Source organism: Puniceicoccus vermicola (genome assembly GCF_014230055.1).
GTDB lineage: Bacteria > Verrucomicrobiota > Verrucomicrobiia > Opitutales > Puniceicoccaceae > Puniceicoccus > Puniceicoccus vermicola.
Genome location: NZ_JACHVA010000134.1, coordinates 1 through 57,671, shown reverse-complemented (window position 1 = coordinate 57,671; position 57,671 = coordinate 1). Strand labels below are relative to the sequence as shown.

The window sequence follows — 57,671 nt, the reverse complement described above, 5'->3', positions numbered from 1 at the left end:
CCCCTCCAGGCCTTTTCGCATCTCCTCAAAAGCCGCATGCAAACGACGAATCTCGGTCGACCCGCCCGGCGGCGGCACGGGAGAGCGCTCCCCTTTGCGGATCCGTTGGGCGTGCGCGGTCAAACGCTCCAGAGGACGGGAGAGCCAGTACGACAAACCGATGACCATCGCTAGGGCGCACACGGCCAAGACTACGGCACCGAGCAAAATATGCCGACGACTCTCCTCCATGAAACGGAAGGGCCAATCAATCGGCTTCACAACCGTGACCACCGCCACCAATTCTTCGCCCGCCTTAATCGGAGCCGCAACGTGTAGGAGAGAGCTCGAGGGGTCGGCAGGATCCAAGCGAGTCGAGCGCGCGCCATATTCACCCTTGAGGGTCCGGGCCACATCGATCCAGCCGGAATAGTCCTGCCCTTCCTCCTCGGGCCGATGAGAGTGGAAGCGAACGACCCCCGCAGCATCCGTCACATAAAATCGCAGGTCCGAGGAGAACTTTTCCGAATCGTAAATCCTCGCGTAGAAACGACCTTCGCGAAGGTCGTTTGCCGAATTGTGAAGCTGGTTGTAATTCCATTCTTCCTGCTTCATCTCATTCTGGATCATCGCCGCCAACAACCGCGAGGTATCCACCAAATTCTCCTCCACCACCTTCAGGTAGGAGGGCCGAATCTCATCCGTCGTCCAACGATAGAAGAAACCGACAACCAAGACCCCGATCAACGAGAAGGTCAGGATGAACAAAGTGCGAATCTTCACGCGCCTACCTCCGTCAGGTTCGGATTCAGGGAATATCCCAAGCCCCGATGCGTCCGAATGACCTCGGTCTCAGGAGCGATCTGCCGAAATTTCGCTCTCAGATTTTTAACGTGCGAATCGATCGTCCGGTCGAGACTGGCCCCAGGATCTTCCCAAGCCGCCTCCAACAGAAGATCCCGCGAGTAAACACGCCCTGGCCGGGATTCCATCGTCGCCAAAAGGCGGAACTCGCTGGCCGACACGGTCACAGGCTCTCCATTGAGAAAAACACAGGCTCTTTCGCGATCCACGCGGAGCCCGACGAATTCAACCGAAGCCGAAGCTTCCTCCTCCCTCGCCCCTGCCATCCGCAGCAGATTTCGAATCCGCGCCGTTAACTCACGGGGACTGAAAGGCTTCGTCACATAGTCACCTCCGCCGATTTCAAGGCCCACGACCCGGTCGACCTCAGAGGAGCGAGCGGTCAGAAACAAGACCGGCCCCGCAAAATGGGTCCTGAGCTCGCGGCAGAAATCAAACCCGTTCCCATCCGGCAGCCCCACGTCCAGGACCACAAGCGAAACCTGCGTATCTGACATCGCACGACGAGCTTCTCCCACCGTGGAGACCGACACGGAATCGATGCCCTCGGTCCGCAAAGCATAGCCGACCGACTCGCGAATGGAGGGCTCGTCCTCAATAACTAATACCTTGCCCTTCACCACAGATAAACTTCTCGAATCAGTGTTCTTTGGATACCGGCGTCCCGGAACAATGCGCCCGATAAATCCGCAAGACCGCATCCCGCACGTCCGCGAAGGAGCGACCGTCGGTCGAAACTGCCAAATCCACCTTGCGGTAGATCGGATCGCGCTTCGCCATCAACTCCCGGATTCGGGCCTCCGGATCCTCAACCGCAAGAAGGGGTCGATTCTTATTCCGAGAGGTGCGGTCCAAAACCGTCTTCACGGAGGCAAAGAGAGCGACAAGAACTCCACGGCTCTCCACCAGCTCGATCATCCCCTCGGGAACAACCAAACCTCCCCCGCAAGCGACCACACAGCCCTCCGCGGGATGACCCTCCTGAATGAAGCGTTTCTCGCACTCTCGAAACCACGCCTCTCCTTTCTCGGCAAAGATCTGCGGAATTTTCATCCCTACATCTTTCTCAATCCAGCGATCCGAGTCGATAAAGCGGTATTTCAAGGTACGGGAGAGCTCGCGGCCAATCGAACTCTTCCCCGTTCCCATAAAACCGGTGAGGTAAAGATTCGGCCGAACCGCAGGATCTGTCGTATTATCCGCCATATACGCATTCACGTTCTTCCGCGTGCCATCGTGAGTCAAGGGTGAGCCGGATCAGGAATCTCCAAGGGGGGACGGTTGGCCTTCCGGCGCATCCAATCAACCGTCTTCCGGATTCCCTTCCGCCGCACGAGAGAGAGCTGCCAGCGCCGCTTGGCCGGAAAATCCACCAGACTGATCCCGAGCAAGATGGAGAGAAGGCCCTGCCCCGGGAGAAAAAGCATGAGAAATCCGGCGAAGAGAAAGATCCCCCCCAAAGCGTTTTTGAGGATTTTGCGCAATACGCTCAAAGGGTTGGTCCATTGGACCGAAGGAGGCTCCCGAACAAAGAAATCCTGAGGGAGATAGGCGACGACGAGAGGAATGACCAACAAGGAGCCGATAAAGAACAGCACGCTGCTGATCCCCAAGACGGTGAGAATCGTCTGATTTTCCTCAAGAATTTGCGAAATATCCACCGCGATACGATGGAGAGTCGGCTGACTCCCCGCAAGCTTCGGAAGCGGCCCGAGCCGTTTTCGGGGCAAAAGGTTCTCATTGCCATCATGGATACGGATCGTAAAGTCTGCCGCTTTCATCGATGATCAGGATTCCCCTTCAATCTGTCTCAGCCCTTTTGGTGCTGATCCTGCAACCCTTCGCCTACGGAGAGCTAAAGCTACCGCACCTCCTCAGCGACCACATGGTTGTCCAGCACGACCAACCCACCCACTTCTGGGGATGGGGTGAAGCCGGAGAAACCGTCTCCGTAACCTTCGGTGAGAAGACTGGATCGACCGCCGTCGAGGAAGACGGCACCTGGAGTCTTGAGATCCCCCCTCCCCCGGCTGGTGGCCCCTACCAGGCAACCATTCAGAGCCAAAGCGAATCGATCACCCTCAAGGACATTCTTTCGGGGGAAGTCTGGGTGGCCTCCGGACAGAGCAACATGGCTTGGAAGCTCGACCGCGCACAAGACTCCAAAAAACACATCGCCGAGGCCGATCTTCCCAAAATCCGCAGCTTCAAAGCCCCCAAAACAATCGCCTATACGCCCAAGGACGACATTTCCTCCACTTGGAGGGTCGCCAGCCCGAACACCGTAGCTGGCTTCTCGGCCGTAGCGTGGTTCTTCGCCAAAGAAATCCATGAAACCCAGAAGGTCCCTGTCGGCATCCTTCAGTCCGCATGGGGAGGCACCTATGTCGAAGCCTGGACCCCCTTTCCGGTGCTGAAAAAGATCAACCCGAAGCTCCAGGCGCCGGCGACGACCTCCGAGTTCACCCCGGAAGAAAGAGACGCGATCCTTGCCCAGTACGAAACGGTCAAACATATTCAGGATCCAGGAAACCGCGGCGCACTCCTCGGCTGGCAATTGAACCATTTCGACGATAAAGATTGGCCCGAGATGACCCTTCCCGGCTCCATCGAGGGCGAAGGTCATGCCGTCGATGGAGCTTTTTGGTTTCGCCGGGAAGTCAAAATCCCCCCCAACTGGAAGGGGAAAGACCTCATCCTCTCGCTCGGTAAAATTGATGACTACGACGTAGTCTGGGTCAATGGAGTCCAAATCGGTGAAACCGGTCCCAAGGACGAAGATCCGTGGCTGATTGAGCGCCGCTACACCATTCCCGCCAAAGTGATTGCCAAGTCCGAGGGACAACCAATTCTGATCTCCATCCGCGTCTTCGACCGATATGGCATTGGGGGCTTCACCGGCAAAGAATCCGACCTCTTCCTCAAGCCAGTCGAACCCAACGACAAGGAAAAAGCCATCTCCCTCACCGGGACTTGGAAGTACTTTTTCGAAACCCAATCGCCCGACCTGAGCCAGAGCAGCATCATTGGGACACTGACCAATCACCCGAACCAGCCCGGAGTCCTTTTCAACGGAATGATTCACCCACTCCTGCCCTACCCCATCCGGGGAGCCATCTGGTATCAGGGCGAGTCCAACGCCGGCCACCCCGAGGAGTATGCGACGATCTTCCCCGCGATGATCGAGTCCTGGCGCGAGCTTTGGAAGGTGGGCGATTTCCCCTTCTTCTACGTCCAGCTCGCTTCATTCAAAGACCCGCAGAACATTCCCTCGGAAGGCGGATGGGCCCTCATTCGCGAAGCCCAGCAAGCCGCCCTCCTCCTCCCCAATGTCGGCGAGGCGATCATCCTCGACGCCGGAGAGGCCGACGACATCCATCCACGCGACAAGGTCACGCCAGGACACCGCCTCGCCCTCCAAGCCCGCAAAACAGTCTACGGCGAGGACATTCCCTTCTCCAGCCCCTACCTGCAGTCCTGGGAGACCGAAGGCGCAACCATCCGTCTCCATTTCTCTCCGGTGTATGAAGGACTCGAAGTCCCCAAGGATAGCAAACTGGACGGTTTCGCCATCCAGGGCGAAGATGACACTTGGTACTGGGCCGACGCCAAAATCGTCTCCCCGGACACAATTGAGCTCTCCCATCCGGAAGTCACCGCCCCACAAGCTGCCCGCTACGCCTGGGCCAACAACCCCCGGGCGAACGTCACCAACAGCGAAGGCCTCCCCCTCAGCCCCTTCCGCACCGATCGGTAGAACGTTCCATCGGTAAGGGATTCTCCCTCTGTTTTGGCAGGGGCGGCAAGAGGGCTAGCCTTCCGATCAGCGCGAAGAAGTCTCTGTTTCACGTCACTCGGTTGGACAATGAGTCGTCCCCCGCCCGATTGAAATCCCCTGCCCAGACCACCGGGCTTCAATTACGCTCGCCCTGATCCTCTCGCCTCCTCTAAAAACGGAGATTCAGCATGTCCGATAAGCTTACAGAGATTATGGCGCACAAGCGCATCGAGATTCGCGACCGGGTTCGTCCGGTGCGCGAGGAAGAATTGTCCCGTTTTGCCGCAGGTGACACCGGACGGCTTAGCCGTGCTCTCCGCGACAGTGAAGAGATCGCCGTCATTGCTGAAATCAAACGCCGCTCTCCCTCCGCCGGGGACATTTCGGCCGGACTCGATGCGGTGGAACAGGCCCGGCACTACATTAATGGCGAAGCCGACGGCCTCTCCATCCTCACCGATGAGAAATATTTTGGCGGAAGCCTTCGCGACCTCTGGGATGTCACCGATTTTCTCCGCGACCGGGGCCGCCCAACTCCCTGCCTCCGCAAAGACTTCATGGTCGATCCGATCCAGGTTCTGGAAGCCGCGGAAGCTGGCGCCTCCGCCATCCTCCTCATCGTCCGCGCCCTTTCGATCGATGAGCTGAAACGTCTTCGGGAAGCCGCAGACCTCGCCGGGCTGGACAGCCTTTACGAGATCCATTCTGAAGAAGAGCTGGAAACGGCCCTATCTCTGGATCCCCGCATTGTCGGCGTCAACAACCGCGACCTCTCCCGCTTCGTCACCGATCTGGCCCTCTCCGAAGCGCTCATCCCGCAAATCCCCGACGACATTGTCACCGTCAGCGAGTCCGGCATCTTCACCGGAGAAGACGCCGGCCGCGCCCGCGAAGCTGGGGCCGATGCCATCCTCGTCGGCGAAGGCTTGGTCCGCGCCGAAGATCCCGCTGCCCTCATTCGTGAATTTAAAGAGGCGTGAATCGGTGGGCCGTGACGCGGTTGAACGTTGAGAGTCGGATGTCGCTACTTCGCTATCCCAAGATTCGCTCACTCTGCGGCGGGCTGAAGTGCGGGAGCCGGGCGCTGAAGCAACCCACCCACAGTGGGGCATGGCTTCAGCCTTGCCCACGCACACTCCGCAACGGACAACTGTTGTTCTCGGAAAGCCTTCCGCAAAGCGGCACCGCTTCCCTCATTCGCTGGTGGGCGCTAAAGCAACCCACCCACAGTGGGGCACGGCTTCAGCCTTGCCCACGCACACACCGCAACGGAAAACCGTTGTTCTCGGAAAGCCTTCCGCAAAGCGGCCACGCTTCCCTCATTCGCTGGTGGGCGCTAAAGCAACCCACCCACAATCCGCGGTTCCCGAATGAATTCCGCGCTCCACTCGAGACCCTCTTCACGAGGACAAGTCGCATCCTCTCCCAGCGATGAGTGCCGACTCCCCCAGCCGAGTTCGGGCGATCCTGGATGAGCTCGAGATCCGCCCGGAAAAACGCCTCGGACAAAATTTTCTCTGCGACGGAAACTGGATCCGCAAAGCCGTCGAATCCCTCCCTTCAGAACTCCCAGTCGTCGAAGTTGGGCCGGGCATCGGTGCCCTGACCGAGGCAACTCTTGACCGAGGGCACGAAGTCTGGGCCGTGGAAGTCGACGCCCGCCTCTGCCGCTACCTTTCTGAAAAATTCTCCGACCGTCCCTTCCATCTCCTCGAGGCCGACGCAGTCTCCCAACCCCTCGGAGATTTTCCGGAAACCAATTCCTCTTTTGCCCTGCTCTCCAATCTCCCCTTCGCCATCACCTCTCCCTGGCTGGACAGTCTTCTCAAGCCGGAACGAAGTCTCCCGGATTTCGTAGCCCTCATTCTACAGAAAGAAGGCATGGATCGCACCATGGCCCGCCCCGGCGAAAAGACCTACGGCCCCACCGCGATCCGGATGACCCTCGCCTACGAGTTTCAAACGAGCTTCAACGTTCCCCGCTCCGCCTTCCATCCCCAGCCGACCATCGAATCCCGATTCGGGACTTGGGTTCGACAGGAATGCCCGCGGCTGCTTTCTGGCGCAGCCGTTACTCTCCTCCGCCAGTTCTTCGGTCAACGCCGCAAAATGATCCGCCAGGGAATGAAGCAATGGCTCGAGGCAGAGGAAGCTGAGCGCTGGACCGAAGCATTGACCCAAAACAACCTAGCCCCCACCGCCCGCGCCGAAGAGATACCACCGAAACTCTGGTGGAAACTACTGGAGGGATAGGCTAACCCAATTGCCCTCTGTGGTCGCACGGCCGACGGAAAGGAGCGCAGTGCTTTCGCCCGCGACCAGCTGTTAGGAGAGCGTTAGGCCGACTTCCATCCCATGAGCAAGGTCCGACCTACTCGCCCACTGTTCATTGCGATCCGCTCTAATCCGTCGCGAAAGGCACAATCGCCGGATTTCCTCGAAAGCAAAGCCAATTCAAAACGAAAGACTAACGAAGAATTCGCGGGCGAAAGCACCGCGCTCCTCGGTGTTCTCTTTGGGAGCGCGGTGCTTTAGCCCGCGTGCGCAGGATTGGAAATGCATCCTACAGGCCCAAGGAGAAATCCTCTCCAACCTGTTCCGCTCAAACCATTACGTGACAAGCGTCCCGCTAAGTGCGAATAACCCTCCCACGGGTAAAAACCAATCTATAGCTGACTCTTAAACGCGCGCACGAATCGTTCCGTGATTCGCTTCCACCAAGGTCGATGCGCCCAGCTCCCCTCATTTTCCTGATGGGCGTGCTTCAGATCCTCTTCAAAATGTCCCTTTAGTTCCTCGTGTCGCGACTTCGAAAATACTGCGATAACGATTTCGGCATCTCGTCGCTGCGAGCGCTGATTAAAGTTCGCCGAACCAATAATGCTGGTCTCCCCGTCGACCAGCATCAACTTCTGGTGCATCATCGTCTGATCATAGCGGTGGATTTCCACCCCACCTTCGAGAAGGCTCTCAAAGGTCTTAGCGGCGGCATACCACTCGAAGCGGCGATCCAAATGCGGCCCGGGAAGAAGGATCTTCACTTCAACCCCTTCCTTCGCCTTTTCACAGAGCAGATCCACCATCGGCTCGTCGATGACGAAGTACGGCGTCGCGATCCAGAGAGTTTTTCGCGCCTGCCCAATGATTCCCCGCATCATGTTGGCGACATCGCTCCCCGTATCCCGTGAGATCGAGCGTAGAACAAGAATCTGATCCTCACCTTTCTGCGGTTGATCGTCTCCATTCGTATCGAATTTCGGAAAATCTCCAGGAGCCGCTTCGATCCAGTTATCCCAAAAGGAACCGATGAGTCCATCCACGGCCGGGCCTTCGACACGGACATGGGTTTCGCGCCATTCGTCCGGGTTACGGGCATTCCCCTCCCACTCCTTGGCAATCCCCACTCCTCCGGTGTAGGCCACCCGATTGTCGCAAACCAGAACCTTGCGGTGCGTACGGTTATCGTAGCGCCAAATTTTCATCGAAGAAAAGGGCCGAAACCACCGGACATCCACCCCCTCTTCGATCATCGTCTCCACTAATCCGTCGTCCATTGAAGAGGCTCCAAAGGAATCCAAAAGCACTCGAACAACCAGTCCCTGTTTGGCCTTCTTACCCAAGGTGGTGGCAAACTCCGTAGCGATATCTCCCTTCCAATAAACGAAAGTCAAAAACTCGATACTATGCTTCGCCTCCTCAATATCCTGCAGCATCGCCGGAAAGATCTCGCAGCCATTCCGCAAAAATGTTAGATCGTTTCCCTCGGTGGAAGGAATCCCGAGGAGCTTCTCCAGATAACAGCGATGATTGGCTATCCCATCCGAAGATGAATGTGTCGGTTCAGCTTGAGTCATAGCAATAAAAGTTTCAGTGAGTTGATCGCAACCGTTTCTATTCGAGTCCGAAAAGACTGATAACCCAAGTGGCAAATCGGTCTTCAGGGCCGTTTTGGGGTAGATCATTATCCGACTTTAGGACGATCTCTTTACACAAGACCATCGGTTTCCCATCATTGACGCCCATCCGTTCGGGAGGTGAAACTCTCTCTCTCGACGAACGCCGATCGCTCCCGATGGAGCGGTTGCCTTTTCCCATGAAGATCAGCGCAAAGAAAACGATCGTATACGGCATCATCATTCTGGCGATTGCCGGGCTGATCATCCTCCTCTACCAACTCCCTCTTGGAGAAGTCCGTGAGGACGTCCAGGAATGGATATCCGATTCGGGGCGTTGGGGCATGCTTTGGTATTTCCTGATCGGAACGGTTCTCTCCGTCGTTTTCTGTCCGATTTCCCCCATTATCTTTTCCGCGGGGCTCCTCTTCGGTTTCCCCATTGGCTTTGGCTTAGCCTTGGGCGTTCTCGCAGCGGGCTCTCTGATCGGCTTCCTACTAGGAGGCCAGATATGGAATCGCATTCAGCACCTCTCCTTCGCACAAAACCGTTGGTTTCAGGCGATTCAATCCTCGGTCAAGGATGACGGCGTAACCATCGTTGCCCTTTTGCGGATGACGCCATTCCTGCAGTTCACACTCGCCAATTTTTTCTTTGGAACCCTCTCTCTCAAGACGATTCCTTTCACCATCGCGAGCGTCATCGGCATGGTGCCCGGTGCCATCCTGATGGTCTATGCGGGATCTCTCGCACGATCCGCATTCGGGGATGGCGAGCTGGGAATCTGGCAGTGGATCCTCTTCGGGGTTGGGATCGGAGTCTTTATCTTTGTCAGCGCCAGGGTGACGACCAAGACCCGAGCGGCTTTGAAAAAATCGTCCGAAGACGATGAACCGTAGGAATCCGAGTAACCTTGCCCCACAAGCGAATACAATAGAGCGGCCGCACCCACCGGAGTAGAGCCACCAATCCTTCGCAAATCCAAGCTTACGAGGTCGCCGAAGGAGGAGTCGAGTCGGGGGTCGAGAGCAGGCCTCTGGCAATCGCATTATGAACTGCCTCGTTCCGACTTGAGGCGTCCAGTTTGTTAAATAAATGCGAAACGTGGGTTTTGACCGTCGTCACCTGCATCTTGAGAAGGCTAGCGATCTCTTCGTTTGATCGCCCCTGATAAATATGCTGCAGCACTTCGCGCTCACGATCAGAGATATCAACAAATCGGTCTCGTTTGAAAAACTGTTCGTCGGTCGCGTGAATCGTCTTACGGCCTTCTGCCGCATTCCGGACCGCACGCTCCAAATCCGCCAGAGGATCGGATTTGCGAATCCAAGCCATTACTCCGGCCCCAAATGCGTTCCGCACATTCTCTTCGAGGTAAAACCCCGAGTAGATCACCACCTTCGGCCCGGACTCCTTGGGGATCCAATGGAGAATACGACTCTCCCCAATCTTGAAATCGGCAATCAGAACGTCCACGGGCTTCTCCTCCAACTTTACATCCAAATTGGCAATTTCCGAAACCGTCCAATTAACCTTCAGGCCTCTACCGGCCTCAAAAAAGGCAGAAAGACCGAAAACAGCAGCAGGATGATCGTCAATGATGCCGATCGAAATATCGTTGGTTTTCCCCATTCAGTTCAGTAATGATATACTACTTTCTAAATCGAAGGAAACTTGTGGGGTCCATCCAAAAAAAAGGCGGATCGATCCTCTTCCCGCGTAATTGACAGCCCACGCGAAGACCGCGGCACAGTACTTTTCAACATCGAGAACAGTCGCCCAGAACAAGGTTCAGCAAGCCGTTCCCTTCCAAGAATATCAGTGAATCGCCTCTGGCTCTTCGGCTTTCGCAACTGGGGTCACATCCTGAGGTTTTTCCCTCTTTGGACTCTTCACCCCCGCCGTAATGACATATCGCATCGCTTCCTCAAAAGACCAATCGAGTTCAATTAAGCGGCTTGCGGGAACGATGACCGTAAAACCTCCCACTTGGTAACTCATTGGCAAGTAGACTGAGCACCATTCTCCCTCGTCACCGGAGTGGATGTGCGAGTCAACGTTTTCACTCATCCGGAATCCCACCAAGCGAGCAGGCTCAGACTCTACCGGCTGAAAAAGCACAACACTACTCGACTTCGATTTGGAACGGGATTGAAAATACTCCGTAAAGTCCCGAATTGAACCATACACCGACTTCAGCAAGGGCACTCTCGTAATGAGTCCTTCGAAGAACTGAAGGAAGGATTGGAGTAGCGTGATCTGAATCAAAAAACCCAGAAAAATCAGGAAAAAGAGGCCAAACAGGAATCCAAGACCTGGTATATAAGCGTCATCTGCCATGACCGACCTCAATACACCTCCGAAATAGCTCTCAAGCAGCGAGCCGAGAAGAAAAACGACATACAGGGTAACCAGCAGGGGCAGTAGCGTCCCTACGCCTTTCCCTGCAGTCACAACCGCATTTCTAAACAACTTCGATCCTCCCTCAAAACTCATGAGCTAGATCCTTCTAATTACTAGACTTTGGTAAAGCGAACCTTCGTCATTCGAAAGTAGGAGGGCTTGATTCTTGGGATACAATTAACCCATGCTACGATTTAAACAGTTACGAAAAACCTACGAAGGTAAAATTCTCAAACCAATACAACTATGAGTAAGACCGCAGCAAAATCACAACTCTCTGAAAGTCGCGAACAGCTGGTCGATGACCTTCAAAAACTAATCGCAGACGCCCAGGATCTAGCCAAAGAAGCAAAGACTGCTTCCGGCGAAGCGATCGACGAAAAAGTTCAAGCCGCCCGCGCCGCTCTGAGCGAAGGAGTCGACAGGTTGAAGGTACACGGTGAAGCAGCGAAAGACAAAACGATCGAATACTCACAAGGTGTTGACGAACTCGTTCGTGCAAACCCTTGGAAGTCCATCGGAATCGCAGCTCTCGGCGGATTCGTCCTCAGCCTTATCCTCCGCAAAGGAGACTAATTTGTAGGGGAAGCGCGTCAGAACCGCGCTCCCACTACACCCGTAACCCGATTCTTCTATGAATCCCAAGCTGCTCAAAAGCTTCAGCCGTCTCGTATCCCTCCGGCTCGACATCTTCCTCGAAGAAGTTCGTCTGGTGAAGATGCGGACGGTGAGGGTCGTAAGCATCTTCGCGGTGGCCTTTGTGCTCGCTCAGCTCTGCCTCGCTTCGCTTTTGGCACTGGGGATCGCTCTCACCGAGGGTCCTTCCCGAATCTGGTTCCTCTCGATCGTCGCAGGCTCCTGCTTCCTCCTGGTGGTGATACTGGTACTCCTGGCAATCCGAATGTCTTCGGGGCGCCTTCCACCGTTCGCCGTCACTAAATCTGAATTCAAAAAGGACAAAGAATGTCTCGAATCCGCGTTCAAGAACTAAAGATTTTGAAAATGGCGGAAGAGAGCGGCATCGCCCGCTTGGAAACCGTCGTGCGCACCGAGCCCCTTATAGCAAAAGTCATGGGACTGGCGGCTGTCGCCGGGATGGCGAAGAGCTTCGGCAGCCGATTGAAAGGCTCCGGGAGAAATCTCGGTCGCAAAAACCTCTACTCGGCCATCGCTGGCTCTTTCGTATTTTCACTTTTTCTTCCCATGTTGATCGGACGTTCCGGTCGGAAGAACAATAACCACTCAGTAAACTCAAAATAAAGGACATACCAATGTTAGGCTGGACACTCATTTTTCTCGTACTCGCACTTGTAGCTGGAGGTCTCGGATTCTCCGGAGTCGCCGGTGCCGCAGCGGGAATCGCCAAGATTCTCTTCTTCATCTTCCTCATCCTCCTCGTAATTTCGCTCATCGCACGAGCCGTTAAAGGCGGATCGCCGAAAGTGTAAGGTGATCTCAGGGCAAATATGCCCTCCGCATCACCCAACCAAAACCCACATCTATTTTATGATTAACAATAAGATCAAAATTCTCCTCCTCGCCCTCTCGGGCGCCCTGCTTTTCGGCTGCACCGAAAAAAGTCAGGAAAAGGCGCAAGACGCTTACGAAAATACCAAGGACGCCATCTCGGATACAGCTGAGAAAACGGGCGACGCCATCGCCAACGCTTGGGATAACGTCGCCGACTACACCGTCGAAAAGAAGGAACAATTCGTCGACGCGATGCAGAACAGCTACGATGAGTTGGAAGCCAAAGCTGACGAATTGGAAAACGAATCTGACAACGTATCCGACGAGACCGTCGCCGAGTTTAAAGACGCAGGTGAGGCCTTCGAAGATCAGCTCAAAAAAGCAGGCGATGCTTCGGCTGACGCTTGGGACGCCACCAAAGACGGGGTTGAGAAAGCATGGGACAGTCTCGTAGAGGCCTATGACGAGCTCAAGGCCGAAGCGGAAGAGGCTTCCTGAGCCCCCGCTTCTAAAGCGATCAACGAAACAACCAAGGAATCACAATGAATACTGATGTTTTAAAAGGAAAATGGAAACAAATGTCAGGCAGTGCCCAAAAAAAATGGGGCAAACTGACCGACGATGAACTGCAACAGATCGACGGCGAAAAAGAGCGTCTGATCGGAACTGTTCAGGAAAAATACGGACTGGCCCGCGACGAAGCTGAAAAGCAAGTCGACGAATGGTTCAGCGAGCACGATACCAACTAATCGTTTCCGCGACTTTAACAAGTCTTTGAGAGGCATCCGCTTAGCGGGTGCCTCTTTTTTATTTCCAACTCTCGCACCCCTGCTAGACTCACCCTAATTACGGCTCGGGCCGCAAATGATTCTCATTTTGACGAATCGGAATGGACAGTGATTCGCACCATCCTCATATTTCCTAATCGCAACCTCACGTTGTCGCTTTTTCTCTGAATTTATCATGAACCGAGACACCTCTGAAATCGTATCCGAGCTGAAAGGCCAGCGGAGCGAGATCCTGCAGGAATGGCTGGATCGTCGACAGGTAAACGCCTCCCGCGAGGGGGTAACACTCCAGTCCCGCAAGGCGTGGATGGATCATATTCCCAAAATTTTCGATCAGGTCGTCGAGGCCCTGGCGTTGGAGACCGCCAACAAAAACGGAGACGGCAAGGCCCATGGCAAAACCCGCCTGCAGCAGGGGTTTGATCTCGCCGAAGCCATTCTCGATCTCAACCTCCTCGAAGAAATCCTTTCTGATCGAGTCGGCGAGTGCATTGGCTCTTGCGAAGAGGAAACCTTTACCCCTGTCGCGGTCCATGAGATCAATCGCATCATCTCACTCTTCTTCAACCACTGCGTCGTCGAGAGTGCCTACACTTACCTTCGCCGGGAGGATCAGATGCATCAGCGGCGAGAAATTCAGTTGCGGCGGCGGATCGACTCGCTCGGCGATCGCCTGCAGGAAAACCTGAAGGTTGTCTGCGCCTCGGCACACGACCTAAAAGGAAGCAACGACGTGCTGGTTCGCCTCGCTGAGCATGCTCTCAACAATAACGGAAATGGGTCTGACCCGAAAGCACTCCTTCAAGCGCTGTCACGGGGCCTCATCTATAACCAGCAAATTTTGGATGACCTGAGCATCCTCAGCATCAACCGCCCTCCCGGCAAACCCGAGAAGGTCGATGCCGAGGAAGTGATTCGCACGATCGGTTGGCGTTGTGCCCTGGCTTTCGGAGATCCGGAATCCCGAATCAAATGGAAAAGAACTGAAAAACTAGCCCTCCACCTCCACCGGCTCGCTCTCGAACGAATCATTTCCAATCTCATCGACAATGCATTCAGCCACGGAGGGGACGCTCCGGTCACCCTTGAATGGTATTCTTCTGAGGAGAAAGAAAACCAATGGGTCTTTGAGATCGAAAACGAAGTCGCAGATGATCTAGAAGCCGTCGACTCGGAGACCGACGTCTGGGTCGAGGAACCGCGATTCCTCGAAATGGGACTGGGGCTTTCTGTCGTTTCCAGCCTTCTCGATTCTCTCGACGGCAAACTTTTATTCCGACTGGATAGTGATCGCCGCCTCCGGATTCGCGCAACCTTGGCGATCCATATCGAGACCCATGAGGAACCGCGGGAAGAAAGAACAGCCGAAACCTCTGGATCCTACTAGAGGCATTTCTTCGTGACCGGAACTCCATCCACATCCCTCGCCGTCATTGGCGGGGGAGCCGCCGGATTCTATGCCGCCGTTACCGCCGCCGAGGCGAACCCTGCGGCCCGGGTCATTCTCTACGAAAAGGGAAGGCGCTTCCTGACCAAAGTGAAGATCTCCGGCGGAGGGCGATGTAACGTTACCCATCATTGCTTCGACCCGGCCGAGTTCTCCACCCGCTACCCTCGCGGAGGCCGCGAGCTGAAGGCCGCCTTCCATCGCTGGCAGGCCACGGACACCATTCGCTGGTTTGAGGAGCGCGGAATGAAACTCAAAGCCGAAGAGGACGGGAGAATGTTCCCGACGACCGACAATTCCCAAACCGTTATCGACACCCTCACCGCCGCCGCCCATGCCGCCAGAGTCACTCTGGCCCCCGGAGTCGGAGTCCAGGACCTCCATCCTCGGGAGGACGGCATCGCCCTCGAGTTTAACGACGGATCCTCCGAGGTTTTTGACCGAGTTTGCCTCGCTGCTGGCAGCCTCAAAGGCTCCTCCCTCCCCCAGACCCTGGAACGCCTCGGCCACACCATCGAACCCCTCGTACCCAGCCTCTTCGCCCTCAACGTTTCCGACAAGCGGATCAGCGGCCTCGCCGGAATCTCTGTTCCCAACGCCGCCGTCCGCATCCAAGGATCCAAACGCTGGCAAAACGGCCCCCTTCTCATCACCCACCGCGGCCTCAGTGGCCCCGCCATCCTCCGCCTATCGGCCTGGGAAGCCCGGACCGCCCACGAAGCCCAATACCACTTCCCCATCGAAGTTGCATGGACGGGCGAAACCAACCGCGAGAAGTTTTTACAGTCTCTTCGCTCCGGGTCGCAGACCGCCGGGAAGAAAAAAATCAAAAACGCCCCTCTCGTCGCCCTGCCCCAACGCCTTTGGGAAAAGCTAGCCGAGGCCGCCGGACTGGATTTGCAAAGCCAATGGTCGCAAGCCCCCAAAGCCGCCCTCCAGAACCTCGCCCAGGAACTCTCCGGCGCCCTCTTTCCCATCACCGGAAAGACCACTAACAAGGAAGAGTTCGTCACCTGCGGCGGCGTCCGCCGCAAAGAAATCGACTGGCGCACCATGGAGAGCAAAATCATCCCCCACCTCCACTTCGCCGGAGAATGTATCGACTACGACGGTATCACCGGCGGCTTCAACTTTCAGGGAGCCTGGACCACCGGCAGAATCGCCGGACTGACAATGGCCGAATAAACGTGAAAAGCCAGATTTAGGGATCTACAAAGAATGCTGCTGACGACAAGACCGCGCTCATCGGTGACATTGAAACAAGAGACGGTCGTATCGGGAAGAATTGCCTCCTCAAATAGCAGACTCGGCGTCCGCTTTCTCCAAATTCCGTAGGCGTCTCCTCCAGTCCACGCAGCCAAACGGTTTGCGACCAAACTCCGTGAATTCCGCCACGTCACGAACGCGAAGGATGATTAGTTCGGAAATCTCACGAAAAGATATCGATCCGCATTCATCCTGTTGTTAGGCAATAGGTTGCAAAAAATAGAACAGCCCACACGCGGAAATATCGATATCCGCCTGATTCCTGATCTACTCGACGAAGCAAGCAACTAAAGTGGCGACCTGCGAGTAAATCCCTACAGCGCCTCTCCTCCCCGCTGACGAAACTTCACCGGGCCGTACCCCGTCGCCCGACGAACCACTTTGGCGAAATGGTTGGGATCCGTGTAACCGGAGGCCAACGCAATCTCCTGAACCGTTTTGTTCGTTTGTTCGAGGAGGGCCAGCCCATGTACCAGACGCCTTCTTTGTAGATAAAGCGAAGGCGATATCCCGTGTATCTGGAGGAAAGTTCGGTAGACCGTCGCCCGATGCATTCCCTCCTGCTCCGCCAAGGATTCGATATTCAAATTCGGGTCGGCAAATTGGGCGTCCATACGGTTGCGTAGCCTCTCGCCCGCTCCCGACTCCGGGAGAAGCTGTCGCCGTTGCCAGGCGAGCCGGGTGAGGATCTCATACGCAGTCACCGTCGCCTCCATTTCTCCCCGGGGAGTGGCCGACTTTAAAGCCTCAATAATCGAACGAAAGAGCTCGGTCGGCGGTGATCCTGCCGGAAATCGACGGCCCGGAAAGTCGAAACCCGCCAGCAACGGATCCACCCCTGGAGAGTCGAGGGTAAGCCAGAAGTAGTGAACGCCCGACCGCCCCGGCCGAACGTCATGAATCTCACCCGGTCTATAGAAATAGACCTCCCCTTCCCCCGTCCCAAAGACCTCCTTTCTCACGCGAAATTCCACCTCGCCCGAAGCAATCCAGAAGAGTTGATGGAAATCTTTGCGGCGGCCCCGTTCTTCCCACGAAGGTCCGACCCGATACTCCCCCGCCGACCGCACCTGAGTCGTCGCAGGAAACCGGGGAACCCGTTCCGGACGGAAGACCAAGGTCTGCAAATGCTGCAACATATATCCCTATTAAGGCATCGAATTTACCGTCCGTCAATCCGGTCGGAATCGGTCAGGATACCCTCATGAAGAAAAATCCCACCCTCACCCTCATCGGGGCCGGCAGTCTCTTTTTCGCCCGTCAGGCCATCTGGGCCATGCATCATCTCCCCGGACTAAGGGGCGGCACACTTCGCCTCGTCGACACCGACTCCGCAAACCTCGAGCGCATGCACCGGCTTGCCGAGAAGACCGGAGAATCCATCGATTCCCCGAGCCGTTTCGAAGCCTACGAAAATTTCCGGGATGCGCTGCCCGGATCGGATTTCGTGGTCCTCAGCTTCTCAAAGGACAATGCCAAGTATCGCGAGATCGACTGCCGGATCTCCGCGAAATACGGCATCCGCATGTGCTCGGGCGACACCATCGGACCGGGCGGCGTCTTTCGCACCCTCCGCGAGTATCGTCCGATCCTCGAGATCTCTCAGGCGGTCCAAGAACTCTGCCCGGACGCCTGGCTGATCAACTACGTCAACCCGAGTGCCATCTTCGGCATCATGCTCATGCGTACCTATCCGGGGAAGTATTTCGCCCTTTGCGACGCGCAACATTTGCCCTACCAATCGAAATCCTATCTTCGTCTGATGGGCGAAGACCCGGAGCGGCACAGCGAGCTTGAGACCCGGGCGGCGGGCGTGAATCACTTCACCTTTCTCCTCAGCGCCACCTTTGCGGGAGAGGATGTCTTCGACCGGTTGCACGAGGCCTTCCGAAGTCATGGCCAGAAAGAAAAGGACCAAGGGTATTCAAAAGGACGCTTTAACAACACGATCACCGCGCAACTCGGAGATGTCTTCGGAGCGCTACCGACGGTCACCGGGCACACCAAGGAATACCTGCCCTACTACCAAGGACGCTCCGCCATTCAGGAATCGGTGCCCCCGCTCTCGGTCTTCGACTGCGACGAGCGGACACAGTGGACCGCGGACATGTGGAGCGAAGTTGAATCGTATCTGGACGGAAGTGTGGATGTCGCCGAGTTCCACAAAAAATACAAATCGGACCACGCAACGGACATCATTCATACCATGTGTGTCGAGGATGGGCGCTGCTACAACGTCAACGTGCCCAATCGGGCCGATGATGGAAGCCGCCCAGTCCCCAACCTTCCGGAGGATGCCTTCCTCGAAATGCAGTGCCGGTTTGATGCTAAGGGCCCCCACCCCAAGCCGGTCGGTCCGATGCCCCTGGGTCTGCGTGGTCTCCAGATGGGCATACTCGACTGCCACGAACTCACGGTGCAAGCGTGCCTCCAAAAGAATCGGCAACTCCTGGTCCGGGCGTTGGCCATGGATCCACTCGTGAATTCGATTGCGACCGCCGAAGCGGTGCTCGACGAGCTCTACGAAGCAGAAAAGTCAGCACTCGAATCTTGGGTGGGCGAGAAAACCGCACGCAAGAACAGCGAGGAAGAACTCGTTGGGATCAGTCCCAAGCTTTTCTAGTCGGCCATCCGAATCGCCGACGCCTCCAGGAGAAACTCGCCGAAGCCGCAGGACTGGACCTCCAAACGCAATGGTCCCAAGCGCCCAGAGCCGCCGTCCAAACCTCGCCCAGGAACTCTCGGCGCCCTCTTCTCCATCACCGGAAAGATCACCACTTCGCCGGCGAATGCATCGACTACGACGGCATCACCGGAGGCTTCAACTTCCAGGGAGCTTGGACCACGGTGCGCATCGCGGGGTTGGCCATGAGCGAATAAAAGTGAAAAGCCAGATCTAGGGCTCTACATGAACGCTGCTGACGACAAGACCGCGCTCGTCGGTGACATTGAAATAATAGACGGTCGCCTCGGGAGGAATTGGAGCCGAAACCCGACCCGTTTTTAAGTCGACCTCAGCGGGTACGCTTTGCCAAACACGATCCTGCCATTTCCCGTTGTCCAGAGTGTAGCAGAGCTCGGCACGCTTCAGTGACACCTCAAACTCAAACTCCGCCCACCCGACGTCTTCTTCCACACCCTGTCTTAAAAACTGTGGGAGCGGTTTTCCTTCTTTGACGATATTGTCCGCAAAGGCATAGACTTCTGCCGGTGCTTCGCCTCGGCCTTGACTGTGCCCCATCTGTAAGCGCAGGGAAACGGCCACGGTTCCCGGAGCCAGTTCATAAGACAGCTTGCGCACGCGTGGCGTGAACGCGAAATCGTTCACGCCGGCAATCCAGAGCATTGGCATCTCCGCATCCGGCAACCGGTTCATCGGGTCCCACAAACGGGTCCACTCTTCTCTCTGACTCGCAGTCGCGCTCCTCCCGACAAAAGATGATCCGTCATCGAAATCGTCGGCAATGAACCCACAGCCGTAAACGGGCACGGCGAACTTCAATCGAGGATCCACCCCAGCGACATTGGAGAGGACGACTCCTCCCCAGGAAATTCCGGTGGCCCCAATACGGGCCGAGTCCACCTCAGGAAAGGAAGAGATGAGCGAATGGGCTAAAATCGTGTCGCCCACAGCCTGATACATCCATTGATCTTCAAGGGGCCATCCCAACTGCTGCACGTCCCCCCGCCGAGGACCTCCCGATGGGTTTCTCTTCCAATGGCTATATGTGCCCAAAGGAATACCACCGTCCAAATCAAGCGCGATCGCCGCATATCCACGATCCATCCAGCGCTTTACCCACCGCGCAAAGGCAGTGCCACCCGCACCGTGAATCAATACGACCCCCGGTACGGGGTGACGCTCGCTCGCTTCCTCCGGGATTCCCAGAAACGCAAATACACGGGTTTCCTCACCTCTCCACGGCAGACCCTCAAACCGGAGAGCCCGCACGCCGTCGGGCAAATCGTCGAATTCCGCCGATTCCAGAAATTCCTCCGGTGCTTCGAAGACCTCGGGCGCTTCGTAGAGGAATTCCCGCTCCCACATGAGGCCCGTTTGCTGCTCGTCACCGGATACCACACAGTGCGTAGTCCATAGCAGACAAAACAGGGAGACTATTCTCGTTCTCGATTTCATTTTGTAGATCTAGTTCAGACGAAAGAAATACTGCCTCTCCCATCGAATCGTCCGACTCGGATCGACTCGCCAAAATCCAAAAAGCTCCGGACAAAATATATCTTTGCCGGCGAGCACAGCGAATCGGGCCACACGGAAATCTCCTCCGATCTCCACCCGCATTCCACTTTCAGATTCGAATACTTCCAGAAAGTTCTCGGCGATGGGAATGTTGGCAATCGTCATGAAGAAGAATGCGGAATCAAAAGGAACGACCGGACGGATCGTATTCTCTTCGACCTGATATTCCGGTGGGATGACCCGGCTCATTCCGGAAATGAACTCTGCCGAAAGGGAATAGTGCTTCGGCTCGGAACCCCCACCGAGCCTGAACCAATTATGGTTGTACTGATCCAACTCCATCACGGCTTGGCCCGTATTCGTCAATGCATACTCGATCGTCAGCGAACATTGATCCTCATCGATCCGGTATGTTTTGGTGTACTGGTAACCCCAATCCGACTCTCCGGAAAACGACTGTTCAATCTGCAGGCGATTTTTAGAATCCGTCGGAACGACATTTTGCTCCGCCAGTTGCAATACCGGATAATTCCGGCGAAAAATGTAGGGGCATGCATTGTGACGCTTCAGCAAGCCGACACCCACTTTTAAAAAAGATCCACCGGGACCGTTAGCATAGTAACCCGGAGGAGCGATCCACTTTTGATTAAACTCATCGGCCAAACCTCCTTCGACAAGAAACTCCTTTCCGTCAACCTGAACCGAACGAACCGCACCCGTGCGATCAAAGCGGGGACCGACGGTCTCAATCCATCCGTCGAGATCGGTTTCGATTACGACCTGAAAATGATCGTCCCCAAGTGTGTAAACCCGGTCTTCTCGGTATTCCGAAGGAACGACTTCCCCATGGACATAGGGGAGCCCAAAGACGAGGCAAAGCCCCTGCAAGCAAGATTTGAACTTAGCGCTCATCTTGCCTCCAAGGTTGCTGTGGCCCCAGATAATCCTCAAATTCCTCGCGATCAAATTCGCTCTGCCAACTCCCTTTCACGCCATAATAGCGACCGCCTCCGCTCTCCCATTTTTCGATTTCCGGGTCCATTTTCGGTAGCCAGAATTCGTCTTCGCCCAACACAGCGGTCATATATGGAGCCCAGTTTTGAAAAAAGAAACTAATCGGAGGCGTTCTCATGAGGAAACCGGTTTTTCCGGACCAATGCTCCGTGTTTCGGGTCACTGGCAAATACAGCGTGCGCCAATCATATGCGCCTAAATAGTACCGGAGGTACTCTCGATAAGGCTCCGGGTTGTCGGCATAGCGACTCGCAAAAACCAGCGGCGGCCACGCATAATACCCATTCCCAAAACGTTTACTCTCTACCATGCCCGCCTGAGTGACATCGTCTGCCATTTGAATCAGACTATCCTTCAGCTCAGGATCTTGCGTCCATTCATAATACTCGAGCAGAGCATGCATCCCACCGAAGGCGTTGAAAAACTTACTCCCAGAGTTTAAACCTTTCGGCTCAGCGATTACTACAGGCCCGGGAAAACTTACGAGAGGCGAAACATAAATCCCCTCCGGCGACAAAAAAGTATCCACATAACGCTTAAACTGAGCCGCTTCCTCGGGATCCCCTGTCATTTCCCAGTGGAAGAGCAAACCACCCAAACGCCCACTGTGATCGGCGTTCATTCGTGCCTCGGTCGTCAGGTAGTGCTCATTGTAAAGCTTATCGACGACAGCCCGGGAACGCAGATCTCCACTGAGAAAGTAGTGTAGTCGATATTCCGTAATCGTCGTCTGGCGCTCCTCATGATTGCCTCCACTCCAATGCTGGACGCCGTGGCGAGTCCCTCGCCCAAACCACATCCCAGCATGGCGGGTCACTACATCGCGACTATGTCTTGCCAGCGCTTCGCTCGCGAAATAGACCGCCCGATTCCCATGCCTCAAATACTCATACTGAAGAAAGAGATTGGGCAGACCTTCGGTATTGGACCACCCGTTGGATCCGTTATCCAACGCCCAATCTCCCGACAGATGATAGTCTCGCACCCGTTTCCCAGCATCAGGCTGTCCCGCTAAACGACGCTGTAGATCAACGGGCTCGAGAATATATCCGTAGTGGTGGGTACGAAAACGATGACGGAGATCCCCATAATTCCAGAAACCTTTCCACTGATTCTTCTCACGATGCCACAGCCAGAAATTGGTTAATCGCGTCCACGCCTCCCAGGCCGTCGGCCACTCGGACTCAATAGAACTCGGTAAGACAACCCCCGTCTGTGCATACCGATCCCATCCGGCGTAAAGCAAGGGAGGACTCTGGAAATTTGCGACCCGTATCTCACTCAACTCGGCGGAGACAGACTGGACGTCATCAAACGCAAGAAGCACCTCATGCGTTCGAGAGACGCCGACAAAAGGATCTTCTTCATAATAACTGGTTCGAACCCAATCCTCCTTGGGAGGAGCGGCTTCCAACTGACCCCGATGAAGATACTCGGAATACCGCCTGACATCCATCACTCCGACTTCGTCCGGCCAGAACTCAAATGATAGCACTCCCGTCTCGCGATCTAGCGTGATCGCCTTCGGGGCCATCTCACTCATATCCCGAATCGCCGCAGTCACAGCCAAGTCAGGTCCCCGGACCAGCAAGGCTCCACCCTCCAAAACCGCATCGTTTTCCATCCCTCTAACAGATCCGTTCCTTCTTCGGGAAAGTATAGACTCTTGCAAGACCTGCACACTTGAATGGGTTTCTCCCAGGATACGGGGATCCAGAGGAATATTGATTCCCATTCCCCGCAAGAATGTCCGTCGGGGATCCTTGAAGAGAAACTCGGCGGTATGTTCGATCGTAAACTCTTTCTTCCCGGCCAATAATTCAATGCGAAGAACGATCCGAGTCGGCTCCTCGTTGTCGGTATATCCCGTCAACCGAACCACGATACGGAGAGGCCCGACCGATTCCACCTCCAGCGTATCGATCGATAAGGAACCCGGATCGTCGGTGCCCTCCTCGATCTCACGGTCAAATGGATAAAAGGGTTCGGGATCGAGCTTATAGTCAGTGTAAGCCGATCCGACGTGATCGTGACGCCCGGAAAGAAGAGACTGATCCTTCAATCTCAGGTCCCGCAACCAATCGACTCCTTTGCCCAACTCCAACTCCAACTGACCATTCCCAACCATCAAACCGCCGTCATTCGTACGGCGAACGACAATCGAACCGTCCGAGGGCTCGGAAGGACTTTCTCCGACACTGATGCGAACCGGAATCGCCTCTCCGTTCCTCAAAGTTACCCGGGGCGAGTCTGCATACTCGGTCTCCGCCTCTTCAAGTCGGAGAGGAAATGTCAGTAAGCCCCACTTTACGGAACCATCTGGCCAATAAGCGATTGCTTCACTCTGCGGTTTGAGGGAACCGCCTCCCATCCCGACCCTCAAGGCACTCAACTGACTCTCCTGAACCTGCCCCTGTCCGAACGGATAGCCTCCAGTCACGTAGATCGGTTCGTCGCCCATGGAAAGAGGAGCCTCCCGGATCCATGCAGGCTCAAGCATCACGCTCTCGGGGGTGGGCGGCGTCGACGGCGGATAAAGCTCTTCCAGGTTCTCCCGGGCGGCAAGAACTTCTGACAAAGACGAGTAGGCCCTAATTTTGATCGTCTGCGCCTCGCTGACAACCAGGTCCCCATCCGCGAAGAGAAGATCGACCGCTTCCCCACTCTTCGAAACGAAGTCGACAGATACCCGCCCCCCACCAGCAGCGTCGACTCCTAAACGACGGTGGTACGGTCCATCTACAATCTCATCCATCTGAGAATACTCGACCAGAACACCTCCCGACTCGTCATAGATCTGAACGATCGGCGCCGGAGAAAGGCTTTCCTCCAACACAAGCGGACTCGTTCTCAAGCTCTCGGCTTTCCACAAGCGGAATGCGCCATTACCCAAACGATCCAAACCGAAAAAGCGCCATTCGTTTCGATCCGGTGGCAAAAGCAAATCGTCTCCGGGACGCGGATCCACCGTATACTGATAGAAATAACGAGTCTCCCAATCGGTTTGAAAATCTCCTCGGTAATACACCCGTTTTCTCGGATTCAGATCAAAGGCTTGGGTCCAAAAATAGCGGGAGAGGCTCACATCCAATCCTTCCGCGACCGAAACGAGTTGAAACGAAAGCTCAATCTCTCGCCCTTCGTCGTTCAACTCGTAGACCAGCTTGCCCCGCATTTCCCCTATGCTCTGGTCGCTCTCTTGATCCAGATGGAGAATCCCTTCGAAGAGGATTCGGACGGGCGAATCGTACCGCACTTCAAACGACTCCACCTGAAACCAGCCGCCCCACCCCGATTCCATTTCGAAGCCGATGACACCATCGAAATCCGAGTCTGGCACATCCGAGAGAACCTTCCCGTCGACCTCCCAAAACCGAATCCCCCCTGTCTTCTCGTCCAACTCAAGTTGAACCGATTCGTCCGTGGAGATCCACTCATATCCCTGAAGGACATTTGCGGAAATCAACCATAAGAGGAAAGACAGAATCCCAGTAAACGTAAATTTATGCATAGCGAATTGGATCGATCGATGAATCTTCGTAGGTAGTCCTCTATCGAACTAGCGATGGTGAGGAAATTTGAGGCAGCAGTGTTCCCGTAGCATGCGCACTCCGAATCATTTCGGTGAGACCGGAGACATATCGGTAGGATTTTCCCTCTTCCATTCGTTCCAGTATCCGGTCTCCACAAACTTGCTGGATCCGAGAGATACGATGGAGTTCTTCAATAAATCTCGTATGGCTCGAAGCCATATCGAGATCGCAAACAAACTCGCCGGATCCGGTCACAACGTTGACGACTTTGCGAAACATCACCTGGCGAGTTTCGGGAAATGGGTCGAAAACAATATCGGGTTCTGTCGAATCCTCGGTGAAACAGACACGCCCACCCTCATCCTCGCGCCAGATGATGGCTCCTCGTTCACATTCGACGACAATTTCGGGCCTTAGCAGTTCGGAGGAGGAATGGGTCATGTTCCAGAGTATCTCCGCCCCGGACTGCGTCCTCAGCTTTGCGGATAAAGTATCGAAACTCTCTATCTCCTGCGAACGGTATAGATGAGCCTCAAGATCCGACCAAGCCGCCATCGTCGAACGCGTCGGTCCCGCCCAGAAAAGGGCCATCATGATGAAATGAGCCATCGCATTATTCGCGGGAGAATCAAAAACCGGGCAGCCAGCGACAACCAATCTCCCGGCCCAATCGTTCCGAGTATAATAGCTCTCCGGGCGGGGCCAGCAGACCTGAACCTTGATTCTAAGAATCGCCCCCAACATACGCGAAACCAAGAGATCTTTAACATGGAGAAGATCGTCGGCATACATATTTTGAAAGCCCACGAATACCTGCCTCCCCGAACGATCGCGCGCAACTTGCATCTGACGAACCTCCTCCAAACTGCCCGCTGCCGGTTTCTCAACCAAGACGTGCATATCCCGATCCAGCGCGGCTATTGTCATAGAACGGTGGAGGCGAATTCCGGTTGGGATACAGCAGAGGTCGAGCTCCGATCCCTCCTCCGCTAACATCTGATCGAAATCGCCGTACAACCGAGAGCCCATCGACTCCAATTTTTCACAACGAGCGGACTCTTCTTCCTGATTGATTATCACACACGCCCGCAGTGTGATGCGACCGGCGTCGGCCAAAGCGATCAGCATGTTGTAATGCCAATGAGCGTAACCGGAAACACCGACCAGAGCCACTCTCAGAGTTTTCTTGCAAGCTTTCATGGATTTTCTGCATCCAACGATGCCTCAAGCAGCCGAAGCTCGGCCGCATCGACCCTCATGGGGTGCGGTAAAATAAAAACAAAAACTCTCCCCTCGGGATTCATCCGAATAAATCGATGAATCAACGGTCGGACCCGGTCCGAGGATTCATCCCGAACGACTACCTGCAAACGAACTCCTCGGGAGTTCGAATCGTCCAATGAGAAAGAGGCATTCTTGAAAGGCTCAAGAACCAATCTCTCTTGATTCAATCGTAAATAGAGGGTTTTCGGATACAGGCTTTGCAGGTAGACTTCCCCTTGTTTGAAAGTGGAGGACTGATCGATCACGAGAGATTCGTACTGTCTCCCTTTCTCATCGTTCTGTGGGAACAAGATGACAACTGCCTCTTTGGTAGAGGGAAGTATCCTGCATTCCGCAACCGGATTCGGAAACGCACCGGTCGAAGGAGGGCGTGTCGAATACATCCGCAGAGTCTGGCTCCCACGATATTCGAACTTCGGTCCGAAATCACCTAAAGCCGCCCGCACTGGAAAGATCTCCTCACCGCTCACGCACCAAAATATCTCCGCATTCTTCGAAGGTTCTGACTCGACCGAATCACGCAAATTGAAGCCATCATTCCAAATGGAAAAGCGAAGCTGCGCGTTCACCGGAGGCACGGGCGATTCTGCAAAGGCATAGCCGATAAACAGAACGTGCATACCGAGAATCCCGAAGAGTAAATGTAGAATCTTGCCACTCATCGTGCTAATATCCGGACTCCTCCAACCATCGAAACGAGAGGACGCGAAACTTTCGACCCATTCTCTCATTGAGGGCATTTGCCGCCTCTTCCGGCGACTGAGAAGGATCCAGCAAATAGGAGGGAACACGTTGCACCAGCACTTCACAGCGGGCATTCGCGAGGACCTCCCCCGTGAGAGGACTCACGGATTCTCCGTAGGAACGAATCAGGAAGGTATCCCCCCGCACAGTCAACAGAGGTCCCAATTGGATCAGAATATCGGCCTGATTCAAATAGCCGGGAGCCATTTCAGAGCGTAGTCCCGTCACCGCCTCGGGAAAACGGAAATCGACCGAATACCCGGTACTGTCGGGGAAGCCGGAAGGGACAGCCGTCACCGCATTCTGATTCGTGGCCAGAGGATTCAAAGAAGCGGGTTGATAGGTCTCCCCATCGATCACCACTGCATTCTCGGAATCAATCGCCGCCTGCAACGCCCCTCTGAGGCGGGAACCCAACGATTCGGATTGCGGGTCACGATTGACGAAATCGGCCAAACTGAAGAAGGGACCGCGCTCTTTGACCTGATGAACAATCTGTCCCGCCAAATTGCGAATCTGATCATCCGTCAGATTTCGAAAACCGCGCCAATACTCAGGACTTTGAACGTCCGGCCGTTCCTCGTTCCCTCCGACCGAAGGAACTGCCCCATCCGCAGGTAATGGACTGCGCCCAAAGGCCCCCGCGTCCGCAAAATCACTCTCGATCTCTCCCCCGAAAATATCACGGTATCGAACCGGAAAATCCCGCATACTGCCGAGAAAGGCGGTCCATACCTCCACGGAAAGTGAATTCACATTCAACGGCCCCTCAGTGAAAATCCAATTGGCGCTGCGTTGTGAATCTCGGAGCTCCGCATCCACCGCCCCCTTCAAAACGGAAAGCCGCACATTCTCGGGAACCGCTTCTTCGGAGGAGTCCTGAGGAACTGTCGAAAAATAGAACCCGTCGTACAGCGACTCGTTGAGGAGATACGACAAGTCCTGAAGACCGGTATCCGAGTCCACGGTATCGTTTCCCGGTATCCATGGATTCGCCACCGAGTTTCCAATTGCATACGTCGGATAATAGACGCTGAAACTTAGATCCGCATGTTGAAGCTCCGCCAAGGAAAAGGTCGTATCCTGCGGCAAATGAAACAACACCATGCGAGACTCTCCTTGTGAATAGTCGTATAACGAACCGTCCCACAGAGAAGCGACCCCATTGTAGAAAGACTGCGTATCGGTGCGAGGCGAGTAGCTGGGGGCCGACCTGAAATCGCCCGCCAAGCTTGATCCGGGAAGCAAGGTCGACTGATAATGGGAACGAACATTGTAAGAAGCTAAAGTCTTCGCACCATCGACTGATGCGGGATTCCTCTCGCTATTAATCAAGTCGTTCGGTCCCTTCAGGGCCGCACCGAAGAAGATTCGGGGCCGTTGCAAAGGCTGCAAGAGACGCACTTGCTGCGTGCTCGTGAGATTCTCGGAGGCGGGGGAATACTCCGTATCCACCGAATCGATATAGAGACTGCCGACCACTGCACCGGTTGAGAGCCTCAATCGGAGGGTATATCCGGACGAACTGTAATTGTCATAATCCTGACCGGTAAAGTCTTCTCCTAAGCTTGCACTAATATCGCCGGAACGAGCGAAATACCCGGCCGGTTCACCCTCGGCAAGCCGGAGGACAAAATCTTCCGAAGTGCCCGGCAGGTCTTGGTCGGAATCAAGGGAGAATACTTTGACCTCTCCGGGCTCAAAAGATCCCAAAAATCCAACTCGCAGCGAATTATACGCATAAGAAGTCCCATCGGACGCACCGTGCCCCGTAAATCCCGGCAGCCATTCATTGAGATAGTTGCCGTAGCTGTAGCTGCCATCCGTCGGCGTCATAATCTTCACCAGATTAAAGTTCTGATCCAGGAACTTCATCTCGAACTTCGGATAACGTTCCACTTTTCTGGCCGCGGGGTCGTAGGTGCCGCTCCCAGAAGTAATGCGAAAGACATAATCGCTGCTATCCAGCGCAACATCGTAGGGATTCAGCATCACAATCACCGGTTCTACCCGCAACTGCAACGGGATCGGGTCGGTAGCCGAATACACTGCGGGGGGATCAGGAACGACCTCCACTCCCATCTCCCAAAAGAGAACGACAGGTGCTATCCCATGACGAACCGGATAGCCAAGAGTATCATTCGGCGCGACCTGTACACGACGACCTTGCACCGTTGTGGGATAGCGGGACTGCGGCAGAATCCCTCCGTCCGCAACCTCGCTTTGCAGCGACAAAAAGTCTTTTAGCAATTCCCACGGCGGTCCCTCCGGATAGATCTCCCCGGCCAGGGAAGATGAGAGAGCTCCGCTCAAGTCTGTTTTCATTCCCCCGGCGACCACATTCGTTTGCAATCCGAAATTCACACCCGTGAGATCGTGAAAATGATCTTTGGCAGACTGTGCGAAATTGGAATCGAGAATCCCAAGCTGCTCCGGAGAGATCAGTTTGCTCAGATCCTTCCGTAGAGACTCCCCATCGGGCGTGGGATCCTGCATCGCCGAAACACCTTCCAAACCGGGAAAACCCGCCAGATCGAAAGTTCCAGGCTGATTCAAGGTCGCAATCCGATCAAAGTCGTATCCCGTTTCCGTCAGCCGACGATCCCTCAAATTCACAAGCGCTTTCTGCGATAAATCCGAGACCCAATAGGCATAGCTTGCTGTTAAAACTCCTCCTGCTCCTACGGAAACCTTCGGAGCCTTAACCGATTCCCCTGCCGAACCGGATCCGACGAGTTCGGCCGAATCGCCAAATCCTACATCAGGAGTTTCGTCTCCCGAAACCATCCACTCGACCGCCCCGGTCCCGTTACTGGACCAAACGCCAAGCCAATGCTCTTTGCCTTCAACCGGGACCGAAGAAGAAGACGCGTTGGCCGTAATCCGTTTGTCCGGGCCCAGTCCACTCTGAACTTCTCCCATCGCTACCTGAAACCCCAAGACAGCGCTCGTTCGCGCCTCCCGCACTCGCGCGTCAACCGATAAACGCCCTGCTTCCATTCGGATTATGGCACTTAGAATGACAAGGAGAAGAAGGACCAAGCCCGCCAACATGAGCGCGACGATCAATGCGAAACCGGAGTTTTCTCGACTGGAATGGGGAGAGGCCACAGGGCGGAAGTCAGGAGGGATGGGATATCTGAAGAGGGATGAGCATTGGTCCAATACAGTCTAAAGAAGCAGAAACCGCATCGACGATCCAATCCCTACGGAAAACAGATCCGAAGAGCTAACGCTTCATTTTGTTACCCGTAACGAAATGAGAAAATCTAGCTCTCCGAAGAGGATTTCTTTCTCCGGAGAGTGCTGCCCTCCCTCCAATCCCCCTCCACGAGAATGGTTTTCGGCATCGTCGGGATGCCGCACTCGTTGCGCTGAATCTGCGCGACCACCAAATCCACCGCACCCGCTCCCAGTGCCTCGACGGGCGCCCGAACTCCACTGACTTCAGGGGTTTCGTCCCGACTGCTTAAACTCGCAAACCCCACATCATCCGGAAGCCGAAAACCGCAACTCCTCAGTGAATCCAATCCATTCGTATAGAGTCCCACGACAACGTCCGGGCGGTTCATATCGTACCACTCCTGAAAAGAGTCCCCCGATAACCCGTCATCCCACAGAAGCTCAACCCAGTCCCCTGGATCGCTAAAAAACCTGTGATGCAAGTAGGCCATCAAGGGCACCCTCTCCGTCCGTGCGTTTCCTTCCCTTGAAAGCATGAATCCAATCCTCCGGTATCCTCGGGCATTCAACTCTTCCAACATCAGGTCCATGGCATGCTGGAAGTGCATCATGACATAGCTAATTCTCGGGTTCGTCAGCGAACGTCCGATCGTCGCAGTCGCCACATCACCCCAGGGAAAACTGTAGCTTTCGACCGGTCGAACCGCCGGCGCGATGACAACACCGCGAATCCCGCGCGCCAGCAAGATCCCCGACAATCGCTCCTCACTCAACTCCCCCACCCGCTGATGAAGCACGTCAAAGCCATATCCCAACGATTCGGCCCGCCTTCGGGCGGCTTCACGGATGAGATACAACCGATTGGCAGTGTGCTCCTCCCCCACCTCTTCCAGCCAAAGAAGATTACAAATACTCTGGACCCGTCTTCTGCGTACTTGGTTCATCAGCGCCTGCACCATCGGGTTGCGCTTGTAACCAAGTGCTTCCATCGCACTTTCCACTCGTTCTATCGTGCGATCTTTCACTGCGGCCGAACCATTCAACACGCGGGAGACTGTCGCTCGGGAAACTCCCGCAGCCCGCGCAACATCGGCCATGCTCGGAGCCGAAGCCTCAAATCTGTCCTCGGAAGGTTTCATCAGAAAAATGTAACGATGTTCATAACCTCGAGGTCGTCTCGCAATCAAGATTCCTTTTCAGTCATTTGGTTCACCCAAGGCACGCATCCATCCCGCTCGCCAAAACGACAAACCCTACAGAATCAAAACCATGCGAAAGAAAACCATCCTCCTCCCCCTCCTTTCAATTTCCAGTATCCTGTCCTTCCTCCCCTTCGCGGCCTCCGGCGCAACCGTGGGATACTGGCGTTTCGAAAACAGCAGCAACGTCGGTGAAGATTCATCCGGCAACGGCTTCGATATGACCAACAACACAGCCCCGGCGGACGTGGATGTTATTTCCAATGCCAGCTTTACGGATTTTCCCAATCCGGTTCCTCAGACTGGCGCCCCGAATGCGCAGACCGGAAACTTCGATTCGCCGGCCACAAGCTACCTGAGCATCGGGGATCAGGCCGAGTTCGGATTCCAAAATTTCACGATCGAATCCTACGTCCGCCTGAACTCCTCCTCGGGTTCGACGACTCCCAGCATTATCGCCGGGCAATTCGACTCGAGCGACGCAGCGTGGCAATTCGGAACCACCGGAGGCGGGTCCGGCTTGGGGGCAAACCGTCTGTTCCTTCAAATCTCTCAAGGGGCCAGCGCCAGCTTCACCAAAACCCTCGTTTCCAGCGGAGACGATTTCCTTCTGGAAATAGGCAAAGATTATTACGTGGCCGCCAGTGTCAACTATTCGAATCCGGGAGGAGTCGAGGCTACCTTCTATATTCAGAACCTTACTGACAATGAGACCATCGCAATGAGCACCGATTCGGATACTTATACCAGTCTCTACAATTCCTCGACCGATTTCACCATTGGAGCCAGCTATTCGAACGGAAGCCCCTCCCGGTACTTCGCCGGGTGGATCGACGAAGTTCGCCTCTCCGACACTGCTCTTTCTCAAAGCGAACTACTGTCTATTCCGGAGCCGAATCACTACGGCTTGCTCGGCTCGATAGCGGTTCTATTCGTCATTTCACTTCGTCGTCGCAAACGTTCCTAAACGGAATCGTTCGCATTCGCCGACACGCCTCCACACCAGCCTCGATCAAAGAAATACGGGCACAGGTATCGATTCCGAAAACACTGTGAACCTTGAATCGATCTCTTCCATTGGTTCTCTGTCGCTGTTGCCAGTCAGAAACCGATGGACTCTACATAGCTACTATAGCCTTTGCCCCTATGCCCCAGACAACTCCGGTCGCATTCTGGCCGCAGGTGCCGACCTAAAATCACGAGTCGCGGAAGTTCTGATACTTTCGCCGAACGGAACGATTCTCGATCACTTTGGTGCCGTACCGACCACCGACAGTTTTTGGCACACGGGCCTCTGGCAGAGTTGGTCTCCGGATAGCAGGAAGGTTTACTTCCAGACCGGAACGCTAAGACACCCAAGAACGACACGTTTCGATCTGCTGGATCGATCATCTGTCACCGTTGGTGGAGACATTGAGGGCATTCCTCCGCTCGGGGAACCGGCACTCTCCTGCGAACACGGCATGCTCTATGCCGCAGGGTATGGAAGCGGACGATACGATGAATCAAGCTCACCGGTGCCGTTCCAAGCCAGAGAACAACACGGAATCTCAAGACTTTCGTTTTCGGCAGAAGATCCTCCAAGGATCCTGTTAAGCACTCGGGAAATTCTAGAGCGTCACCCGATGAAAGATCGAATCCTCGAAGAAGACCGAAAGATAAAAAAGAGGCTGGGCTCCCACGACGGGCTCACCTTGATGACCTATTGCGTTCGCTGGAATCGAAGGGGTGACCGGTGCCTCTTCTTTTTCGGAAATCACTGCGTCGCAAAAACACGCGGGGAACCCAGAATCACGACCGTCTTTACTGCCGATCACCATCTTGAAGAGATTCACATGGCAATCGATCTCAGCTTCGAGAGACGAGGCGTTCACTGGGCTTGGCAAGCAGACAATGAACACCTGATTGGGTATGGCCCATCTACGAAAAGCCCCAGTCAGTACACATTGTCGGAAATCCGCTACGACGGCACCGGATATCGCAATATTTGCGACCACGCAAGCGGGGGGCACCCCTCCACCTGCCCCGCAGATCATGACTTGATCGTCACCGACGAAGGTATTGCAACCGGCGGGAACATCGTTTTCATTTCGAGAAGAACCGGCAAAACTTTGAAAAAAGTGCACCTCCCCAAATTCAACGGCGAAACGGAACCTCCCGGTCGCAACCCGAATCGCATCTGTCATCATCCTGTGTTTAACCGCGAAGGAGACCGGATACTGTGCAATTCCATGCCGAATGAGAACGCAACGCTCGTAGAAATTCGGAATCTTCCTCAAATTTCGTGAGCTCACTCCATTCGGTCAAAGCGTAAAATCTTCCTTTCCATTTCAGAAAAACCCATGCGAAGCAAAAACCGAACCCGTATTCTGCTGTCCATCTTCAGCTTATTACTAATCCTTCAAACCTCTCTTCGAGGGGAAGAGACCATTATCTGCCTGGCCGGCGATTCGACAGTAACTGGGCGAAGCGCCAATCGCGATCAAGCGGGATGGGGATGGGCACTGCAAAAATACGCTAAACCGGGTATCACGATATACAATGAAGCCAAAGGTGGACGTAGTTCGCGAAGCTTCAGAACCGAAGGCCTGTGGGATACCACCTTGGCACATGAACCCGACTGGATCCTCATCCAGTTCGGTCACAATGACCAAAAGGGCAAGGGGCCCGAACGAGAAAGTGCGGCGGAGACCGACTATAGGGACCACCTCCGCCAGTATATCGAAGATGCCCGAGCCATTGGCGCTCAACCCATATTGATTACGCCAGTGTGTCGTCGGCATTTTCGAGAGGACGGATCACTCCGAGACACTTTGGAGCCCTACGCAGAAGCGGTTCGCATCGTCGCCGAAGAAAATGACGTTCCTTATCTGGACCTTCACGAGTACAGCGTCACGATGATTCAAGAAATGGGACCTGAAGGAGCCGCCGAATTTTCTCCCGCCGGCACGAGCGACCGCACGCACTTCTCGCTCGAGGCCAGCCAGAAAGTGGCCGGATGGGTTCTTATCCTTGCCCAGGAAAAAGTCCCGGAATTTGCCGAGCTCTTCGAAAACGTAGATTCGACTTCCCCTACCCATCGAAGCGAATAAGGCCCGTCAGCTCTGACAAGATTCCCCGTTCAAAATCAGTTCCGGCTGGATCACCACCGACCGTTGTCGATCCGGCACCCCATGTTCGTTTTGTTTGATCTGCGCCACGAGTAATTCTACCGCGGCTTCTCCCATCTGCCTTCGACAGGATTCCAGACTCCCCAGAAAGAGTGCGGACTCCTCCATAAAATCACCGTCAAGATGCACGAATTGACAGGCCCGCTTTCGGTTTAAGCGGGCTTCAACCGAACGGGCCCATTCGATGTGCGATGTTTCCGCATAAGAGAGAACCACTTCAAACGGATGGGACTCGAACCATTGCACGAAAGCATCTTGGGAGTCTGTTTCAGCTATGTATATATTCGATTTGCAATTCAGGTCGGCCTCCCAATGAAATGTCAAAAAACCTGAACTCCACAAATGTTGAATCCTATCATCAGTCGTCTTCCCGAGCATCAACCCGAACTTTCGATATCCCAACCCAGTTAACCGTTTCAGCGCTTTGTAGATTCCCGCCTGATAATCGAGGCAGACCCGATTCAGGGCCGGCCTTCGCAGACTGTACCCAAAGGTCACCGAGGACATCGCATCCCAGTCAAAATCGTAAGAGACTTCCGGATCTTCTGCAGGAGCAATGATCAAACCGGGCGTATTCCGAGCTTTCAAAATATCGCTGTACCGTTTCTGCGACATCCCCTCTTCGTTGATTCGAAGAGCTTCCACATGAAAGCCCAACTGTTCCGCCCGACGTTTCACCCATTTAAAGTAACCGCCTTTGCTTTTTTCCAAAGCCGCGCGGGTCCGGATGACCTCGTGCTCCCACCCATAAACCAAGGTAGGATGGAACTGAGATTTCTTCGCGGCAGCGACCTGCGACATCAAAACCGAGACCATCGGATTGGGACGATAATTCATTGCGGACGCGATTCCGAGTACCCGCTCCCGCGTCTTTCGACTCACATCCGGATGATTTCGCATTACCCGGGAAACCGTCATACGCGAGACTCCAGCCGCTTGCGCAATTGCATCAAGATTCATAAATTACCGTGAGGCTAATATTTGTATATAAGCATCTCTGCTGTCCAGATTTGGGCTCCCCAATATATAGCAAGCACATGCATTAACAACATCGACTTTCGCAAAATGGAGAGCCACATCATCCCCAATCTCCACTTCGCAGCCGAATTCATCGACTACGACGGCATCGCTTGATTCCGTCTCACGCCCTTGTACCGTCTTGATCGGTTGTCTGCGGTTTGCGAAACTTAAAGGACGTTGCCTCCAGGTTCATCCTTCCATTCTGAAGCGATTCATTCCGTCCGTCCTTCCGCCTCTGGAACCGAAAAAGTAAGAGTCGTCCCCACCCCTTCTTCACTCTCCACACGTATATTACCTCCGGAGGCAACGAGCATGTCGTAGCAAAGCATTAAGCCGATTCCTGCGCCTTTTTCTAACTTCGTTCCCGAAGAGCTTTCCACGGATCCTTGAAAAAGGGCTTTCACTTTTTCTTGGGACATCCCGACTCCCTCGTCACGAACATAGATTTCCAGCCCACCACCCTCCATGCGCTGTCCACCCACCTCGATCGACTTCCCAGTGATTGAAAATTTAATCGCGTTTGCGATCAGGTTTCGCAGCAGAGTTTGTACCAGTTGTTCATCGACATACGCTTCTAAATTATCCGGCAGGTTGTCCCGAAGTTTTAGGTGCTTAGCTGCAGCCATCGGTTTCAGCAAAGACCAGACAGTTCCCAAAACCGATTTAATCGTACAGTGCGTGGGTTGCATCTTCCAGACTCCACGCTGGCTTCCACCCCACATCATAAGATTATTCAGGAGTTCAATCTGAAGCGTACAAAGATTAGCGATATCCTCGCTCATCTCCGCCAGCTCCTCACGAGTAAACGCATCAGGATCCATGCTCCACAACTCCGCCAAGCCTTGCAACGTAGCCGCTGGACCCCGCAAATCGTGCCCGATCACCGCCATAATCCGATCCTTCTGAATCAAGGCTTCCGACAACTCTTCACCCATTTTTCTCAATGAGCGAGTGCGTTCCTCCACCTCACCTTCAAGCCGTTCCACATAGCTCGCCTGCAATCGAAAATTCTCCTCTAAGGTCAAGCGATGCCGATATGCTGCGGCACACGACAAAAAGATCAAACAGAGGGCGTTTCCAATCAAGGTGATAAGTCGGAATTCGTCGTCCCGAACGACGACATCTTGGGCCGCAAATACCCGCAGGAGCAAAGAGAAAAAATAGGGAGAAAATGCGAGAAGAAAGAATGGGGCCGATCGACTCCCAAACATCCACCGTCTTACACTGGCTACTACCAAAAACCCGATGACGATCAAAGCAATCAACAGGAAAAATTGAAGGTAGATAAGCGCAAAACGGGGCCAAAACAGCACTCCCGACAAACACAAAGGAATCAAAGAGATCCTCTGCGTCCGCCGCATCCATCGATCCAAAGCAGGATCTTCCTCCTTCGTGCTCAGGAAGCTACGGGCGAACAGACATAAAAAGAATAAGGAGAAAACTCCAAAAACAGCCACCAGCAACTCTCCTACCGGCCATTGTTGCGGTCTCAAAACATACCAAATCAATCCTTCGCTGATCAGCTGGATTCCGCCGAACAAAAATACAAAGAATGCGTAGTATAACTGAATCTTCTCCCGGAGAAGGGCGTAAAGAAAAAGCCCATAGGCCACCATCCCAACCCAAAGGGAAAAATAGCCGAAGTTCTTAACATACACGAAACGTTCCCATTGCAGGAAATCGCTGGGATTTCGCCAGACATGGAATTGAGTCGGAAGCCGAAACCCATCCGTTACGTGTAAGTACACAGAAAGTCCTTCATCAGCCGGAATGTTCAACTCAAAGGCCGACCACCTTTCGGAACGCAAGGGATCCCATTTCGATACCCAAGCACCACTGAGCTCTACCCGCCACCCTCCGTTTGAATCCGGAATGTAGAGCTCCGTTTGATCAAAGACTCTCCATACTAAGTCTAGAATGATAGTCCCAGTAATTCCATTTGGGTGAAAATCCAATCGATACCATTGATCTTCTCCGAGTTCCTGATTCAGCACCGGCGCTACATCGACTTCTGGCATCAACTCAAACGCTTCAGACTGATTCAACTGAAGAACCTCCTCCAATGATAAATTGGAAAGATTCGCATCGGTTCGCAGCTGATAGGCCGAGACATAGCTCGCACCGGGAATCACCTCAGCACCATCTGAACGAATCAAGGGCCGCGCGATGAAATAGACCAACACCCCCAACCCGAGTAACAATACAAAGATCAAGCCAACCATCCAGTAGGCGGGCGGGAGGAGTTGATTCACCCCACCTGGTTCCTTACTGGAAATGCAGCGAATCATCCGATTTACATAATTTTTTCATCATGGGCAAAGGTTTGATATCACTTCTCGTCGAGACAACTCCGTTTCTCGAGACATTCGGTCAATTTCGAACACTTTGAATCTCGACGGCCTCACCTGTGGCCCCGAGATCCGAGAATAAGGTGGATCACCTTCGCCTTTCCACCGAAGACAAATACCCAATTCGGCATTCATCAGAGCACCGTTATCGGACCTAGAACAAGTTTAACTTGATTACTTCGATCATTTTCCATCATATATAATCAAAATGACCGCCATTTCCCGTCAGAAACAGATCCTCGACTACGTTCGCAAGACCGAGCGGGTCTCCGTGCAGGATTTGATCGACCAGCTCGAAGCCTCCCCGGCGACGGTGCGGCGCGACCTGGTTCAACTCGAGGAAGAGGGAAAGGTACTGCGCATCCACGGCGCGGTGCTGGACCGCCGCAGCTTGGAAGGAGAGCCATCCTTCAGTCTCAAACGGAAGCGGGCTCCCGAGATCAAACGCCGGATCGGGCGGGCCGTGGCCGACGAGATCCCTCCCGGATCCTCCGTTTTCATCGATGCGGGTACGACCTGCCTTGAGGCGGGGTTGGAGCTTCTCGCCCGCGACGCCCCCTATACCCTCTACACCAATTCCCTCCCGCTGATGTATCACGGGGGCAATCACAGCTCCTCCCTCATCGCCGTTGGCGGCGAGGTGCGGGCTCTGACGGGTGCCCTCGTCGGAGGGATGGCCTTGGAGTGGGTTCAACATCTCCATTTCGACGTCGCCGTCCTCGGCGCCTCCGCAGTGGATCCGTCCCACGGGCTCCTGACCACCGAACTCACCGAAGCGAGTGTCAAAAAAGCCGTGCTCGACCACGCGAAGGTCACCATCCTCGCGGCCGACAGCGGCAAGCTGGAGGAATCTGCAACCGTCCGCTTCGCCGACTGGTCTCATTTCAACACCTGGGTCACCGACGAGAACTTCCCCACCGCCAAGGAGAAAGAATTTCGGCAAAAGCATCCCCATCTAGCCCTGCGCAAAACTCCCAACCTTCGATGAAACGCTCCGCGATCAATCAAATCTACCAAGAGGCCAAAGCTTGCTTTGTATCCCACGGCTGGACACTTCCCCCCGACCCTCGCTGGGACATCACCGATTTTGGACTCGGGGACTTCGATCACTATGGGCTCGTCCTGATCAACCTGGCCGAGGAACCGGAATACTGCGAGAAGCTGATGTATGCCCGCAAGGGACAAACCACTCCTTCCCACACCCACGCCCAAAAGAAGGAAGATATCATCTGCCGAACCGGAAGTCTCTCCTTCGAGCTCTGGGCCGGTCCTCCGAATGAGACCGAACCCGGAACACGGTTCGACATTCAAGTGAACGGGAAGATGCGACCACAGGCCTCCGGCGAAACTCTTACCATTGGTGCCGGAGAACGCATCACCCTGATCCCAGGGATCTACCACGCCTTTTGGCCCGAAAGCGATGGATGCATCATCGGCGAGGTCTCCACCGCCAACGACGATGCCCACGACAATTTCTTCGCCGATCCCAATATCGGCCGGTTTCCCGGAATCGAAGAGGACGAACCGCCGATGATCCGACTGATCTCGGAAGACTAAATCGGGAGACGACCCGCGCCACCTCCTATTCGCCAACCGCAGAGCTTTTCCACCTGCAGCACGAATTCACCGTCAATCTGATCACCCGGAATTTCCCAATCCATCATGCCGTTTCTGAAAACACTCGACCAAAAGCTCAATCGAATCGCCAAAGGTTCGACCGACTTCAAAGATTTCATCATCGCGGATGCGAAGGACGCCGACATGGCTTTCGGCGTCATGGCTCCGGGCCCCAACCGAGCCGGCGCCTGTCCGCACGGATACGATCCGGACCAGAAGTGCTACAAAACCCTGCCCGACTATCAGGCCCAGATCCGGGAGGTCATCCGGCAGAAGATCGTCGACATCGTCCTCCTCTCCGCTTCCAATCTTGAACAGCTGGGCATGGTCGAGGGCCTCTTCCGCAACTCCCCGATCACTCCCGCCGCCCGCGCCAACGACACCACCGATGTCTGGGCGGTCCGCGGCGGACAGTACCCATCGCAGCCTTCACGCCACTTCCGCACAGCAACCCTCGATCACATCAAATACGGAAAAATCACCGACCAGCACAACCTCCCCCACATCGGTGCCGACCTCGGGTTGTATTCCGTCACATTCACCAACAACATCGACTGGGACTACGCAGCCCTCGAAGCCTTTCACGATTTCCGACTCGAAGCCGAGCGAAAGAGATTCCGCTACTTCCTCGAAGTATTTAACCCCAACGTCGATCCGGGCTTTGACCCGGCCAAGGTCGGAAGCTTCCTCAACGACAGCATCATCCGCTGCCTCGCCGGAGTGACCAAAGTGGGTCGTCCGATTTTTCTAAAAATTCCCTACAACGGCCCCGGGCCATTGGAGGAACTCGTCAGCTATGACCCGAATCTGGTTGTCGGGATTCTCGGAGGCAGCGCCGGAACCACCCGCGACGCCTTCCAACTGATTCACGATGCCAGCCAATACGGAGCTCGAGTCGCCCTTTTCGGTCGGAAGATCAATCTCTCCGAGCATCCCCTTGTTTTTATCGAACTCCTCCGACGTGTCACCGACCGGGAGATCACCCCGGAAGACGCAGTCCGCTATTACCACGACTCCCTCCGAAAAGCTGACATCCAACCCATTCGCTCTCTGGAAGAAGACCAGCAGATCACCGAAACCGCCATGAGCTATTCCTGATCATCCCATGAATCGTTCTGAACTTGCCCAAACCCTTGAAGATCGTGCGTCCACCCTCGGTACTCTTCCCGTAGTCACTGGATTTGACGGATTCGTCGATGAAATGATCTCGGTAGTCGATGAGCGCCACTCCCTCGACCAATACCGCCGCGTTGAAACTATCGCTGATCTTGGCAATCAAATCAGCGCCGCTGCCGGCCACAGCAGTCTCCGCGAGATCATTCTCAACCAGATCGACCCAGGAGGCTGCGCCATCAATATGGGAGACGGCCTAGCGACTCTGGGCCTTCCGGTGACGACCTTCGCGACCGTCGGTGAGCCCTTCCATCCGGCCTTCGCCGACTACGGCACCAAGGCCCAGCTCGTCAGCTGGGGCTCAGAACCGGGCCGCACCCTCGCTTTCGAGTTCGCCGATGGCAAACTCATGTTCAGCGCCGTCAGCCAATTGCAAAAATTTCATCCCGACGCTTTGGCCGAATACCTCCGGGACGGACAGTTCCGTAAATCCTGCGAGCAGGCCCACCTCATCGCCATCACAGATTGGACCCTCTACCCCCACATGACTCTTTGCTGGAAATACCTCCGCGAAAATGTCTTTTCTCACCTCAAATCCCCCCGTTTCTTCTTCGACCTCGTCGATCCCACCACTCGCTCGGAATCAGATATTCGGGCCATGCTGTCGGAGCTCTCTCGCTATGAAGAGCACGGAGAGGTCACCCTTGGGCTCAATCAAAACGAAGCCAACATCCTCTCGCAACTGACCGGAAGCTCTCACCCCAAAGCAACGGATCCCACGACTGCGACATCTCAGGCTGCCTCACTGCGCAAAGCCCTCGGTCTGCACACTGTCATTATCCACTCCATCCGATACGCGGTCGGCGCCAGCGCCAAAGAATCGACGGAGGTTTGGGGGCCTTATTGCGAGAATCCTAAAAAATCTACCGGTGCCGGCGACCGCTTCAACGCCGGCTACGCCCTGGGAAAAGTCCTCGAGCGTCCTCTGCGCGACGCTCTTCAGCTCGCCGTCGCCTCTTCCGGCTTCTTTGTGCGCCATGGCCACAGCGCAACTTCTGATGATCTCTGCCAGTTTCTACGAGACTGGGACACCGCCTAGAAATCCACCGCAAAACCAATAATCCTCCTCAAGAACATATACGGATACACATAGCTTTCGGATTCTGATCACATTATGGCGCCTCTAAGGGAAAAGAAGCCCCGATGCCGCCTCTCGATATCGACGGCATCACCGGTGATGCTTCAACTTTCAGGCCGCATGGACGACCGGGAGAATTGCTGGACTGGCGATGGCCGAAGAATTGTCACCTTAGGAAAATATCTCTCTCAAGCGTTCAAGGCTTGGAAATGAAAACTGAATGCCCTCTTTGAATGACTTTCTTCCAGAAAAAGACAAACGGGAGCGGCCAGCCACGGATGACAGAGGCTATCATCGGTCGCTCCGTCAAATGTCTCCCAAGTCGTGACCGCTCCAGCGGCTAGCATGGGCTGAAACAGACGCACGAGTATTGTTCGGGGGGCGGCATCCGAATCAGCTCGCTTCATGGCCTCCAGAAACCAGCCGATCGTCCCCGAAGAACAGCGCCATACCTCATCATAGCCCTCGACCATTTTCCGCATGACCTCTACGGAACGGCTTTCCTCTATCACTCCCAATGAATTACGACCTGATCATAACGGATGACGGCTCGAAAACTGGAGAAAACGTCTTATTCATTTCACGTCGACTTGGCAAGATGCTTTAGACAACCATTTTAAAAGTTCAAAAAGGAAAACTGCCCCCCCGGACGGACCTCAACCGGGGCTACCATCATCCTGTATTCAACCATCCTAGTGACCCCTTGCTTTGTAATATACGACCGAATGATAAGGCTACACTCATCGAGACAGGAGGTCTCCGTGAGTTCAGCTAAAGTCATTAAGTGCTGAAAATCGAAGCATCGACTTCACTCGAAATTATAAAACTAAATAGATGCATCACCATATTAAGATTTCGGTTCTACTGCCAATTTCCTTCATTCTGTTACTCCTCACAACTCCATTGCTTTCCCAGCAAACAATTATCTGCCTAGCCGGCGATTCGACGGTAACAGGACCAATCCTCACAAAAGACCGAGCGGGATGGGGTTGGGGCCTTCAACAGTATGCGAACTCGAATACAGTCATATATAATGAAGCAAAAGGAGGACGCAGCTCAAGGAGCTTCAGGACCGAAGGTCTTTGGGATAAAACCTTGGCACATAAACCCGACTGGATACTAATCCAATTTGGGCACAATGACCAGAAAGGTAAAGGCCCAGAAAGAGAGAGCGCCGCAGAGACCGACTACCGGGAGCACCTACGCCAATATATAGAAGATGCAAGAGCCATCGGAGCCCGACCGGTCCTAATAACACCGGTATGCCGTCGCAATTTCCGGGCGGATGGATCGCTTCGAGATTCCCTCGCTCCCTATGCGGAAGCAGTCCGGATTGTCGCAGAAGAGGAAAACGTTCCATACTTGGATCTTCATGAATATAGCGTAAAGCAGATTCAAGAGATCGGGCCCGAAGGAGCCGCTAAATTTTCCCCCTCAGGCACGAACGACCGCACCCACTTTTCACTCGAAGCAAGCCAGAAAGTTGCGGGATGGGTACTACTACTGGCTGAAGACAATGCCCCAGAACTAGCAGAACTCTTCGAAAATGAAAACTCCACGCCCTCCGACACTCGTACCGATTAAAAATCATCGGCGACTCGTCTCGGGCCTACTTAGTATCAATTCAGGTTTCACGACAACTGACTTCTGTCGACCTTGCACCCCAGATTCATTTTGCTTTTTTCTGAGCAACTAGCAATCCCTCCGCAGCCCAAAGGTCACTGCTGCAATTGCGTCCCAGTAAAAATCACAATGTCCTTCGAGGTCTTCTCCGTGACACCTGCTATTTCATCGAGATTCATACACTCTTAATATGTAAAACACGGGACCAAAGCCCATCATTGTCCAGAGAACGACCATCTAATCTCTCCTCCTGTATCCTCGTAGGACTGATAGAAAATGGAAAGGCGTCAGCAGCAAGAAGGGCCACTCCCGAACTATGGAGAGCCTCTTTATCCCCTTCCTCCATTTTGCGGGTTTCCCCTATTTTAGGCCGAAAAAACCTGAAGATTCTACTCTTAGTGAACCTAGACCACCGGGCAAATCGTTGATCTGGCGATGAGTTCGGAACCGGATTGGTTTCAGAAATCCTAGCAATTCACTCGAATTTTCGAGGGTTCTCGCCATCTTCTGCGTTTAACGGACTATGAAAGAAAAAGATTTTGACGGGTGGGTGAGCCATATGCAGGAAGCCCCCCTCCCCCCTTGCCCCGTAAACGTCGAGAGGAATGTGCTGCGGCGCATCCGTATCAAGACCGAGGAAGAAACCCAGTCGTTGCTCGATTGGGCGCTCGGGGTGATCCCTCGCCCGGGAGTGGTCGCCGCGGCCTTGGCGCTGACGATTGCCGTGAGTTCGAGCATCGGGATTCTTTCGACCCGCGCCTTTGCGGACTCCCGGCAGAGTGAGATCGAAGCGTCCAAGGCGCTTGGCTTCGAAGTTCTGCAGATCCAAGATGTCTTCGACATCCACAAACGGTAACCGATGAGTGCTCCTAGCAACCGAAAGAATAAGATCGGGGTCTTCCTGGGTCTCGCCCTCGGCCTCATCGTCCTGTGTGTCGCCGTTTCGTCCCTAACCTCTCATCTTCTTTCGTCCGAAGAAGGATGGACCCGCCACGACGACGCCGACGGTCATCACTGGCTCCATCGAGAGTTGGACTTGACCCCGGAAGAAGCCGCGCGGATCGATGAGTTTGAACCGGCCTACCGTCAGGAACGGGCGGAATTGCAGCGGCAGTTTCAAGCGAAGGTCCAAGAACTCAAAAAGGAAATCACCACTTCGGATGAGTTCACGCCACAAACCGACCAACTGATCCACGAGCTGCACATCATCCACGGACAGCTGCAGGAGCTCTCGATCCGCCACTACTTCCAGATGATGCAAGTCTTGCCCGAGGAGAAACAAGTTCGCCTGCAAGACCTCGCCGCAAAGGCCCTCAGCGTTCCGCAGTGACGCCTCAATGGACTCGGAGCCAAAAGACGACGAGCTCATTGCGGGTATTGGCCGGGGCGAAGAATCGGCCCTCGTTGAACTGATGAGGCGGCACAAGGAAGCCGTCTTCCGGTTTTCGTATCGCTATCTCAACAACGAGGCGGATTCCGCCGAAGCCACGGAAGAAACCTTTTTCAAGGTCTACCAGAATGCGGACCGCTTCAAACCCAAGGCGGCTCCGAAGACCTGGATCTTTACGATCGCCCGAAACGTGGCCCGCGACCGACTCCGCCGCAATCAAAGGCACCGAAAAACTCTGGCCCTAGACGCGCAAGTGGATGGTGAAGATTCTGCACTGCCCCTCACCGAAAAAACCGACTCCGGGGAGCGCAGCCCGTCCGAACACCTCCAGTCGAATGACGATCTCAAACGAATCCGCAAGGAGGTGTCATCCCTTCCCGAAAAACTGAGGTTCCCCTTTGTTTTCTGTACTCTGGAGGGGAACAGCTACGATGAGTGCGCAGAGATTTTACGCACGAGCCGAAAAACCGTCGAAACGAGAATTTACCGAGCTCGACAGGCTCTGAAACGCCAACTTTCCCCCTTTCTCGAAAAATCCTGAGGGTTGAAGCGCTTTCCTGCGTTTAATCTGAGATTCCCACGAAACATGAGGTTCTCCCGGAAAAGTTCCTGATCGACTCGGACCGAAAGGAGCCTATCGAAACGCTCAAAAGTGGTTCCTGTAGGTTGCAAAAAGGGAGCCAAGAAAGGACAATAGTATGAAGAAAAAAGCAGAAATCTATCGGATGGTGACTCCCGATCACCTGTGCCCCTGGGGTGTGAAAGCACTCGATTTATTGAAGCGCCACCACTTCGAGGTGAAAGATCACCACCTCACATCCATGGAGGAGAACAAGCGTTACAAAGAGGAAAACCGTGTCGACGAAACTCCCCAGATCTTTATCGAGGGAAAACATCTCGGCGGCTACGATGCACTCCGGGAGCATCTCGGCCTTTCCCCTGATCCCCAAGAGGGAGAAACTTACCAACCCGTGTTGGCGATCTTTGCGGTCACGTTTCTCATGGCACTTTCCACAACCTGGCTAACGCTCGGCAGCCTTTCCCTGATTCGAGTCGCGGAATTGTTTATCGCCTTCAGCATGTGTGCGCTCGGGATCCAAAAGCTTCAGGATTTGAAAGGATACGCCACGGGCTTCGTCCAGTATGACCTCGTGGCCCAGCGCTACGTTCCGTACGCCTACGTCTACGCCGTGATTGAGGCCGGCGGAGGCATTCTCATGATTGGAGGACTCTTCACCTGGGTAGTGGCACCCATCGTCCTCATCGCAAGCAGTATTGGGGCGGTCTCGATCTTCAAAGCCGTCTACCTCGAAAAACGCGATTTGAAATGCGCTTGCGTTGGCGGCGATAGCAGCGTCCCCCTGGGCTTCATTTCCCTCACTGAAAACCTTTTGATGATGGCCATGGCCATTTGGATGCTCACGCAAGCTGCTTAGGTACCCCGAACCATAGCCCTTCATACGGCGAAACGGTTTTTCGCCAAAATCCTGAGGGTTGAGCCACTTTCCTGCGTTTAAGCAGGATCGATGAATGACTTTTTTCCGCTCAGACGCATCCTCCCGATGCGGACCCGACTGACGCCCGCACTCCTCCTGCTAGCCTCGGCGCTGCTCGCTTCCGCAGAATCACCTGCCAAACCCGAACTCCTCGAGCTTTCGGACTACCTCAACGAGGCCATGGCCAGCAATCCCCGCTTGGAGGCCCTGGAGCAACGCTACGAGGCCGGGATGCAGCGTATTCCACAATCGGGAGCCCTCCCGGATCCGATGTTTCAGATCACTCACTTCATCGAATCCGTCCAGACCCGGACCGGACCGCAGGAGAATGTGTTTGTTCTGAGCCAAAAGCTTCCTTGGTTCGGAAAGCGTGGAAGCCAGAAGAGTGCTGCATCCGCAGAGGCGGAGGTCCTTTGGTATTCCCTCCAAAACCAGCAACTGGTCCTGGCCCGTGAGGTTTCACTGGCATTCTTCGAATACACCTACACCCGGGAAGCGATTGACCTAACTCGGGAGAATCGCGATCTCCTCCAAAAGCTCGAACCCATCGTCGAGGAGAAGGTACGAGCGGGCGCGGATTTGAATGCCCTCCTTCGTCTCAAGGTCGAAATCGGCAAAGTCGATGACCGCCTCCAGACCCTCCAGCAAAAAAAGGTCGCCCAATCCGCAGAGTTGGGCCGACTCCTCGGCCTCCCGACGACCTCAATCCTCCCCGATCCTAAATGGGAGGCTCCGGCGCCCACCACCTACGATCCGTCCTCGATCGCTGCCGCCATCCGGGCCAACAACCCGGAACTGCAAATGATGCAGCGCCAAATCGACAGCGCCGAAGCTCGGAGCGAAATCGCGCGACTCGCCAACTACCCCGACATCACCCTGGGCCTCAATTACATCCAAACCGGGGATCCAGTGGTCAACCCAACCACTCCCGACGCAGGACAAGACCCGTGGGGATTCACGGTCGCGGTCAACGTTCCGCTATGGTTCGGCAAATACAACGCATCCAAGGCGGAGGCCCTGGCCAGCCGGCGCTCTCTCGAAAGCGAATACACAAATCGCATGAACGACCTGCAGGCAAAGCTCTTGACCAGTCTCTCGAGCCTGAATAACGCCAATCGGCAACTCAACCTCTACGGCAACGAGCTTCTGGGACTGGCCGAACAGGCGGTCGAGAATAGCCGCGCTGGTTACCGGAGCGGCCGAACCGGAATCCTCGAGGTCATCGACAGTGAGCGTTCCCTCCTCGACCTGCAACTTCTCTACTGGCGAGCAGTGGCAGACGCCTGGAAGCAGCGCGTCATCATTCAAACCCTGGCCAACCAACCACTATCCAGCGAATTTTCCAAATCTCCATCCTATGAATAAAAGAACGATTTCCCTCCTAGTCGTCATCGCCATCCCTACTCTACTCGCGGGCATCTTACTCGGACGGTTTGCCTTTCCTGAAAACACATCGGAGACCGAGTCTTCGGCTACCGAGTCTTCGTCAAAAACTCCTCCTGCAACGACTCTCTGGACCTGCTCCATGCACCCGCAGATCCAACAACCTGAGCCGGGGAGCTGCCCGATCTGCGGGATGGACTTGATCCCGGTCGAAAAAGATTCCGACACCGAAGTAGGCCCCCGTGAAATGAGCATGAGTGACGCTTCGCGTGCACTCGCCGACATCCAGACTACTGTCGTCACCCAAGAATACCCAGAGGCCGAAATTCGGCTCGTCGGGAAACTCGAATACGCCGAGACGCACGAGAAGTCCCTCACCGCCCGGTTCCCTGCTCGCATCGACGAACTCTTCGTCAACTACACCGGTATCCCGGTCCAGAAAGGTGAGCATCTGGCAAAGGTCTACAGCCCCGAGCTCCTGACCGCGCAGAGTGAATACCTCTCCTCCTACCGAGTAGATCCGGACAGTTCGATCACCCGTGCCGCGCGCCAAAAGCTGGAACTCTGGGGACTTCTCCCGGAACAGATTGAGGCCATCCTCGAGAGCGAAACCGCCGAAGATCACTTTTCCCTCAAAGCCCCCGTCGGAGGAGTCGTTGTCGCTAAAAACGTCAAAGAAGGCGACTATGTCCAGACGGGCGAGCCCCTATTCAAGATTGTCGATCTTTCGGTTCTCTGGGCTTATCTGGATGCCTATGAATCGGATTTGCCCTGGTTGAAATTCGGCCAAGACGTCACTTTTACCGTCGAATCGTTTCCGGGACAAACCTTCCACGGCCGGATCAGTTTCATCAATCCCGAGGTGGATCGCAAAACCCGAACCATACCGATCCGGGTCAATGTCCCCAATCCCGACGGGCAGCTCAAGCCAGGGATGTTCGTCCGCGGAGTCGTCGCCTCGCGAATTGCCAAGGACGGCCAGGTCTATGTTCCCGAGCTGGCGGGAAAATGGATCAGCCCGATGCACCCGGAGATCATCAAAGACGGCCCCGGCCAATGTGACGTCTGCGGGATGGATCTGGTCCCGGCTGAAGAGCTCGGTTACGTCGCCGACGAAAGCAAACCGGCCCCTTTAGTCGTTCCCACATCGGCGGTCCTGCGCACCGGCAAACGCGCCGTCGTCTATGTGGAGAAGCCCGACGCCGAGCGCCCCACTTTTGAAGGCAGGGAAATCGTTCTCGGCCCTCGCGCCGGAAAATTCTACCTCGTCGCCGACGGCCTGGAAGCGGGCGAAACGGTGGTCACCCATGGCGCCTTCAAAATCGACAGCGCCCTCCAGATTCAGGCCAAGCCCAGCATGATGTCAGCATCCACGATCCCAGAGCCGGAAGCAACCAGCTCGGCCGACGTAGGAGAAACCGCGATCGCGATCCTACCCTCGTATTTCGCTCTTCAGGCGGCTCTGGCCAATGATGACCTCGTCGGATCCCAAGCCGCTCTCAAAGAGATGATGGCGACTACCGGGCACACAGGTGAAATCCCCGAGCTCATCCACAAGATGCTCGCCGAGGAGGATCTCGCCGGAATCCGTCGTCCTCACTTCGAAACTCTTTCCAACGTCCTGATTGCCGCGGTAAAGGACCACCCCGAAGCCTTTACGGGCCAGATCTACCAAATGCACTGCCCCATGGTCTACAACGACCGCGGAGCCGACTGGCTCCAGCCCACCGACAAACTCCTCAACCCCTACTTCGGCTCCATGATGCTTCACTGCGGAGAAGTTGTGGGGGAGATTGGCACAGGGGCTCGGGGCGAGGGGCGCAGGGCGAGGGGGGAGAATACGAATACGGCTAACTCCGGAAACACTCATCAGGAGCCGCACCAATGAGCCAGGATTCACTCGAAAACTTCAAGGCTTACAGGCTCGCCATGGAACTCTTCGATCTGGTGATCGAAGACTTGACGCCTTTGACACGTAACCCTGCCCTTCAAAAACTAGTCTCCCAGCAACTTGGCAGCGCCGACTCCATTGCGGCCAATATTGAGGAAGGGCACGGACGGGAAACTACGAAGGAATACATTCGTTTCCTCGTCATTGCCCGGGGCTCCGCGCGAGAAACAAAAGGAAGATACCAACGGATGCGCAAGTGGTTTCCCGAGGAGATTGTAGCGGATCGAACCGAACGTTGCAGCCACATCTTCGCGATTCTAACCAAAACGATTATCAGTCTGAAAAGAAGAGGAAGTTCACAATGAATTCCGATTCCCCCGCGCCCCGCGCACCGCGGCCCTCGCCCCTTTCCGCCCTCATTCGCTTCTGTTTGGAGAACAAACTGGTGGTCGTGCTTCTGACCGCCGTTCTGGTTCTCTGGGGGATCTCCGTCGCCCCCTTTGACTGGGAGTCGGATCTCCTGCCACGCGATCCGGTGCCGGTCGATGCCATCCCGGACATCGGCGAGAATCAGCAAATCGTTTTCACCGAGTGGACCGGTCGTTCGCCCCAGGACATCGAGGACCAGATCACCTACCCATTGACGACGGCTTTGCTCGGTCTGCCCCAGGTCAAGACGATCCGCAGTTATTCGATGTTCGGATTCTCCTCGATCTATATCATCTTCAAGGAGGAAGCCGAGTTCTACTGGACCCGGTCACGCATCCTCGAGAAACTAAACAGCCTCCCCGCGAACATCCTGCCACAGGGAGTCTCCCCTCAGCTCGGCCCTGACGCCACCGCTCTCGGACAGGTATTTTGGTACACCCTCGAAGGAATGAGTCCGGAAGGAGAACCTACCGGAGGCTGGGACCTCGACGAGCTGCGCAGCACCCAGGACTGGTATGTCCGCTACGCCCTACAGGGCGTGGACGGCGTGGCCGAAGTTTCTTCGGTCGGCGGCTTCGTCAAAGAATACCAAATTGATGTCGATCCAGATGCCCTACGCACCTACGACATTGCCTTGCACGAGGTCTTCGATGCCGTGCGGGGCAGCAATCTCGATGTTGGGGCGCGAACCATCGAGATCAACGCGGTCGAGTATGTTGTGCGCGGCCTCGGCTTCATTGAAAATCTCGACGACCTGCGCAAGACGGTCATCACCCAGCGCGACAACGTCCCGATCACCCTCGACCAAATCGCCTCGATTGAATTCGGACCGGCTCTGCGGCGAGGCGCCCTCGACAAAGCCGGAGCGGAAGCCGTCGGAGGCGTGGTGGTCACCCGCTACGGCGAGAACCCGCTGGAGGTCATCAAACGGGTCAAAGAAAAGATTCGTGAGATCTCCCCCGGTCTCCCGAAGAAAACCCTCGCCGATGGCACCGAGAGCCAAATTGAAATTGTCCCCTTCTACGACCGCACCGGCCTGATCTACGAGACTCTGGGAACGCTGGAAAGCGCCGTCGGCCAGCAGATTCTCGTCACGATCATTGTCGTCGTGGTCATGGTCCTACACCTTCGGAGCGCCGGCCTGATCTCCGCCGTACTGCCCCTCGCCGTTTTGTTCTCCTTCATCGGCATGAAGCTCTTCGGCGTCGATGCAAACGTGGTCGCTCTCTCGGGCATCGCGATCGCGATCGGGACCATCGTGGACCTGGGGGTCGTGCTGATCGAGAACATCCTCAAGCATCTCGACGAAGCCGATCCGGAAGAGAACCGACTGGAGGTCGTTTACCGTGCCTGCACGGAGGTCTCCGGGGCCGTCCTCGCGGCTGTCCTGACGACCATCATCAGCTTCCTGCCCGTCTTTACGATGGAAGCTGCGGAAGGAAAACTCTTCCGCCCACTGGCCTACACCAAGACCTTCGCCCTCGTCGGCTCCATCGTCATTGCCCTCACCATTCTCCCGGCACTCGCCCACTGGTTTCTCGGCTACCGGAACGGTCGGCGGAAGCCCCAAAAGTCCGATTCCACCTCCTCGACTTTTCAAAAAATCTTTCGGATCACCCGCGCTCTTTTCCTCGGCCTCTTCGTCCTTTTCGTAGTGCAACTGCTCGCCTCCGACTGGCAACCCCTCGGGGCCGAACGCCATGCGCAAAACTTCTTCCTGGTCGCCCTTCTCATCGGCGGATTACTCGGGTTTTTCTACCTACTCATCGCCTTCTACGCGAAGATCCTCGCCTTCCTTTTGCGAATTAAGATCGTCTTCATCGCCTTCAGCGGCCTGATCGTGCTCTTTGGATTCACGATCTGGCTCGGCTGGAGCCAAGTCTTCGGCTGGCTGCCGACCCGCCTCCAGCAGTCCAAGCCCTATGTCGCCATCGCCCATGCGATTCCGGGGCTGGGCAAAGAATTCATGCCGAATCTGGATGAAGGTTCCTATCTGCTCATGCCGACCACGATGCCACACGCCTCGATCGGTGAAGTCATGGATGTCCTGCGAAAACAAGACATGGCCATCAACGCGATCCCCGAGGTCGAGAGCGCCGTGGGTAAGCTTGGGCGGGTAGAGAGTCCACTCGACCCCGCACCCATCTCGATGATTGAGACCATCATCTCCTACAAATCGGAGTTCATCACCGACGAGAACGGCCGCATCCTCACCTTTGCCTACAACGAGTCCGACGACGATTTTGAACGGGGCGAGGACGGTGAATTGATTCCGGACGAAGACGGACGGCCCTACCGCCAATGGCGCGACCAGATTCAGAAACCCGATGACATCTGGAAAGAGATCGTGAAAGCCGCGACCATTCCCGGCACCACGTCCGCCCCGAAGCTCCAGCCCATCGCCGCCCGTCTCGTCATGCTGCAAAGCGGAATGCGGGCACCCATGGGACTCAAGGTTTACGGTCCCGACCTCGCAACTCTTGAACGGGTCGCGCTTGAGATCGAGGGCTTCCTCAAGCAGGTCCCCTCGATCAAATCCGAAGCCGTCCTCGCGGACCGAATCGTTGGAAAGCCCTATCTGGAGATCGACATTGATCGGGAGGCCATTGCTCGCTACGGCGTCAAGATCAAGACAGTTCTGGACGTGATCGAGGTCGCTGTCGGCGGCAAACCGATCACCCAAACCGTCGAGGGGCGAGAACGCTATCCCGTGCGGGTGAGATACATGCGCGAGCTGCGGGACAGCATGGAATCGATCGAAGAGATACTGGTGGCCGCCCCGGACGGAACCCAGATCCCCTTGCGCGAGCTCGCCTCCCTCCACTACGTCCGAGGGCCTCAGGTCATCAAAAGCGAAGACACCTTCCTCGTGGGCTATGTCATCTTTGATTCGCAGGACGGCACTTCGGAGGTCGAGGTTGTCGAAGAGGCCCAGAAATTCCTGCAGCAGAAGATTGAGACGGGTGAGCTTCAGATCCCTGCTGGCGTCAGCTACAAGTTTACTGGCAGCTATGAGAACCAGGTGCGCGCCGAGAAAAAACTACGCATCGTCCTGCCGATCGCTCTCTTCTCGATCTGGCTCATCCTCTATTTTCAATTTAAGCGGATCTCCACCACCCTCCTCGTTTTCTCCGGCATCCTCTTTGCCTGGTCGGGTGGCTTCATCCTCATTTGGCTCTACGGCCAGCCTTGGTTCCTCGACTTCAGTCTCTTCGGGCAAAACCTTCGTGACCTTTTCCAAATGGGCACCATCAATCTTAGCATTGCCGTCTGGGTGGGATTTCTTGCGCTGTTTGGCATCGCGACGGACAACGGCGTCATCGTTTGCACCTACCTTCGCCAGGTATTTGACCGTGATGATCCCCAGACTCGGGAAGCCATCCGCTCCGCCACCGTCGAAGCCGGAGTCCGCCGTGTCCGTCCCGCCATGATGACCAGTGCCACAACCATCCTCGCCCTCCTTCCGGTGCTTACCTCGGTGGGACGTGGATCCGACATCATGGTCCCCATGGCGATCCCTTCTTTTGGAGGAATGCTCCTCGCCATCCTCTCGATCTTCGTCGTCCCCGTCCTCTACTGCGGGCTCGCCGAACTCCATCTCCGGATCAACGAGCGCCGGGATGAATCGAAGCCAGACAGCCCCCATGAATAGAAACTGATCCGAGAATGAGACCAAACCGGATGCATCCGGATTCTCTTCCCTACCTCAAGCGATTGTCTTCGGCTTCTCCCCAGCTTCTGGCACCCGAAAAGTCATCGTCGTTCCTAAGCCTTCCTGACTCTCGACCCGAATATTTCCCCCGTCGGTAATCAGCATGTCATAACAAAGCATGAGGCCGATGCCCGCCCCCTTCTCCGACTGCGTGCCGGAGGATCTGTTCACGGACCCATAGAATAGGGCTTTTACCTTTTCCGGGGTCATTCCGACGCCCTCGTCGCGAACATAGGTTTCGATAGCGCAAGCCCCGTAGACCAAACCAGAATCCTCATGCAAATATTAGGTTTGGCGGTCGAATGACCCTCCCCAATGAGAATATCGGCTTGGATTTAACGTCATTTGGTATAAAAATTGCGTAAAAAAAAATACAACCAACTCTCTCTTTCTTCTCTCTTTCTCATTTCAGATGATCAATTGGATCGGCCATATCGGTGCCACTTGGCGCTTAGGAATCGTATTCTCGATCCTGACGATCTTCTGCCATGCGGAGGAAGCGACCATCATCCCCGTCTCGACATCGCCGCCCGGTGGCCTCTCCCCGGATAAGGTTCCGCAGATGATTGTCATCACCTTCGACGATGCGGTGCAGGAGCAGGTTTTCGGATTGTTGGAACTCATCGAGGGGCACCAAAATCCGGATGGTTCCGCCATCCCCTTCACCTTTTTTGTCAGCACCAACGACTCCGACTACTGGCTCATCCACCGGCTGCACGCGGCGGGGCATGAAATCGCCGTCCACACCATGACCCATACGACGGGATTGGACACGGATTTCGAGACCTGGATTCACGAAATGGAGGGCTGCCGGGAAACCCTCATCCGATTCGCAGGCATTCCCCGCGAAGAGATCCGAGGATTTCGGGCCCCCTTTCTCGCTCATAATGGCCCGATGTTTGAAGCCCTGGCAGCCCTCGACTTCGCCTACAACAGCTCATCGCTGGAAGCTCCGGGATGGGAAACGGCCAGTTCCGATGCCTCGCACTTTATCTGGCCCTACACCCTTCACGACGGTCTGCAACACGAGAGATGGACCGAAACGGGCTCTGAAGAAAGCCTCCCCTCTATTCTCGAGATTCCGATGTGGCGACTCAAGGAAGGCGAAAACTATCTAGGCATGGACCCAGGGGTCTCCGGCGAATCGCTCGACAACGTCCTGAGGGAGAACTTCGAACTACGCTACAACGGAACCGCGCCCCGCTGGGCATCTGGCTCCACGCCGCGACCTGGCTCAATGACGGGACCGCGGGAGGCCTGAATGATTTCCTCGATTGGGCCCTCGACCAACCCGATGTCTGGGTCGCCACCCTCTCGCAATTGGAAAACTGGATGAGAAATCCGGTCAACGCCGAGATGGTCGCAGCCGAAAATTTGTTTCATCGGGAGACCTACGAAGCCGTCCCCGAATCAGAAACATTCGCACCTGAATTCGAACGTGGAGCCGTCCGCTCCATCCACGAACAAGCCGTGGCCTACCCGGCACCGGATACCGCCTTTATTCAAAGTATTCCGACCGACACCCCCACTATAAGCATCAAAATTACCAGCGAATGGGACACGGGATTTCAAGCCGCCATCATCGTCGACAATCCTGAATCGGACTCCATCCCCGCCTGGACCCTCCAGCTGGATCCGGGCGAGACGACGCTTACGAGCGGATGGGGTAAGGGAGCCCGACAAGCAGAGGGGGATCATTGGCTGATTCGTCCCGGAAACGGAGCCTCGACCCTTTCCCCCGGGGAAACCACCGTCTACGAATTCGTCGCCAGCGGCGATGCATCCTCACTCGGTCTAGCTACTGGAACATTCCGCCGGGCCGGTTACCCTACACCCGGCCTAAAGATTGAAAGAGCCCCACATGGCCAAGGAGTCCACCTCGCATGGGATCACGTTGCCCCGATGTATCAAGTCGAGATGAGCACCGACCTATCTCCAGACGGATGGCAACCCATCGACACCCTCTACGGTCACAACGATTGGTCCGCCCCCGCCACCCGGGGCTCAGTATTCTACCGCATCAAGCCGATATATTGATTCCTCCCAGAAAAGAATCACGATCCCGATCTCGGAAAAATGACTTCTCCGGGAACATTATCGGTCCGACTATTCCCGCTCCCGATAGTTTAGAACATATTCACCGAGGTCCGCCTTATTGGCTCGTTGGATGTTCTCCACATGACCATCGACAAAGAGAGCATTCAGCGAATCACCATGGCGCCAATCCGCAAATCTCTCGTAACTGCCCGCACCAAATGCATATTGGCCGTCTCCATCGCTGAGATGAACCGTATCCATCAGGAGAACCGTCGAAGTTGGCTTGAGAAAAGACCCAACCCGCATCTCGACATCGGCCCCAGTTCCCGCTGCGTTCATGCCATACGTTCTCCGAGCCACTCCATCCGGATAGGTCTCTACAGCGGACGGACAAAGAAACATGGTTTTTTCGTTCTCGCCCGGAAACTTCTGCTCCATGAACTCACTTAAGGCCAGCATCCAGCTCTTATTCTCACCCACTCCGGGAACGGTATTGTAATTTCCGGCTGTAGGCAGCTTACCATGATTATTCTGCGAGTAGAGATTCAGGCCCATGCCCAGATTCCTTAAGTTCGAAGTACACTCGGCCGAGCGGGCCATCCTCCGCGCACTGCCGACCGCCACGGTTAGGATGCCTCCGAGAATCCCGAGCACCGCAATCACCGTCAGCAGTTCGATGAGCGAGAAGCCCTTTCTCCTGCTTCCTTCAGTCGAGGTATTGAAAAAATGATCCACTCTATTCATCGGATCCTCCCACCAGTTTGGGCAGAGTGCCGCTAACCTGACTCCGGCGATCCGTCACAAGAGGCGCTTTAGCCGGTTCCTTGCCCGAAGATTCATTGTAGGTCACCCAGCGTCGATCATTCCACGAGGGCATCACCGCCGTCACGTGATTCCATTCGACGACAGAATTGGCGACCATGATCTGCGCCAAACCATTTTCTTCGACAAGAACGTCGTCCAAGACCGCTTCACAATCCAGCAAGTAAAGCCCCCACCCCAAGTTTCCACGAATCTCCAGATTCGAGGCGACCATCTTGCTGTCCGCAATATTCACGAGACCGTTGTCGTTCCCATAAAACTCTCCCCCATGAACCTCGCAGGAAATGTCATCGTGGGCCGAAAATCCCTCGTCGAGAGAATGAAATCCCTCCACATTCTCAAACACCAGGTGCTCGCCTACTCCATGAAGATTGAAAGCATCATTTTGCGCGCCTGAAGCCCGAAGGTCTCGGTAGATATGGTGCGAAACATTCCATACCTTGACAACATAGGTCCGTGTCGAGATTTCCCAGCTCTCGGGACTCACGCCCGGAAGCAACTGCAATTGCCTCTGATCCTCGGAGAGTTTTGCCAACTCCCCGAATTGTTTCGTCTCGGCATCTTGGGCCACTCGCTCTCCCTTGTGGGTGAGCACAAAAGGAAACTCGACCGGCAGATCGCAAACATAAGCATCTCCCGATTTTCGAAATCCCTCGAGTGGCTCAAAACCCGTCACCAGTTCTCCATTACCTTCGACAACAATCGGAGCCCCAGCTCTTCCCGAGTTCGTAATCTCCAGAACTTCCCGATATGGACCACTCCCCGGGGCGATGCGAATCACATCTCCGGGGCCGCTGGCCTTGGCCGCTTCGCGCAAGCTCGCAAATTCGGCACCACCCCGCCTGTCCACCTCCAGGACTCGACCCGCGGCGGAAGAACTCGCTTCTGATTCCTCTTCGGAAGAGGATAAAATGAATACCAAAGGAACACCAAAATTAAGCCGTTCATCGTCATTTCCCGGGGAAAGCATGCTTAATCTTGAGGAAGAAGTATTCCGTATCCCTGAAGCCATAAGCGGTTCTTTTGATGACCTTGATCTTGTTGTTCATGCCCTCGAGCACGCTGGTGTTGAGTGGGTATTTGGCTGAGGTGAGCTTCCCCTGATATGTTGGACAGCTCGGTGCAAATGAAAAGGATAACCGATATGCCACCAACCAAACCTGCCTATTCCCGTGAGTTCCGCGAGGGAGCTGTTGATCTTCTGATCAGTAGTGCTCGCCCTCTCAAGCACGTAGCTGAAGAACTGGGAGTTTCCCCGAACACGCTGAGATTATGGCGTAATCGTGCAGCTGGGATCGGAGGAGAAGGAAGGGATCGAGACCGGCGTGAGCCGGGGGAGATGCCTTCCGGAGCCTCCGATCCTGATGAAGCCTCGGAGCTAAAGCGTTTGCGCCGGGAGAACGAGCAACTGCGTCGTCAGCGCGACATCTTAAAAAAAG

The 57,671-nt window shown here is 55.1% G+C and carries 54 protein-coding genes and 2 pseudogenes (1 of these 56 running past the window's edge); 34 read left to right on the top strand and 22 right to left on the bottom strand.

The window, feature by feature from the left end:
• The 4 genes in view from creC to H5P30_RS19020 are tightly spaced (at most 35 nt apart) and all read right to left on the bottom strand, a layout consistent with a single transcriptional unit that may run on beyond the window.
• Window positions 1-762, bottom strand: the 5' portion of a protein-coding gene (creC, locus tag H5P30_RS19035; protein WP_185694501.1) for a two-component system sensor histidine kinase CreC. Its footprint begins 675 nt before the window's first position; only the first 762 of its 1,437 coding nucleotides appear in the window; its start codon is at window positions 760-762; its stop codon lies beyond the left edge, outside the window.
• Window positions 759-1,463 (bottom strand): response regulator, encoded by a 705-nt coding sequence (locus H5P30_RS19030; RefSeq protein ID WP_221774413.1) that lies wholly within the window; start codon window positions 1,461-1,463, stop codon window positions 759-761. Before H5P30_RS19030 ends, creC begins: the two co-directional genes overlap by 4 nt.
• A gap of 19 nt (window positions 1,464-1,482) precedes the next feature.
• Complete coding sequence (locus tag H5P30_RS19025; protein WP_185694499.1) at window positions 1,483-2,049, bottom strand: shikimate kinase; 567 nt, start codon at window positions 2,047-2,049, stop codon at window positions 1,483-1,485.
• 35 nt (window positions 2,050-2,084) lie between these two features.
• Complete coding sequence (locus H5P30_RS19020; RefSeq protein ID WP_185694498.1) at window positions 2,085-2,624, bottom strand: PGPGW domain-containing protein; 540 nt, start codon at window positions 2,622-2,624, stop codon at window positions 2,085-2,087.
• A 2-nt stretch (window positions 2,625-2,626) separates the two neighbouring features.
• On the opposite strand from H5P30_RS19020, the gene H5P30_RS19015 reads away from it, so the two are divergent.
• From H5P30_RS19015 to rsmA, 4 genes are all read left to right on the top strand, one after another.
• Window positions 2,627-4,600 (top strand): sialate O-acetylesterase, encoded by a 1,974-nt coding sequence (locus tag H5P30_RS19015; RefSeq protein ID WP_185694497.1) that lies wholly within the window; start codon window positions 2,627-2,629, stop codon window positions 4,598-4,600.
• Between the two features lie 209 nt (window positions 4,601-4,809).
• On the top strand, window positions 4,810-5,601 hold the full coding sequence (locus tag H5P30_RS19010; protein ID WP_185694496.1) for an indole-3-glycerol phosphate synthase TrpC: 792 nt from the start codon (window positions 4,810-4,812) through the stop codon (window positions 5,599-5,601).
• The gene (locus H5P30_RS19005; RefSeq protein ID WP_185694495.1) at window positions 5,598-6,056 is read left to right on the top strand and encodes a hypothetical protein; all 459 of its coding nucleotides are present in this window, start codon (window positions 5,598-5,600) and stop codon (window positions 6,054-6,056) included. Before H5P30_RS19010 ends, H5P30_RS19005 begins: the two co-directional genes overlap by 4 nt.
• Entirely contained in the window at window positions 6,053-6,874 is an 822-nt protein-coding gene (gene rsmA, locus H5P30_RS19000; RefSeq protein ID WP_185694494.1) for a 16S rRNA (adenine(1518)-N(6)/adenine(1519)-N(6))-dimethyltransferase RsmA, read from the top strand. Before H5P30_RS19005 ends, rsmA begins: the two co-directional genes overlap by 4 nt.
• A 413-nt stretch (window positions 6,875-7,287) precedes the next feature.
• Here the strand turns inward: rsmA and H5P30_RS18995 are convergent, their stop codons facing one another.
• A complete protein-coding gene (locus tag H5P30_RS18995) occupies window positions 7,288-8,475 on the bottom strand; it encodes a phospholipase D-like domain-containing protein (RefSeq protein WP_185694493.1) in 1,188 nt (395 codons plus the stop codon).
• Between the two features lie 239 nt (window positions 8,476-8,714).
• On the opposite strand from H5P30_RS18995, the gene H5P30_RS18990 reads away from it, so the two are divergent.
• Entirely contained in the window at window positions 8,715-9,413 is a 699-nt protein-coding gene (locus H5P30_RS18990; protein WP_185694492.1) for a TVP38/TMEM64 family protein, read from the top strand.
• Window positions 9,414-9,501: 88 nt separating this feature from the next.
• Here H5P30_RS18990 and H5P30_RS18985 read toward each other — a convergent pair whose 3' ends face one another.
• Window positions 9,502-10,146: a response regulator transcription factor gene (locus tag H5P30_RS18985; RefSeq protein ID WP_185694491.1), complete on the bottom strand. Its 645-nt coding sequence runs from the start codon at window positions 10,144-10,146 to the stop codon at window positions 9,502-9,504.
• 186 nt (window positions 10,147-10,332) lie between these two features.
• Window positions 10,333-11,010 (bottom strand): DUF502 domain-containing protein, encoded by a 678-nt coding sequence (locus H5P30_RS18980; RefSeq protein ID WP_185694490.1) that lies wholly within the window; start codon window positions 11,008-11,010, stop codon window positions 10,333-10,335.
• 153 nt (window positions 11,011-11,163) lie between these two features.
• Between H5P30_RS18980 and H5P30_RS18975 the strand changes: the two genes are divergently transcribed.
• The 8 genes from H5P30_RS18975 (at window position 11,164) to H5P30_RS18940 (ending at window position 15,807) form a co-directional block, all read left to right on the top strand.
• Complete coding sequence (locus H5P30_RS18975; protein ID WP_185694489.1) at window positions 11,164-11,493, top strand: ElaB/YgaM/YqjD family protein; 330 nt, start codon at window positions 11,164-11,166, stop codon at window positions 11,491-11,493.
• A gap of 58 nt (window positions 11,494-11,551) precedes the next feature.
• On the top strand, window positions 11,552-11,908 hold the full coding sequence (locus H5P30_RS18970) for a phage holin family protein (RefSeq protein WP_185694488.1): 357 nt from the start codon (window positions 11,552-11,554) through the stop codon (window positions 11,906-11,908).
• Entirely contained in the window at window positions 11,881-12,177 is a 297-nt protein-coding gene (locus H5P30_RS18965; protein ID WP_185694487.1) for a hypothetical protein, read from the top strand. Before H5P30_RS18970 ends, H5P30_RS18965 begins: the two co-directional genes overlap by 28 nt.
• An 11-nt stretch (window positions 12,178-12,188) precedes the next feature.
• Window positions 12,189-12,365, top strand: a complete 177-nt coding sequence (locus H5P30_RS18960; RefSeq protein ID WP_185694486.1) for a DUF1328 family protein — start codon at window positions 12,189-12,191, stop codon at window positions 12,363-12,365.
• A 58-nt stretch (window positions 12,366-12,423) separates the two neighbouring features.
• Window positions 12,424-12,885 carry a sll1863 family stress response protein gene (locus H5P30_RS18955; protein ID WP_185694485.1) on the top strand — a complete coding sequence of 154 codons (462 nt, stop codon included), beginning with the start codon at window positions 12,424-12,426 and terminating at the stop codon, window positions 12,883-12,885.
• Window positions 12,886-12,929: 44 nt separating this feature from the next.
• Window positions 12,930-13,136: a CsbD family protein gene (locus H5P30_RS18950; protein ID WP_185694484.1), complete on the top strand. Its 207-nt coding sequence runs from the start codon at window positions 12,930-12,932 to the stop codon at window positions 13,134-13,136.
• 214 nt (window positions 13,137-13,350) lie between these two features.
• Window positions 13,351-14,562, top strand: a complete 1,212-nt coding sequence (locus tag H5P30_RS18945) for an ATP-binding protein (protein ID WP_185694483.1) — start codon at window positions 13,351-13,353, stop codon at window positions 14,560-14,562.
• Window positions 14,563-14,574: 12 nt separating this feature from the next.
• Window positions 14,575-15,807: an aminoacetone oxidase family FAD-binding enzyme gene (locus H5P30_RS18940; RefSeq protein ID WP_185694482.1), complete on the top strand. Its 1,233-nt coding sequence runs from the start codon at window positions 14,575-14,577 to the stop codon at window positions 15,805-15,807.
• A gap of 395 nt (window positions 15,808-16,202) precedes the next feature.
• On the opposite strand, the gene H5P30_RS18935 is transcribed toward H5P30_RS18940, so the two are convergent.
• Entirely contained in the window at window positions 16,203-17,027 is an 825-nt protein-coding gene (locus H5P30_RS18935; protein ID WP_185694481.1) for a helix-turn-helix transcriptional regulator, read from the bottom strand.
• Window positions 17,028-17,092: 65 nt separating this feature from the next.
• On the opposite strand from H5P30_RS18935, the gene H5P30_RS18930 reads away from it, so the two are divergent.
• The gene (locus H5P30_RS18930) at window positions 17,093-18,511 is read left to right on the top strand and encodes a family 4 glycosyl hydrolase (RefSeq protein WP_185694480.1); all 1,419 of its coding nucleotides are present in this window, start codon (window positions 17,093-17,095) and stop codon (window positions 18,509-18,511) included.
• Window positions 18,512-18,663: 152 nt separating this feature from the next.
• Window positions 18,664-18,768 (top strand): annotated as a pseudogene (locus tag H5P30_RS22570) (NAD(P)/FAD-dependent oxidoreductase); the annotation flags it as partial.
• Between the two features lie 16 nt (window positions 18,769-18,784).
• Here the strand turns inward: H5P30_RS22570 and H5P30_RS18925 are convergent.
• The 7 genes from H5P30_RS18925 to H5P30_RS18895 all read right to left on the bottom strand — a co-directional run bounded on the left by H5P30_RS18925 (window position 18,785) and on the right by H5P30_RS18895 (window position 30,983).
• Window positions 18,785-20,026: an alpha/beta hydrolase gene (locus tag H5P30_RS18925; RefSeq protein ID WP_185694479.1), complete on the bottom strand. Its 1,242-nt coding sequence runs from the start codon at window positions 20,024-20,026 to the stop codon at window positions 18,785-18,787.
• 9 nt (window positions 20,027-20,035) lie between these two features.
• A complete protein-coding gene (locus tag H5P30_RS18920) occupies window positions 20,036-20,998 on the bottom strand; it encodes a hypothetical protein (protein WP_185694478.1) in 963 nt (320 codons plus the stop codon).
• Window positions 20,988-24,611: an exo-rhamnogalacturonan lyase family protein gene (locus H5P30_RS18915; RefSeq protein WP_185694477.1), complete on the bottom strand. Its 3,624-nt coding sequence runs from the start codon at window positions 24,609-24,611 to the stop codon at window positions 20,988-20,990. Before H5P30_RS18915 ends, H5P30_RS18920 begins: the two co-directional genes overlap by 11 nt.
• A gap of 40 nt (window positions 24,612-24,651) precedes the next feature.
• A complete protein-coding gene (locus tag H5P30_RS18910; protein WP_185694476.1) occupies window positions 24,652-25,833 on the bottom strand; it encodes a Gfo/Idh/MocA family protein in 1,182 nt (393 codons plus the stop codon).
• Window positions 25,830-26,579, bottom strand: a complete 750-nt coding sequence (locus H5P30_RS18905) for a hypothetical protein (RefSeq protein WP_185694475.1) — start codon at window positions 26,577-26,579, stop codon at window positions 25,830-25,832. The genes H5P30_RS18910 and H5P30_RS18905 overlap by 4 nt, the downstream gene beginning before the upstream one ends.
• 4 nt (window positions 26,580-26,583) lie before the next feature.
• Complete coding sequence (locus tag H5P30_RS18900; RefSeq protein ID WP_185694474.1) at window positions 26,584-29,772, bottom strand: hypothetical protein; 3,189 nt, start codon at window positions 29,770-29,772, stop codon at window positions 26,584-26,586.
• 158 nt (window positions 29,773-29,930) lie between these two features.
• On the bottom strand, window positions 29,931-30,983 hold the full coding sequence (locus tag H5P30_RS18895) for a LacI family DNA-binding transcriptional regulator (RefSeq protein ID WP_185694473.1): 1,053 nt from the start codon (window positions 30,981-30,983) through the stop codon (window positions 29,931-29,933).
• A gap of 130 nt (window positions 30,984-31,113) precedes the next feature.
• On the opposite strand from H5P30_RS18895, the gene H5P30_RS18890 reads away from it, so the two are divergent.
• The 3 genes from H5P30_RS18890 (at window position 31,114) to H5P30_RS18880 (ending at window position 34,135) form a co-directional block, all read left to right on the top strand.
• Window positions 31,114-32,010 carry a LamG-like jellyroll fold domain-containing protein gene (locus H5P30_RS18890; protein WP_185694472.1) on the top strand — a complete coding sequence of 299 codons (897 nt, stop codon included), beginning with the start codon at window positions 31,114-31,116 and terminating at the stop codon, window positions 32,008-32,010.
• A gap of 85 nt (window positions 32,011-32,095) precedes the next feature.
• Entirely contained in the window at window positions 32,096-33,331 is a 1,236-nt protein-coding gene (locus H5P30_RS18885) for a hypothetical protein (protein ID WP_185694471.1), read from the top strand.
• Window positions 33,332-33,385: 54 nt separating this feature from the next.
• Window positions 33,386-34,135, top strand: coding sequence for a rhamnogalacturonan acetylesterase (locus tag H5P30_RS18880; RefSeq protein WP_185694470.1), 750 nt, complete (start codon window positions 33,386-33,388; stop codon window positions 34,133-34,135).
• A 6-nt stretch (window positions 34,136-34,141) separates the two neighbouring features.
• Here the strand turns inward: H5P30_RS18880 and H5P30_RS22330 are convergent, their stop codons facing one another.
• Complete coding sequence (locus H5P30_RS22330) at window positions 34,142-35,173, bottom strand: LacI family DNA-binding transcriptional regulator (RefSeq protein WP_185694469.1); 1,032 nt, start codon at window positions 35,171-35,173, stop codon at window positions 34,142-34,144.
• Between the two features lie 272 nt (window positions 35,174-35,445).
• The gene (locus tag H5P30_RS18870; protein ID WP_185694468.1) at window positions 35,446-37,485 is read right to left on the bottom strand and encodes a 7TM diverse intracellular signaling domain-containing protein; all 2,040 of its coding nucleotides are present in this window, start codon (window positions 37,483-37,485) and stop codon (window positions 35,446-35,448) included.
• Between the two features lie 304 nt (window positions 37,486-37,789).
• Here H5P30_RS18870 and H5P30_RS18865 point away from each other — a divergent pair, with 304 nt between their 5' ends.
• The 4 genes from H5P30_RS18865 (at window position 37,790) to H5P30_RS18850 (ending at window position 41,410) form a co-directional block, all read left to right on the top strand.
• On the top strand, window positions 37,790-38,569 hold the full coding sequence (locus H5P30_RS18865) for a DeoR/GlpR family DNA-binding transcription regulator (protein ID WP_185694467.1): 780 nt from the start codon (window positions 37,790-37,792) through the stop codon (window positions 38,567-38,569).
• Complete coding sequence (locus H5P30_RS18860) at window positions 38,566-39,138, top strand: D-lyxose/D-mannose family sugar isomerase (RefSeq protein ID WP_185694466.1); 573 nt, start codon at window positions 38,566-38,568, stop codon at window positions 39,136-39,138. The genes H5P30_RS18865 and H5P30_RS18860 overlap by 4 nt, the downstream gene beginning before the upstream one ends.
• Window positions 39,139-39,243: 105 nt before the next feature.
• On the top strand, window positions 39,244-40,296 hold the full coding sequence (locus tag H5P30_RS18855) for a beta/alpha barrel domain-containing protein (protein WP_185694465.1): 1,053 nt from the start codon (window positions 39,244-39,246) through the stop codon (window positions 40,294-40,296).
• A 7-nt stretch (window positions 40,297-40,303) separates the two neighbouring features.
• Window positions 40,304-41,410, top strand: coding sequence for a PfkB family carbohydrate kinase (locus tag H5P30_RS18850; RefSeq protein WP_185694464.1), 1,107 nt, complete (start codon window positions 40,304-40,306; stop codon window positions 41,408-41,410).
• 227 nt (window positions 41,411-41,637) lie between these two features.
• Here the strand turns inward: H5P30_RS18850 and H5P30_RS18845 are convergent, their stop codons facing one another.
• Complete coding sequence (locus H5P30_RS18845) at window positions 41,638-41,961, bottom strand: hypothetical protein (protein WP_185694463.1); 324 nt, start codon at window positions 41,959-41,961, stop codon at window positions 41,638-41,640.
• Window positions 41,962-42,283: 322 nt separating this feature from the next.
• Here H5P30_RS18845 and H5P30_RS18840 point away from each other — a divergent pair, with 322 nt between their 5' ends.
• From H5P30_RS18840 to H5P30_RS18800, 9 genes are all read left to right on the top strand, one after another.
• Window positions 42,284-43,033 carry a rhamnogalacturonan acetylesterase gene (locus H5P30_RS18840; RefSeq protein ID WP_185694462.1) on the top strand — a complete coding sequence of 250 codons (750 nt, stop codon included), beginning with the start codon at window positions 42,284-42,286 and terminating at the stop codon, window positions 43,031-43,033.
• Between the two features lie 562 nt (window positions 43,034-43,595).
• Complete coding sequence (locus tag H5P30_RS18835; RefSeq protein ID WP_185694461.1) at window positions 43,596-43,928, top strand: hypothetical protein; 333 nt, start codon at window positions 43,596-43,598, stop codon at window positions 43,926-43,928.
• A 3-nt stretch (window positions 43,929-43,931) separates the two neighbouring features.
• Window positions 43,932-44,402 (top strand): periplasmic heavy metal sensor, encoded by a 471-nt coding sequence (locus tag H5P30_RS18830; protein WP_185694460.1) that lies wholly within the window; start codon window positions 43,932-43,934, stop codon window positions 44,400-44,402.
• Between the two features lie 7 nt (window positions 44,403-44,409).
• Window positions 44,410-45,003, top strand: a complete 594-nt coding sequence (locus H5P30_RS18825; protein WP_185694459.1) for an RNA polymerase sigma factor — start codon at window positions 44,410-44,412, stop codon at window positions 45,001-45,003.
• Window positions 45,004-45,160: 157 nt separating this feature from the next.
• Complete coding sequence (locus tag H5P30_RS18820; RefSeq protein WP_185694458.1) at window positions 45,161-45,898, top strand: glutaredoxin; 738 nt, start codon at window positions 45,161-45,163, stop codon at window positions 45,896-45,898.
• A 90-nt stretch (window positions 45,899-45,988) separates the two neighbouring features.
• The gene (locus tag H5P30_RS18815) at window positions 45,989-47,323 is read left to right on the top strand and encodes a TolC family protein (RefSeq protein ID WP_221774411.1); all 1,335 of its coding nucleotides are present in this window, start codon (window positions 45,989-45,991) and stop codon (window positions 47,321-47,323) included.
• On the top strand, window positions 47,316-49,229 hold the full coding sequence (locus H5P30_RS18810; protein ID WP_185694457.1) for an efflux RND transporter periplasmic adaptor subunit: 1,914 nt from the start codon (window positions 47,316-47,318) through the stop codon (window positions 49,227-49,229). Before H5P30_RS18815 ends, H5P30_RS18810 begins: the two co-directional genes overlap by 8 nt.
• Window positions 49,226-49,597 carry a four helix bundle protein gene (locus H5P30_RS18805; RefSeq protein ID WP_185694456.1) on the top strand — a complete coding sequence of 124 codons (372 nt, stop codon included), beginning with the start codon at window positions 49,226-49,228 and terminating at the stop codon, window positions 49,595-49,597. The genes H5P30_RS18810 and H5P30_RS18805 overlap by 4 nt, the downstream gene beginning before the upstream one ends.
• Window positions 49,594-53,313 carry an efflux RND transporter permease subunit gene (locus H5P30_RS18800; RefSeq protein WP_185694455.1) on the top strand — a complete coding sequence of 1,240 codons (3,720 nt, stop codon included), beginning with the start codon at window positions 49,594-49,596 and terminating at the stop codon, window positions 53,311-53,313. Before H5P30_RS18805 ends, H5P30_RS18800 begins: the two co-directional genes overlap by 4 nt.
• Window positions 53,314-53,367: 54 nt before the next feature.
• Here H5P30_RS18800 and H5P30_RS18795 read toward each other — a convergent pair whose 3' ends face one another.
• Complete coding sequence (locus tag H5P30_RS18795) at window positions 53,368-53,655, bottom strand: ATP-binding protein (RefSeq protein ID WP_185694454.1); 288 nt, start codon at window positions 53,653-53,655, stop codon at window positions 53,368-53,370.
• A gap of 130 nt (window positions 53,656-53,785) precedes the next feature.
• Here H5P30_RS18795 and H5P30_RS18790 point away from each other — a divergent pair, with 130 nt between their 5' ends.
• Together H5P30_RS18790 and H5P30_RS18785 are read left to right on the top strand one after the other, a co-directional pair.
• Entirely contained in the window at window positions 53,786-54,634 is an 849-nt protein-coding gene (locus tag H5P30_RS18790) for a polysaccharide deacetylase family protein (protein WP_185694453.1), read from the top strand.
• A 71-nt stretch (window positions 54,635-54,705) separates the two neighbouring features.
• Entirely contained in the window at window positions 54,706-55,410 is a 705-nt protein-coding gene (locus H5P30_RS18785) for a cellulose binding domain-containing protein (RefSeq protein ID WP_185694452.1), read from the top strand.
• Between the two features lie 69 nt (window positions 55,411-55,479).
• Here H5P30_RS18785 and H5P30_RS18780 read toward each other — a convergent pair whose 3' ends face one another.
• The 3 genes and pseudogenes from H5P30_RS18780 to H5P30_RS18770 all read right to left on the bottom strand — a co-directional run.
• Window positions 55,480-56,154, bottom strand: a complete 675-nt coding sequence (locus H5P30_RS18780; protein ID WP_185694451.1) for a DUF1559 family PulG-like putative transporter — start codon at window positions 56,152-56,154, stop codon at window positions 55,480-55,482.
• A complete protein-coding gene (locus H5P30_RS18775) occupies window positions 56,147-57,154 on the bottom strand; it encodes a right-handed parallel beta-helix repeat-containing protein (RefSeq protein ID WP_185694450.1) in 1,008 nt (335 codons plus the stop codon). Before H5P30_RS18775 ends, H5P30_RS18780 begins: the two co-directional genes overlap by 8 nt.
• 28 nt (window positions 57,155-57,182) lie before the next feature.
• Window positions 57,183-57,311 (bottom strand): annotated as a pseudogene (locus tag H5P30_RS18770) (transposase); the annotation flags it as partial.
• A gap of 47 nt (window positions 57,312-57,358) precedes the next feature.
• Here H5P30_RS18770 and H5P30_RS18765 point away from each other — a divergent pair.
• A partial coding sequence (locus H5P30_RS18765) for a transposase (protein ID WP_185691333.1) occupies window positions 57,359-57,671 on the top strand: 313 nt, incomplete at its 3' end.

What these genes read in the sequence shown, in the direction of transcription:
- H5P30_RS19025 (WP_185694499.1), bottom strand. Translation starts at nt 2,049, where the DNA reads ATGGCGGATAATACGACAGATCCTGCGGTTCGGCCGAATCTTTACCTC.
- H5P30_RS19020 (WP_185694498.1), bottom strand. Translation starts at nt 2,624, where the DNA reads ATGAAAGCGGCAGACTTTACGATCCGTATCCATGATGGCAATGAGAAC.
- H5P30_RS19015 (WP_185694497.1), top strand. Translation starts at nt 2,627, where the DNA reads ATGATCAGGATTCCCCTTCAATCTGTCTCAGCCCTTTTGGTGCTGATC.
- H5P30_RS19010 (WP_185694496.1), top strand. Translation starts at nt 4,810, where the DNA reads ATGTCCGATAAGCTTACAGAGATTATGGCGCACAAGCGCATCGAGATT.
- rsmA (WP_185694494.1), top strand. Translation starts at nt 6,053, where the DNA reads ATGAGTGCCGACTCCCCCAGCCGAGTTCGGGCGATCCTGGATGAGCTC.
- H5P30_RS18995 (WP_185694493.1), bottom strand. Translation starts at nt 8,475, where the DNA reads ATGACTCAAGCTGAACCGACACATTCATCTTCGGATGGGATAGCCAAT.
- H5P30_RS18990 (WP_185694492.1), top strand. Translation starts at nt 8,715, where the DNA reads ATGAAGATCAGCGCAAAGAAAACGATCGTATACGGCATCATCATTCTG.
- H5P30_RS18985 (WP_185694491.1), bottom strand. Translation starts at nt 10,146, where the DNA reads ATGGGGAAAACCAACGATATTTCGATCGGCATCATTGACGATCATCCT.
- H5P30_RS18980 (WP_185694490.1), bottom strand. Translation starts at nt 11,010, where the DNA reads ATGAGTTTTGAGGGAGGATCGAAGTTGTTTAGAAATGCGGTTGTGACT.
- H5P30_RS18975 (WP_185694489.1), top strand. Translation starts at nt 11,164, where the DNA reads ATGAGTAAGACCGCAGCAAAATCACAACTCTCTGAAAGTCGCGAACAG.
- H5P30_RS18970 (WP_185694488.1), top strand. Translation starts at nt 11,552, where the DNA reads ATGAATCCCAAGCTGCTCAAAAGCTTCAGCCGTCTCGTATCCCTCCGG.
- H5P30_RS18965 (WP_185694487.1), top strand. Translation starts at nt 11,881, where the DNA reads ATGTCTCGAATCCGCGTTCAAGAACTAAAGATTTTGAAAATGGCGGAA.
- H5P30_RS18960 (WP_185694486.1), top strand. Translation starts at nt 12,189, where the DNA reads ATGTTAGGCTGGACACTCATTTTTCTCGTACTCGCACTTGTAGCTGGA.
- H5P30_RS18955 (WP_185694485.1), top strand. Translation starts at nt 12,424, where the DNA reads ATGATTAACAATAAGATCAAAATTCTCCTCCTCGCCCTCTCGGGCGCC.
- H5P30_RS18950 (WP_185694484.1), top strand. Translation starts at nt 12,930, where the DNA reads ATGAATACTGATGTTTTAAAAGGAAAATGGAAACAAATGTCAGGCAGT.
- H5P30_RS18945 (WP_185694483.1), top strand. Translation starts at nt 13,351, where the DNA reads ATGAACCGAGACACCTCTGAAATCGTATCCGAGCTGAAAGGCCAGCGG.
- H5P30_RS18935 (WP_185694481.1), bottom strand. Translation starts at nt 17,027, where the DNA reads ATGTTGCAGCATTTGCAGACCTTGGTCTTCCGTCCGGAACGGGTTCCC.
- H5P30_RS18930 (WP_185694480.1), top strand. Translation starts at nt 17,093, where the DNA reads ATGAAGAAAAATCCCACCCTCACCCTCATCGGGGCCGGCAGTCTCTTT.
- H5P30_RS18925 (WP_185694479.1), bottom strand. Translation starts at nt 20,026, where the DNA reads ATGAAATCGAGAACGAGAATAGTCTCCCTGTTTTGTCTGCTATGGACT.
- H5P30_RS18920 (WP_185694478.1), bottom strand. Translation starts at nt 20,998, where the DNA reads ATGAGCGCTAAGTTCAAATCTTGCTTGCAGGGGCTTTGCCTCGTCTTT.
- H5P30_RS18915 (WP_185694477.1), bottom strand. Translation starts at nt 24,611, where the DNA reads ATGCATAAATTTACGTTTACTGGGATTCTGTCTTTCCTCTTATGGTTG.
- H5P30_RS18910 (WP_185694476.1), bottom strand. Translation starts at nt 25,833, where the DNA reads ATGAAAGCTTGCAAGAAAACTCTGAGAGTGGCTCTGGTCGGTGTTTCC.
- H5P30_RS18905 (WP_185694475.1), bottom strand. Translation starts at nt 26,579, where the DNA reads ATGAGTGGCAAGATTCTACATTTACTCTTCGGGATTCTCGGTATGCAC.
- H5P30_RS18895 (WP_185694473.1), bottom strand. Translation starts at nt 30,983, where the DNA reads ATGAAACCTTCCGAGGACAGATTTGAGGCTTCGGCTCCGAGCATGGCC.
- H5P30_RS18890 (WP_185694472.1), top strand. Translation starts at nt 31,114, where the DNA reads ATGCGAAAGAAAACCATCCTCCTCCCCCTCCTTTCAATTTCCAGTATC.
- H5P30_RS18880 (WP_185694470.1), top strand. Translation starts at nt 33,386, where the DNA reads ATGCGAAGCAAAAACCGAACCCGTATTCTGCTGTCCATCTTCAGCTTA.
- H5P30_RS22330 (WP_185694469.1), bottom strand. Translation starts at nt 35,173, where the DNA reads ATGAATCTTGATGCAATTGCGCAAGCGGCTGGAGTCTCGCGTATGACG.
- H5P30_RS18865 (WP_185694467.1), top strand. Translation starts at nt 37,790, where the DNA reads ATGACCGCCATTTCCCGTCAGAAACAGATCCTCGACTACGTTCGCAAG.
- H5P30_RS18860 (WP_185694466.1), top strand. Translation starts at nt 38,566, where the DNA reads ATGAAACGCTCCGCGATCAATCAAATCTACCAAGAGGCCAAAGCTTGC.
- H5P30_RS18855 (WP_185694465.1), top strand. Translation starts at nt 39,244, where the DNA reads ATGCCGTTTCTGAAAACACTCGACCAAAAGCTCAATCGAATCGCCAAA.
- H5P30_RS18850 (WP_185694464.1), top strand. Translation starts at nt 40,304, where the DNA reads ATGAATCGTTCTGAACTTGCCCAAACCCTTGAAGATCGTGCGTCCACC.
- H5P30_RS18840 (WP_185694462.1), top strand. Translation starts at nt 42,284, where the DNA reads ATGCATCACCATATTAAGATTTCGGTTCTACTGCCAATTTCCTTCATT.
- H5P30_RS18835 (WP_185694461.1), top strand. Translation starts at nt 43,596, where the DNA reads ATGAAAGAAAAAGATTTTGACGGGTGGGTGAGCCATATGCAGGAAGCC.
- H5P30_RS18830 (WP_185694460.1), top strand. Translation starts at nt 43,932, where the DNA reads ATGAGTGCTCCTAGCAACCGAAAGAATAAGATCGGGGTCTTCCTGGGT.
- H5P30_RS18825 (WP_185694459.1), top strand. Translation starts at nt 44,410, where the DNA reads ATGGACTCGGAGCCAAAAGACGACGAGCTCATTGCGGGTATTGGCCGG.
- H5P30_RS18820 (WP_185694458.1), top strand. Translation starts at nt 45,161, where the DNA reads ATGAAGAAAAAAGCAGAAATCTATCGGATGGTGACTCCCGATCACCTG.
- H5P30_RS18815 (WP_221774411.1), top strand. Translation starts at nt 45,989, where the DNA reads ATGAATGACTTTTTTCCGCTCAGACGCATCCTCCCGATGCGGACCCGA.
- H5P30_RS18810 (WP_185694457.1), top strand. Translation starts at nt 47,316, where the DNA reads ATGAATAAAAGAACGATTTCCCTCCTAGTCGTCATCGCCATCCCTACT.
- H5P30_RS18805 (WP_185694456.1), top strand. Translation starts at nt 49,226, where the DNA reads ATGAGCCAGGATTCACTCGAAAACTTCAAGGCTTACAGGCTCGCCATG.
- H5P30_RS18800 (WP_185694455.1), top strand. Translation starts at nt 49,594, where the DNA reads ATGAATTCCGATTCCCCCGCGCCCCGCGCACCGCGGCCCTCGCCCCTT.
- H5P30_RS18790 (WP_185694453.1), top strand. Translation starts at nt 53,786, where the DNA reads ATGATCAATTGGATCGGCCATATCGGTGCCACTTGGCGCTTAGGAATC.
- H5P30_RS18785 (WP_185694452.1), top strand. Translation starts at nt 54,706, where the DNA reads ATGAGAAATCCGGTCAACGCCGAGATGGTCGCAGCCGAAAATTTGTTT.
- H5P30_RS18780 (WP_185694451.1), bottom strand. Translation starts at nt 56,154, where the DNA reads ATGAATAGAGTGGATCATTTTTTCAATACCTCGACTGAAGGAAGCAGG.